Source organism: Cronobacter malonaticus LMG 23826 (assembly GCF_001277215.2).
Classification (GTDB): domain Bacteria; phylum Pseudomonadota; class Gammaproteobacteria; order Enterobacterales; family Enterobacteriaceae; genus Cronobacter; species Cronobacter malonaticus.
The window spans coordinates 2,278,564-2,336,234 of record NZ_CP013940.1; the positions used below are offsets into that span (position 1 = coordinate 2,278,564).

Below are 57,671 nucleotides of genomic sequence, written 5' to 3' on the forward strand. Positions count from 1 at the left end.
GTTTCGGGCCGAAAAGCCCCGACCCGCCTGACGTTACTATGAAGGAAGAGACTCTATGAGCGATGTCACCCTGGCGCCGGGGAAGCGTTTAGCGCAGATCCGCCAGCAACTGGGTTTGTCGCAGCGCCGCGTCGCTGAACTTTCCGGGCTAACGCACAGCGCTATCAGCACCATTGAACAGGACAAAGTGAGTCCGGCCATCAGTACGCTGCAAAAGTTGCTGAAGGTGTACGGGCTCTCGCTGTCGGAATTTTTTGCCGAACCAGAAAAACCGGACGAACCGCAGGTGGTCATCAATCAGGAGGATTTGATTGAGATAGGCAGCCAGGGCGTCTCGATGAAGCTGATTCATAACGGGAATCCGCATCGCACGCTGGCGATGCTGTTTGAAACGTACCAACCCGGCACCACGACCGGGGAGAGGATCAAACACCAGGGTGAAGAGATTGGCACCCTGCTGGAAGGAGAAATCGTGCTGACCGTTAACGGCCAGACGTTCCACCTGACCGCAGGTCAGAGCTATGCCATCAACACCGGCATACCTCACAGCTTCAGCAATACCTCGGCCGGGATCTGCCGCATCATCAGCGCGCATACGCCCACCACCTTCTGATAACCGTTCAGCGCGTTCGGTTGGAAGAAGACGCCGGGCGCGCCTGACACGGGCCGCATCTGACCTGAGCTAAACGGGCTTTTTCGCCCGGGGGCTTCTGCGTCAAAAATTCAGGCGGAACCGCCGCCTTAAACGCGCTAACCCTTTGTAATTACAGGAGAGGCTATGGAATTTCACACGTTAAGCTACTGGCAGGGTAAGGCGGCGCGGCTGTCCATCGAAGGCCGGTTATTTTATCAGGGCGACTACCGGGCGGCCGCGAGTGGCGACACCTTCAGCGTGGTCAACCCGGCCACCGGCGAGACGCTTGCTGAGGTGGCGCGCGGCGCGAAGCGTGACGTAGACGCCGCGGTGGCGAGCGCCCGTGCGGTGTTCGAGCGCGGCGACTGGTCGCAGGCGGCACCCGCTGCGCGTAAAGCGGTGCTCATGCGTCTGGCCGCGTTAATGGAGCAGCATCACGAGGAGCTGGCGCTGCTGGAGTCGCTCGACACCGGTAAACCGATTCGCCATAGCCTGCGTGATGATATTCCAGGCGCGGCCCGCGCGCTGCGCTGGTACGCCGAAGCGGTCGATAAACTCTATGGTGAGGTGGCACCCACCGATAGCGCGTCGCTAGCGATGATCGTGCGCGAGCCGGTCGGCGTGGTGGCGGCCGTGGTGCCGTGGAATTTCCCGCTGCTGCTCGCCTGCTGGAAGCTTGGCCCGGCGCTTGCCGCCGGTAACAGCGTGGTGCTCAAACCCTCTGAGAAATCGCCGCTCTCGGCGCTGCGCCTTGCGGGGCTTGCGCGTGAAGCGGGGCTGCCGGACGGCGTGCTGAACGTGATACCGGGCTTTGGCCACGAGGCGGGCCAGGCGCTCTCGCTGCACCCGGATGTGGACGTGATGACCTTTACCGGCTCCACCCGCACCGGCAAACAGCTCCTTAAAGACGCGGGTGAATCGAACATGAAGCGCGTCTGGCTCGAAGCGGGCGGCAAGAGCGCCAATATCGTCTTCGCCGACTGCCCGGATCTCGACCAGGCCGCGGCGTCGGCCGCCGCCGGGATTTTCTATAACCAGGGCCAGGTTTGCATCGCCGGTACGCGCCTGCTGGTGGAAGCCTCCATTAAAGACGCGTTTCTGGCGCGCGTGAAAGCGCATGCGCAGAGCTTTACGCCCGGCGATCCGCTCGACCCGCAGACCACCATGGGCACGCTGATTGATGACGATCACGCCGCCAGCGTGCGCCGCTATATTGAGCTTGGCCAGGCGCAGGGCGCGACGCTGTGGCTGGATGGCCGCGCGCAGCCGCACGAAGCCTGCGTCGGCCCGACGATTTTTACCGACGTGGATAACCAGATGCGCGTCGCCCGCGAGGAGATTTTCGGCCCGGTGCTGGCGGTCACGACCTTTACCGGCGAAGAAGAAGCGCTGCGGCTCGCCAACGACAGCGACTACGGTCTCGGCGCCGCCGTCTGGACCCGCTCGCTCTCCCGCGCCCATCGTATGGCCCGACGTCTGAAGGCGGGCTCCGTCTTTATCAATAACTATAACGACGGCGATATGACCGTACCGTTCGGCGGCTATAAGCAGAGCGGCAACGGGCGCGATAAATCGCTGCACGCGCTGGAAAAATTCACCGAACTGAAAACCATCTGGATGAGCCTGGAGCACAATCATGACTGAACATGTAAACAGCTACTACGCCGCAAGCGCCAACCCGCACGCGCCCTTCCCGAAGCTCACGGAATCACTCCAGTGCGATGTCTGTATTGTCGGCGGCGGCTACACCGGGCTTTCGTCGGCGCTGCATCTGGTGGAGCAAGGTTATGACGTGGTGCTGCTGGAAGCCGCGCGGATCGGGTTTGGCGCGAGCGGGCGCAACGGCGGCCAGGTGGTGAATTCGTACAGCCGAGATATTGACGTTATTGAGGCGCGCTACGGCGCAGAAACGGCGCGGATGCTCGGCAGCATGATGTTTGAAGGCGGCGAGATCATCCGCGAGCGCATTAAGCGTTACGACATTCAGTGCGACTACCGCCCCGGCGGGATGTTTGTGGCGCTGAACCGCAAGCAGTATCTCGGGCTGATGGAGCAAAAGGCCAGCTGGGAGCGCTACGGCAACAACGGTCTTGAGCTGCTGGATGCCGACGCGGTGCGCGGAGAAATCGCGAGCCAGCGTTATACCGGCGCGCTGCTCGACCACAACGGCGGCCATATTCATCCGTTAAACCTGGCGCTCGGCGAGGCGGAGGCGATTCGCTCGCTCGGCGGCAAGATTTTCGAGCAGTCGGCGGCGGTGAGTATTACGCACGGCCAGCCTGCGGTGGTGAAAACCGCGCAGGGCCAGGTGACGGCGCGCTATGTGATTGTGGCGGGCAACGCCTATCTCGGCACGCGGCTTGAGCCTGCGCTCGCACGACGCAGTATGCCGTGCGGTACGCAGGTGGTGACCACCGAGCCGCTGGCCCCGGACGTGGCGGCGTCGCTGTTGCCGAATAATTATTGCGTCGAGGATTGTAACTATCTGCTCGATTATTACCGGCTAACGGCGGACAACCGCCTGCTGTATGGCGGCGGCGTGGTCTACGGCGCGCGCGACCCGGATGATATCGACCGGCTGATTATGCCGAAGCTTCTGAAGACATTCCCGCAGCTTAAAGGCGTGAAGATCGATTATCGCTGGACGGGGAATTTCCTGCTGACGCTCTCGCGAATGCCGCAGTTTGGGCGGCTTGAGAACAACATTTATTATATGCAGGGCGACAGCGGCCACGGCGTGACCTGTACGCATCTTGCCGGCAGGCTTATCTCCGAGGCGCTGCGCGGCGACGCCGAGCGTTTCGACGCGTTCGCGACGCTGCCGCATTATCCGTTCCCCGGCGGGCGCTCGTTCCAGATCCCGTTTACCGCGATGGGTGCCGCGTATTACAGCCTGCGGGACCGGCTGGGCGTGTGATTGGTACGGTGGGTGCGTGATTGAAACGGTGGGTGCGCTTCGCTTACCCACCCTAAATCTAACGTGCGGCCCAATATCGTAGGGCGGGTAAGCAACGCGCACCCGCCATCCAGCATTATGGAGAACGCCTGGGCCGGGTGATATATACAAGGACGGTGAACACGTTCCGTTCGCCATAATGCTGCCTTTATATGGATGCTCGTTTCACGCGAACGTGCAAAGGGGGCTCGCCGCCGCCCCCTTTGCAATCCCGGCTCCCGGCGGAAAATCGGCCCTGATGGGCCGATTTTTTTTGAGCCGGAATAAAACCATCACCTTACCGTTTGTTTTGTGGCGGGTTAAAAAAACGGTGGGTGCGCTTCGCTTACCCACCCTACGAACCAAGTGACGCTGATGCCGCCATCACATCCTCTCCTCTTCCTTTATTACACGCAAAAAAAACCGCCCCGTCTGGGGCGGCTGTTCTCATTGCCTGTTATCAGAAGCTGACTTTCAGCGTCACCTGGCCACCGTAACCGCCGGTACCGGCGTCGTCGATGGTTTTGGTGTAACCGGCGCGAACGCCCAGCGTCACGTTGTCGCGGATCTGGCCGTCGATGCCGACATCCAGCGCGGCGGCGGTGCCGTCCTGATCCGGATTGAACGAGACTTCGCTGCCTGCCACACCCGGCGCGCTCACGTTCACATCGCCTTTGGAGTCAAACGTCTGGATAAAGGACGGACGCACCCACCAGCTCACCGGCGGCGGGTTGCCGCTCTCTTTCAGCGTCGCGTTGTTGCCAAAGCGCAGACCGGCACGTACCTGCTGACTATGGCCGTCGCCGAACTGCACATCGGCGGCATCGTCATCGCCATCTTTCAGGTTCACGCCGCGGTATTGGTATTGCACCTGCGGTTCGAGCACCAGACCGCTGCCGATATCAAACGGCAGGCCGGTTTCGAAGGAGCCGACATAGCCCCAGCCATGCGTTTTCATACCGTCGCCGTCACGCGGGTCGGTATCGAAGTTATGACGCGTACCCTGCGCCACCACGTCAACCCACCAGCCGCTCTCATGCACGCCGTTGACATACAGACCGGCGCTGTACGCGTCGTCACGCACCGTACCCGCTTTCGATTTCTCGCTGCGCTGAACGTCGATAGCCGACAGACCTGCCGCACCGTAGATACCGACACCCCATTCCATGGAAGACGCCTGGCCTCGCCACAGGTCGCTACCGATCTGCAGGAAGGTGTAGCCGCCTTTGCTTTCCGGCGTGTTGCCGTTACGCAGATCCGAACCGCCGTGATCGTGGCTCAGCTGGCCTGCCTGGAAGCGCGCCCACATGTTGCTGCCATCCTCAGACGGGCTGCGCGCCGCGTAGCGACGGCTGTCGAGCGAGCCAAGCAGCGCGCTGTCGTAGTCCATCGCCTGCGCATACAGCGAGCTGTAGAGGTACATGGCCGAGCGGTAGTTCTGCGGGCCGTTCTCGTCGCCGCTACCGGACGCGGTGGTCAGATACCAGCTTTCGTTGCCAGCGCCCTGACGCAGGCTGTAGTTATACGCCCCCGCCTGCAGGTTGTTGGCAAGGCTGAATGCGTCGTCGGTGGTGGTCGCGCCGTTAATGGCGTTCACGACCTGGATACCGTCGCCGGTGGTGCGCGCGCCCAGACCGCCCTGGTTACGGATAGCGATGCGGGTGTTGCCGGTCGCGGTGCCGCCGTTAAGGATCAGGCTGTCGGTGGTCGCCGTACCGCCCTGGAACAGCGTGTTCAGGGTGATCGTACCGCCATTACCCGTCAGATTAGTAACCGTCAGGGTTTTCGGAACGAACGCGCCCGTCGGTGCCTGGTAATCAATGGTGCCGCCAAGCGTCAGGTCATTCAGCAGCGAGTTGCCGGTCATCAGCCAGGTGGAGCCAGCGTCCACGGTGAGATCGGTCGGGTCGATCGTACCGGTAAGCGAGGCGCCGTTGGTCAGTTGCAGCGAGGTACCAAGCTGCGCGATAACGTCCGTCACCGCTTCGAGGCCGCTGAACACCAGCGTACCGCTCTGCAGCCAGGTGCCGCCAGTCTGGTTCAGAATGCCGCTGACGGTCAGTTTCCCGTCGCCTTCTTTATACAGGCTGCCGGTACCGCTGATATTCGCGGCAATCGTGTTGTCGCTCTTATCGGTGGTGACACTCAGTTTGCCGGTGTTGGTGACGTTACCTGCAATCGCGGAGCCATCTTTCAGCTCGGTGGTGCCGGTCAGAATACCGCCATCCGCCACGTTGAGTTTACCGCCGTTCTGTACCACGGTGTTGTTGGCGATACCGTCCGCCGCCACCGAGAGCACGCCGCCGCCTTCCAGCAGCACGCTGTTCGCCAGTTTATTGGCGATAGAGAACTGACCCAGCGCGTTGGTGCCGTTCACGGTGGTGTCGGTGCCGGCGATAATGCCCGCGCCGCTGTTCAGATCGATGTTGGTCGCTTCGGCCGCATCCGCCACTGCCAGCATACCGCCCTCGTGAATGATGGTCTGGTCGGCGACACCGCCTTTACGGATGTACTGCACGCCGCCTTTGGTGACGGTGGTCGCGATAGCCGTACCGCCCAGCGTCACGCTCTGGCTGCCGTTTTCGCTGACGGTAGACGAGGCCACCGTACCGCCGTTATTGACGACCTGATCGCCCACCACGGTGTTGTCGATAACAATACCGCCATCATTGACGTTCTGGATGCCGCCCGCCTTGATGATGGTCGAGATAACCGTACCGCCGCTGTTGACGTTCTGCGTACCGCCCAGATTGATGGTGGTGCTGGTCGCCGTACCGCCGGTCAGCACGTTCTGAACGCCGCCGTATTCAATATTGGTATTGAAGGTCTGGCCGCCGTTGTAGATATTCTGCGCGGTGCGGCCATACAGGCTGGTGTTTTTCGCCACACCGCCGCGATAGACGTTCTGCACGGCGTCAGCCGCGAGTTCAGCGCCGTCAGCGGTACCGCGCACGTTCTGTACGGAGCCGTTAATCAGCACCGTGGTTTCTGCCGTCGCGCCCGCAGCGATGTTCTGGACAGCGCCGGTATCCATACTGGTGTTCACGGCGCGACCGCCGCTCAGCAGGTTTTGCTCGCCGCCGCGATTATTGGTTTCGGTCACTACCGCGCCGTTGTAGACGGTCTGCTTCGCATCGTCGTTCAGCCAGGTCGAGGTGACGTTCGCGCCTGCATACACGCGCTGTTCGCCATTCTCATACAGTTCGGAGCCGATAGACGTACCGTAAACATCCATCACGCCGTTGCCGAAGACCATCGTCACATCCGCCAGGGCGTCTTTATTTACGCGCTGGTAGCCGTTGTTTTGCAGAATGGTCACGATGGAGTGGCCGTCCACAATCTGCGTGCCTTCCACGACGGTGAAATCGGTGGTGCCGCCGGTAAAGACGTTTTCTCTGCCGCCGGTGGCGATGGTGCCGCCGTAGGTGTAGCCGCCGGAATTCACATTCTGGACGCCGCCTTTCTCAACGCGGGTGTCGAAGGCTTTACCGCCGCTGCCGATATTCTGCGTGCCGCCCAGCAGACGGGTCGCCAGCGCCTGCGCGCCGTTGTTGACGTGCTGTTCGCCGCCGTTCATTACGGTAGAGATAGCGACCGCCGAGTTGCTCAGGATCTGGGTGCCGCCGGCGTTAATCACGGTGCTGCGCGACCAGCCGTACGGGTCGACAATCTGCTGCCCGCCGTTATTAATCACCGCATCGAACGACTGACCATCGACGCGCTGTACGCCGCCGCTGTTGACCAGCGTGCCTTTCGCGTGGCCGCTCGCCATGATGAGCTGTACGCCGCCGTCGCTGATGCTGGTGCCGGACGCGGTACCTTCAACCAGCTGCGTACCGCCGCCAAAGACGGTGCCGTCAGACGCCGCGCCGCCCAGTTTCACGTGCTGTACGCCGCCGCTGTGAACGATAGAGCCCGCCGCCAGACCGCCCACATTCACGAGTTGCAGGCCGCCGTCGTTGATGACCGCAGAGATAGCCGTACCGTCAACGGATTGCGTGCCGCCCTGGTTAATTTGCGCGTCCACCGCTTTACCGGTCTCCTGCACGAGCTGCGTGCCGCGGTCGCCGATGCTGGTGCCGGAGGCCGTACCCGCCACCACCTGGGTGCCGCCTGCGAAGATTTTCGCAGTAGACGACGCGCCGCCTTTATTGATGTGTTGCAGGCCGCCGCTGGTGACGATAGATCCGCGTGCCAGGCCGCCGTTATTGATAATCTGCGTACCGCCGTCTTTCACGACCGCAGAGGTGACGGTACCGTCGACGCTCTGCACGCCGCCGCGGTTGACGTGGGTATCGTTCGCCATGCCGGTTTTGGTAACGAGCTGAACACCGCCGTCGCTGATGCTGGTGCCGGACGCCATGCCTGCCACTACCTGAGCGCCACCGCCGAAGATAACGCCGTCTGACGACGCGCCGCCAAAGTTGATGTGCTCAAGCCCGCCACTGTTGACCGTGGTGGCGCGCGCCAGACCGCCGCTGTTAACGAACTGGATGCCATCTTTATTCACGACCGCCGAGGTGGCCGTGCCGTCGACGCGTTGCAGACCGCCCGCGTTCACCAGCGATGCGAAAGCCAGACCGCCGATTTTCACATGCTGAATAGCGCCCTGACCAATCACGGTACGGCCCGCGGTGCCGGAGACCGACTGAATGCCGCCAAGCAGAACGGAATCAGACGCCGCGCCGCCCAGTTTCACATCCTGAACGCCGCCGCTGCGCACCACTGTGCTGTTGGCGTGACCGCCGTTCTGCACCAGCTGTACGCCACCGTCGTTGATGGTTGCGTAGTTGGCGGTACCATCAACATTCTGCAGACCGCCGCTGTTAACGGTCGCGCTAACCGATTTACCGGTCGCTTCGATATGCTGCTCCGCGCCTGAATCGATCTGGGTATTAGACGCGGTGCCCGCGAGCTGCTGCACGCCGCCAAACAGATGCGCGTCGGCAGAAGCCCCGCCCACGGAGACGTGTTGCAGACCACCGCTGTTGACCTGGGTGTTTTTCGCAAGGCCGCCGCTGTTAACAATCTGGGTGCCGCCGTCTTTGACGATGGCGGAAATCGCGGTGCCGTCAACAGCCTGAGTGCCGCGATTGTTGATCTGCGTGCCGGTCGCCTGGCCTGTCACCTGCACCTGCTGCGAGCCGCCGTCGTTGACGCTGGTGCCGGACGCGTTCCCGGAAACCTGTTGGATGCCGCCACCGAAGACGACGCTGTCAGAGGCGGAGCCGCCTTCTGCCACATACTGCAGGCCGCCGCTGTTGATCGCCGTGCTGTCCGCTTTACCGCCGCGGTTCACCAGTTGGATGCCTTTGTCATTGATGGTGGTGGTTTTCGCGGTGCCGTCCACGCGCTGCAGACCGCCTGCGTTAATGAGCGTGCCGGAGGCATTCGCGCCCACCTGCACATGCTGCACGCCGCCGTCGCCGATGACGGTGTCGCCCGCGGTACCCGCCAGTTGCTGCGTGCCGCCAAGCAGGATGGAGCCAGACGCCGCGCCGCCGAGTTTCACATCCTGTACGCCGCCGCTGCGCACCACAGTGCTGTTGGCATGGCCGCCGACCTGAATCAGCTGGGTGCCGCCGTCGTTAACGGTCGCGAAATTCGCGGTGCCGTCGACGTTTTGCAGGCCGCCGCTGTTGACCGTCGCGCTGACAGAAAGGCCCGTCGCTTCGATATGTTGCTCGCCGCCAGCGTCAATCTGCGTGTTGGACGCGGTGCCCGCGAGCTGCTGCGTACCGCCAAAGAGATGCGCATCGGCAGACGCGCCGCCGAGCGATACATGTTGCAGGCCGCCGCTGTTGACCTGGGTATCTTTCGCGAGACCACCTTTATTAACAAGCTGGGTGCCGCCCTCTTTCACCACGGCGGAGATAGCCGTGCCGTCAACGGCCTGGGTACCGCGATTGTTGATCTGGGTGCCGATCGCTTTACCGGTCACCTGCACCTGCTGGGAGCCGCCATCGTTCACGCTGGTGCCGGATGCGGTGCCGGAAACCTGCTGGATGCCGCCGCCGAAGACGACGCCTTCCGAGGCCGCGCCGCCCTGGGCGATGTATTGCAGACCACCGCTATGGACCGCAGTGTTGTCCGCGAGGCCGCCGCTATTGACCAGCTGGATGCCTTTGTCGTTGATGGTGGTGTCTTTCGCGGTACCGTCGACGCGCTGTAAGCCGCCAGCGTTAATCAGCGAGCCGGACGCAGAACCGCCGGTTTTCACATGCTGTACGCCGCCGTCGCCGATGATGGTGCCGCCCGCGTTGCCCGCGAGCTGCTGGGTGCCGCCGAGAAGAATGGAGTCAGACGCCGAACCGCCGAGGGCTACGTCCTGAATACCGCCGCTACGCACCACGGTGCTGTTGGCATGGCCGCCGGTTTGCACCAGTTGCACACCGCCATCTTTGATGGTCGCATAGTTGGCCGTGCCGTCGACATTCTGCAGACCACCGCTGTTGACCGTCGCGCTGACGGAAAGCCCGGTAGCTTCGATATGCTGCTGTGCACCGGCATCGATCTGGGTATTTGACGCCGTACCGGCGAGCTGTTGCGTGCCGCCGAAAAGATGGGCGTCAGCAGACGCGCCGCCGAGCGACACATGCTGCAGGCCGCCGCTGTTCACCTGGGTGTTTTTCGCAAGGCCGCCACGGTTGACTATCTGAGTACCGCCGTCTTTCACAATGGAGGAAATCGCCGTGCCGTCAACGGCCTGAGTGCCGCGATTATTGATTTGCGCGTCGCGGGACTGACCACCAACCTGAACCTGCTGGCTGCCGCCGTCGTTGATGCTGGTGCCGGACGCGGTGCCGGAGACCTGCTGGATGCCGCCGCCAAAGATCACGCCATCCGAGGAGGAGCCGCCGGCGCTGACATACTGGATGCCGCCATTATTAACGGTGGTGTTACGGGCATAACCGCCGCGCTCCACCAGTTGATGCCCACCGTCGTTGACCACGGCGGAGATAGACGTGCCGTCAACCGACTGGGTGCCGCCATTGTTGATAATCGTGGTGGTTGCCGTGCCGCTCGCCTGTACGTGCTGCTCGCCGCCATTGCCGACGACGGTATGCACCGCTGAACCACCAACCTGCTGTACGCCACCATCAAGAACAACCGTTCTCTGCGCCTGGCCGTCCTTTTCAACGAACTGCAAACCGTCATTGATGACAGTGCCGTTCGCCACGCCCTGTTGGCGAACAATCTGAACGCCGCCGTCATTCAGCGTGGTTTTCTGCGCCAGCCCGCCTGCAACAATCTGACTGCCCAGCGTGCCGATAATATGATTTGTCGTCGTCCCGCCGACCAGGACCTGCTGGGTGCCGTTCTGCACCAGCTCATCCTGCACCGACGAGGTGACATCGGGCGTGAACGCGAACGCCCCGCCGCTGGCAAGCGAACTCCCTACCGCTGCCGTCAACAACACCGCCCCGCTGGCGCGCTTGCCCTTCGCTCGCGTGAGCTCGGAGACGACGATAAACGCGCGCTGGACTTCACTCCACACCAGCCGGTAACTGCAATTAAGACTTCTCTTCATATTGATGCCCTCGAAACCCGCTCAGACGCTCAGGCGGCGTGCTGATTTGGGTCTGCCAATGCTGTTGTTTTGATGTCGAATGGGTTGCTTTTCAGGGAGATCAGCCGACGTAAGTGACCAATCACCTGTTTACCCGTGATAAAACGCGTGCACTCGTACTGCCGGTCCGTGCCTTTGTGGCGCGGACACCAGAAATAGTCCTGATGGTCAAAATTAAGCCGCACGTCATCCCAGCAGCCGTTGCAGACGTGGGTATTGATAACGCGCCAGGGGGTATAAAATTCGCTGGCCGGGAGGCTGAAACCGCTTATCAGCACCACCGGAATGCGACAGCCCCAGGCAAGCCAGGAAAGGCCGCTGCCGAGACCGATGAAAAATTCCGCGTGTTCGAGCAGCGCCACGCGATCGCGCAGCGGCAGGTTGCCGGTGAAATCTTCAGCGCCATGGGGGATTTTGTTCCAGACATAACCCCGCCCGACGACGCGCTCTTTGTCGATGCACAGTACGCGGTAGCCCTGCGCTTTCAGAAATTCGATCACCTCATGCCAGCCGGTGCCGTTATTCCAGAATTTGGCCTGGCTGGTGGATTGCGTGGCGATGCAGACGTAGGGCTCGGCTATCTGGCGCGGCGAATGGACGCGCAGATCGGGGACGATTTCGCTCGGGTCGACGCCGAGAATATGGCCTGCCGTGCGGTGTAACCCGACCGCGCGAAAGTCAAACGGCTGCTTGTCGAGATCGCCCTGAAAGAACAGCCCGACGCGCCAGGTGGCGTAAGGCGGCTCGCGATGCGTACGCTGGCTTGCCCAATTCTCCGGTGCGTAAAACTGCAGTTCCGGGTAGACGGGCGCGAAAAGATCGATAATCGGCTGCGCCATGGTGCATTCCACCTGGCAGCCGTAGGTCTGGCGAAAACGTTCGGCATAAGGCACCCATCCCACCAGGTCGCCCAGCGTGCCGGTGGGAAAGGAGATCAGCACCGGCTTGTCGCGCATATCAAGCGCGTGATCGAGCAGCGGTTCACTCTGCCCTTTTTTCCAGACCTGCAAGCGAAACGGGACATAGTATTTTTTAGTACTAATCACCCAGCCTTCGGCGATATCACTCGCAAAAAGTATATTTCCCGTTTCGTCATCGCTTATTTCGACGCGCCAGTCGCCTGCCGGAAGCAGCAGCCTGGCGCCATCGTTAAAATCGTACAAAATGCCTTCCGGCCCCTGCTGCGTGGGTATTTCCGGGGGTGAAATAAAGGCGTAGCCATTACTGGCAGATGAAGAAAGCGTCATCGCCATACCTACCTTAATTATCTGTATCAGGGTTATGCTGCTATTAAATAATTAACCCAACGTGTTTTAAGTACACGTCAACTCTCGGACCGTTGTTGCCCGAGACAGTTATTTATCTGACATCTTGCCCATCCGTTGAGCCGTCCGAATGCAGGTTTTAGTGTAGCTACATCGTTACTTATTGCAAATTTTTACCAAATATAAATATCGTTAATAATCATAGAGTTATGTAAATGTCACCCTGAGTGACTTTTCACTAAAGCTAAACTTTACAAGCATTTAGCTCTGCTATAGAGACACACTTTTAGGATTATCCTCACCTTGCAATATGCAGATCAGGCTATTTTGGGGCGGGAAGAATATATTACGCAGCGGTAAGCCTGACGCTGAAAGCATATTCTTTATTTAATTTCAATAGGAAAAACGGAAGCTATAGGCTTTTTCTTAAGACAGATATTAGTAGGGAACACTATGGTGTAGAGAATTAATTAATGAATAAAAATTAAACAACCCACCTCGAATTGAGACGTCAATAAGAATTAATGAGTTTCGTTTATAAACGATAATAGATATTCCGAAACGTTTTGGCCGGCTGAATATATTTTGCGCGTTTTGTCTTATTATTGCGAACGAACTCACAAGTTAGTTGTACAATAAAGACCAACTGATAACGTTTTGTCATCCTTCCTTAACGGATAAGCAACAGAAACGAAGCGGTGGCAGCTTTTCCATTATGAAACAGCGTTTTCAATTCCTTTCTGGCCAGGTGGAAGCTATAATGCGGGCATTCTAACTTGAATGGTTTCAGCACATTGGATATCGCCTTTACCGTCGAACAATCGCTTAACCGCCGCCAGGCTGAACCACAAGCACACTTTCTCCTGCACGCTTTTTTGATGTCACCTATCCTTAGGCTGTGGCATCACAACTTTCGCAACACAAGTTTACCCGAACGGCAGAGCACGCCGCAGGGCATGATTTCCATATCCTTCAACTAAAGATTAAGACTGTCATGAAAAAGACGAAAATTGTTTGCACCATCGGCCCGAAAACCGAATCCGAAGAAATGCTGACCAAAATGCTCGACGCGGGCATGAACGTGATGCGCCTTAACTTCTCTCACGGCGATTACGAAGAACATGGTCAGCGCATCAAAAACCTGCGCAACGTTCTCGCGAAAACCGGCAAACAAGCCGCTATCCTGCTGGACACCAAAGGCCCGGAAATCCGCACCATCAAACTGGAAGGCGGCAACGACGTCTCCCTGAAAGCGGGCCAGACCTTTACCTTCACCACTGACAAATCCGTTGTCGGCAACAGCGAAATCGTTGCAGTGACCTACGAAGGCTTCACCAAAGATCTCTCCGTCGGCAACACCGTGCTGGTGGATGACGGCCTGATCGGCATGGAAGTCACAGCCATCGAAGGCAACAAAGTCATCTGTAAAGTGCTGAACAACGGCGATCTGGGCGAAAACAAAGGCGTTAACCTGCCGGGTGTTTCCATCGCGCTGCCGGCACTGGCGGAAAAAGACAAGAAAGATCTGATTTTCGGTTGCGAGCAGGGCGTCGACTTTGTCGCGGCTTCCTTTATCCGTAAGCGTTCTGACGTCGAAGAGATTCGCCAGCACCTGAAAGCGCACGGCGGCGAGCACATCCAGATCATCTCCAAAATCGAAAACCAGGAAGGCCTGAACAACTTCGACGACATCCTCGAAGCGTCTGACGGCATCATGGTGGCACGTGGCGACCTGGGCGTGGAAATCCCGGTTGAAGAAGTGATCTTCGCTCAGAAGATGATGATTGAGAAATGTATCCGCGCGCGCAAAGTGGTCATCACCGCGACCCAGATGCTGGATTCTATGATCAAGAACCCGCGCCCGACGCGCGCTGAAGCTGGCGACGTGGCGAACGCCATCCTCGACGGCACCGATGCCGTGATGCTGTCTGGCGAATCCGCCAAAGGTAAATACCCGCTGGAAGCCGTGACCATCATGGCGACCATCTGCGAGCGTACCGACCGCGTGATGACCAGCCGTCTGGAGTTCAATAACGACAGCCGTAAACTGCGTATCACCGAAGCCGTCTGCCGCGGTGCGGTGGAAACTGCCGAGAAACTGGAAGCGCCGCTGATCGTGGTCGCGACCGAAGGCGGTAAATCCGCGAAGTCCGTTCGTAAATACTTCCCGGACGCGACTATCCTTGCGCTGACCACCAACGAACTGACCGCGCGTCAGCTGGTGCTGAGCAAAGGCGTGGTGCCGCAGCTGGTGAAAGAGATCTCCTCTACCGATGACTTCTACCGTCTGGGTAAAGACGCCGCGCTGGAAAGCGGTCTCGCGAAGAAAGGCGATGTAGTCGTGATGGTGTCTGGCGCGCTGGTGCCGAGCGGTACTACCAATACCGCGTCTGTTCACGTCCTGTAATAATATCCACCCTTTTATAAACGTGATTAAAAAGGCGCCGAAAGGCGCCTTTTAATTTGGCTTAAATAGACGCTGTGAATAAAAAAGCAAATCGGATTTCACTATTTAAGATTCTTTTTTTCTAAGATGAATCCGATGAAAGTTAGCTGTTTTCCCTCAATTTTTTTAATGATCCGCACAATGTCGATGCTTCTTTGAGCGAACGATCAAAATTAAGCGTATTCCCATCAAAAAAATATTCTCAACCTAAAAAACTTTGTGTAATACTTGTAACGCTACATGGAGATTAACTCAATCTAGAGGGTATTAATAATGAATCGTACTAAACTGGTACTGGGCGCGGTAATCCTGGGTTCTACTCTGCTGGCTGGTTGCTCCAGCAACGCTAAAATCGATCAGCTGTCTTCTGACGTTCAGACTCTGAACGCTAAAGTTGACCAGCTGAGCAACGACGTGAACGCAATGCGTTCCGACGTTCAGGCTGCTAAAGACGACGCAGCTCGCGCTAACCAGCGTCTGGACAACATGGCTACTAAATACCGTAAGTAATAGTACCGTGTGAAAGAAAAATGGCGCACATTGTGCGCCATTTTTTTTGCCTGTCTCCTGCCCTCAACGCCTCTCCTGTTTTTACTCTCTGCACTGATAACCAAAACCCGACGCCATAGACTTCCGTATCACCGGGATGCAGCCATACACGATCACTGAATCGTTACGCGTCCTGCTGAAGGCTCTGCCGCGTCAGACAGCGCCTCACCGCCTGACGGCGCCACAGCCGCTTTAACGCTCTGTATCGTCGTCACGGGCGCGGGCGTCGCGCTGTGGGCGTCCACTACTACCGGATAGCCTGCGCGGCGCGTCAGCGCGTTATCCACCGCCGCCGCGTCGGTGCCCGCGTCGTCAATAAACTGTCCGAAAGCGGCGTTAATCGCTACCGGCATGGTCTGCGGGTTATCCGCGTCGCTGCGCGAGAGCGGCTGATGGACTTCCACATAGCGTCTGCCGTCCGGCTCCGTCGAGTATTTGACCGGTTCATTGATAATTTGCACCCGTGTGCCCCACGCCACCTGGGTAAACAGCGCTTTGATATCGGCGGCGCGCATACGGATACAGCCGGAGCTGGCGCGCAGCCCGATACTACTGCGGGCATTGGTGCCGTGAATAAGATATTCGCCGCCGCCCTGCTGTAAACGCAGCGCAAAGCGCCCTAATGGGTTATTTGGCCCGGCGGGTATCACGGCAGGCAGCGTAATGCCCTGCGCCTGCGAACGGGCGCGCATGGCGGCCGTAGGCGTCCAGGTGGGGTTTGGGATTTTCTGGATGATGCGGGTGGTCATGACCGGCGTTTCGCGCCCCGTCAGGCCGATGCCTATCGGATAGACCTCCACGCGGTTCTCGCCGGGCGGATAGTAGTAAAGACGCAGTTCAGCGAGATTAACCACAATGCCCTCGCGCGGCGTGTCGGGCAGCAGCATTTGCGAAGGGATCGTCAGCTCGCTGCCCGGCATCGGCAGATAAGGGTCAACGGTGTTATTGGCCTCCAGCAGCAGCAATACGCCGGTCTGATATCGCTCAGCGATTTTCTCAAGGCTTTGACTGTTTGCAGGAACAAGCCAGGTCTGATTCTGACCAATCAGGCGGCTGCCGGGCGGCGGGAGCGGATAATCCACCGCCGACGCCTGCGTCGCGCCCATCAGCAGCAGCGCGAACAGCGGGAAGGAAAAAATCGGTTTCATAAGCACGACCTGTTTTCACCGGCGAGGCCGGAATGCAGAACATCCGCGAGGCCCGGGCAGGCCACGCGTGACGAGGAAAAGCCGTGCTTTAAGATTAGCTCAGGTCGGCGGCTTTCGCGCGAATCGCGCGGATCATTGCCTCTAAGCCCTGAGAGCGGGACGGGGTGAGGTGCTGGGTAAGCGACATCTCTTCAAACCACGGACGCACGTCGAAGTTCACGATATCCTGCGCCGTCATCTGCTGGTAGAGCGCGAACACCACGGCGATAAGCCCTTTTACGATGGCGGCATCGCTGTCGCCGCGCATCTCAATCACGCCGTTTTCGCCGGGGTTCATCACAATCCAGACCTGGCTCTGGCAGCCCTGAATGCGGTGCGCGGGCGTGCGTTCGGCGTCGTCGAGCGGTGCCAGGCGCTGGCCCAGCTCGATGATATAGAGATACTTTTCTTCCCAGTTGGCGCAGCGGTTGAAATTACGCAGCAGTTTTTCTTTTTCCGGCAAACCAGCCATTCTCGCTCCTATTAGCCTAACAAACGATGAATGCGGATAAGCCCGGCCACCAGCCGGTCCACTTCATCTTCGGTATTGTACATCGCGAGCGACGCACGGCACATCGCAGGCACGCCGTAAAACTCCATCAGCGGCATCGCGCAGTGATGGCCGGTGCGCACCGCAATACCGTAATTATCGAGAAAACTGCCCACGTCATAGGCGTGGTGCTTGCCAAGATTAAACGCGATAACGCCAAGGCGCTCTGCCGGACCGTAAATCTGTAAGTCCGGCACCGCCTGTAACTCGCGCAGCGCATAAGCCATCAGCGTGCGCTCGTAATCGTGAATATTCTCAAGGCCGATAGCGTCGACATAATCCATCGCCGCGCCAAGGGCAATAATGCCGCCCGTGTTCGGCGTTCCGGCTTCAAACCGCCACGGCGCTGCCGCCCAGGTGGTGCCTTCGGTCAGGCTGACGGTCGCAATCATCGCCCCGCCCCCCTCCCACGGCGGCATCGCCTGGAGAATCTCTTCTTTGGCGTAGAGAATGCCGATTCCCGTCGGCCCGTAAAGCTTATGGCCGGAGAAGAGATAGAAATCGCAGTCCAGCGCCTGCACGTCTACTTTGTGATGCATTACCGCCTGCGCGCCGTCCACCAGCACTTTGACGCCCGCCTGGTGCGCCGTCGCGATAATGTCCGCGATCGGGTTTTTGGTGCCGAGCACGTTAGAGACGTGCGTCACCGCCAGCAGACGGGTACGCTCGTCCATCAGCGACGGCAGTTTATCGAGCTGTAGCGTGCCATCCTGGTTAATCGGCAACACGCGAAGCTCAGCGCCGGTACGCGCGCAGAGCATCTGCCAGGGCACGATATTGGCGTGATGCTCCATTGCCGTGACGATAAGATTATCGCCCGCGCGCAGCTGGCTGTTGCCCCAGCTGTTCGCCACCAGGTTTATTCCCTCGGTGGTTCCGCGCACAAACACAATCTCTTCCGGCAGACGCGCGTTAATGAACTGCGCCGCGCGGGTGCGCACGGCCTCCATACGCTGGGTCGCGTCCGCGCTCAGGGTGTGGATACCGCGATGCACCGCCGCGTAGCCGTGGCGGTAGAACTCCGCCTCGGCCTCAATCACCGCCGTCGGCTTCTGCGCGCTGGCGGCGCTGTCAAGATAAGCCAGCGGCTGGCCGTTGACCTCACGCGCCAGTACCGGGAAATCGCTGCGGATCTGCTGTAGAGAAAAACTCATGCCTCGCCCCCTGCAAAGCGCTGGCCGATACGCGCCAGCACCTGCTGTTTCAGCGCTTCGTCGTGGATGCTTTCGGTCAGCTCCGCGGCAAAGGCGTAAATAATCATCTGCTGCGCCGCCTGTTCGTTAATACCGCGCGAGCGCAGATAGAACATCTGTTCGTCGTCGATGCGGCCCACGGTAGCCCCGTGGCTACATTTCACGTCATCGGCGTAAATTTCCAGCTGCGGTTTGGTGTCCACTTCCGCCAGCCTGCCGAGCAGCAGGTTGTTGTTGGTCATCTGCCCGTCGGTCTTGATGGCGTGCTGCGCCACTTTAATCAGCCCGTTAAACACCGCGCGGCCTTTGTCGCGCACGATGGTTTTATGCAGCTGGCGGCTGTTGCAGTAGCCTTTGTTGTGTTCAAGCCAGGTGCGGGTGTCGCACACTTCGTTATTCACCGGCAGCGCCAGACTGTTCACGCGAAGCGTAATGTTCTCGCCGTTGAGCTGCGTGCTGGTGTTGTGGCGCAACACGCCCGCGCCCAGCAGATAGCTGCTGCTGGCGGCATGGGCATCCTGCGACACGATTAAATCGTTATGCGCAAAGTGCCAGCTCACCGGGTTTTCAAACGCCAGCTTGTAGTGATTAAGCTGCGCGTTAGCGCCCACCTGCATGGTCAGGCGCGCGCCGGTAAAGTGCGGCTTTTCGTCACGGCTGACGTAATGTTCGATAACCGTCGCCTGCGCGCCTTCGGCAAGCTCCAGATGATGGCGGTAATGCACAGTGTTGATTTCATCGCCCGCGCGGCCCGCGCTGATGTGCATCAGCAGGAGCGCTTTTGACGGCTGCTGGTTACGCGCCACGTGAATATGCGTCACGCTCTGCGCCAGGCTTTCGGTCAGGTGTAAAAACGCCTCCGGCTGCACCGGCGTGGTCAGCCCGCGGCGGCTGTCGTTCACGCTTATCTCAAAGCCGCTGTTGTCCGTCGCGTCGCTCAGTTCCGGCGCAAAGCGGCCATCGATAAACACCAGGCGCAGCGCGTCGACGGGCAGCGCCAGCGCGCTAAGTGCCTCACGGCTTAGCGCCTCGGCAGCGGGTGCCACGAAATCGTGCTTCAGCAGACCGTCGAGCGGCGTGTATTTCCAGTCTTCATGCTTGCGGGTCGGCAGGCCGAGGCGCAGCAGCTGTTGCAGATGCTCGCGCGCCTCTTCCGAGCGCTCCCCGCCCTGCGCTTCAAACAGGCGATGCCACTGTTGCAGCGCGTTACTGCTGTTCGGTAAGCCAGCCATAGCCCTGCTCCTCCAGCTGTTTGACCAGAGAGAAGTCGCCAGACTTCACGATGCGCCCCTGGTAGAGCACATGGACGAAATCGGGCTTGATGTAGTCCAGAATGCGCTGATAGTGGGTGACGATAATGAACGAACGCTTACCGTCGCGCAGCGCATTCACGCCTTCGGAGACGATTTTCAGGGCGTCGATGTCAAGGCCGGAGTCGGTTTCATCGAGAATGCACAGGTCCGGCTCCAGCACCGCCATTTGCAGAATGTCGTTACGCTTTTTCTCACCGCCGGAGAAACCGACGTTAACGGAACGGGTCAGCAAATCTTCCGGCATTTGCAGCAGTTTGATTTTCTCTTCCATCAGATCCTGGAAGTCGAAACGGTCAAGCTCCTCCTGGCCGCGGTATTCGCGCACCGCGTTCAGTGCGGTTTGCAGGAAGAACTGGTTGCTGACACCCGGAATTTCCACCGGGTACTGAAACGCCATAAAGATGCCTTCGCCCGCGCGCTCTTCCGGCGACAGCTCCAGCAGATCTTTGCCTTTGAAACGCACTTCGCCGCCGGTGATTTCATAATCTTCGCGACCGGCGAGCGTTGCGGACAGCGTACTTTTGCCGGAGCCGTTCGGCCCCATGATGGCGTGTACTTCCCCGGGTTTTATTTCAAGGTTTAAACCGCGCAGGATCGCCTTCTCTTCCACGCTGACCTGTAAATCTTTGATGCTTAACATGTCTTATCCTTTTTCTTACCTTAGCCGACGCTGTGCTCAAGACTAATGGCTAATAATTTTTGCGCTTCGACCGCAAATTCCAGCGGCAGCTCTGAGAAGACATCCTTACAGAAGCCGTTGACGATCATGGAGATAGCGTCTTCTTCGCTGATCCCGCGCTGCAGGCAGTAGAACAGCTGGTCTTCTCCGATACGCGAGGTGGTGGCCTCGTGCTCAAGCTGGGCGCTGTTGTTGCGGCACTCGACATACGGGAAGGTATGCGCGCCGCAGTCCGGGCCAATCAGCATGGAGTCGCACTGCGTGAAGTTACGCGCGTTGGTGGCGGTCGGCATAATTTTGACCAGGCCGCGATAGCTGTTCTGGCTTTTGCCGGCGGAGATGCCTTTAGAGATGATCGTCGATTTGGTGTTTTTACCGATATGGATCATCTTGGTGCCGGTATCCGCCTGCTGATGGCCGCTGGTCAGCGCCACCGAGTAGAACTCGCCGATGGAGTTGTCGCCGCGCAGGATGACGCTCGGGTATTTCCAGGTGATGGCCGAGCCGGTTTCCGACTGCGTCCAGGACATCTTGCTGTTCTCGCCTTCGCACAGCGCGCGCTTGGTCACGAAGTTCAGGATGCCGCCGGTGTTGTTATCGCCGGGGAACCAGTTCTGCACCGTCGAATATTTCACTTCGGCATCTTTATGGATGATCACTTCCACCACCGCCGCGTGAAGCTGGTAGCTGTCGCGTACCGGCGCGGAACAGCCTTCGATGTAGCTCACGTAGCTGCCTTCGTCCGCTACCAGGATGGTGCGTTCGAACTGACCGGTTTTCTCGGCGTTGATACGGAAATAGGTCGAGAGCTCCATCGGGCAGCGCACGCCTTTCGGCACGTAAATAAAAGTGCCGTCGGAGGCGACCGCCGCATTCAGCGCGGCGAAAAAGTTATCGTTCGACGGCACAACGGTGCCGATGTACTTCTTCACCAGTTCCGGATGATCGTGGATAGCCTCGCCGAACGAGCAGAAGATAATGCCCTGCTCCGCCAGTTTGTCGCGGTAAGTGGTGGCGACGGAAACGGAGTCGAAGATGGCGTCCACCGCCACTTCACGCCCTTCGCGCACTGGTACGCCGAGCTGGTTAAACGCCTCTTCCACTTCCTGCGTCAGGTAGCTGTTATTGTTACCGCCAGGCTGCTGCACCGCACCCGGCTGCGACGCGCAGGCGTCGTCGCAATGGCCACAGGAGGGCGCAGAATAGTAGCTGTAATCCTGATAGTTCAGTTTGTCGTAATGCGCGTGCAGCCAGTGCGGCTCTTCCATCTCAAGCCAGGCGCGATACGCGCTCAGGCGAAATTCGAGCATCCATTCTGGCTCGTTGCGTTTGGCTGAAATGGCGCGCACCACCTCTTCGCTGATGCCGTGCGCCAGTTCATCGGTCTGAAGCCGGGTAAAGAAGCCCTCTTTATAGTTCAGGGGGCCGCTCCAGGTGTTCACATCGTCAGTTGCTTCACTGTTACGGGACATAATTACTCCGCCTGGACCCCAAAACTTTCGCCGCAGCCGCACGCGTGCTGCGCTTTAGGGTTATTGAATTTGAAAATCTGATTTAAGCCTTCGCGCACGTAATCCACTTCGGTGCCATCGATAAACGGCATCGCCTGAAGCGGAACATAAAGCCGCGCGCCATCGGCCTCGAAGACGAGGTCTTCGTCTTTCGGCTCGCTGACGGTATCCAGCACATAGCCAAACCCGGCGCAGCCGCTCTGTTTGACGCTAAGACGCACCCCCAGCAGACCCGGTTTCTGCGCCATTAAGTCGCGAATATGTCTGGCCGCGTCTGGGGTCATCGTCAGGCCCTGCCAGTTAAACTCGGCGGGGTTGAACGTACCGGTTTGTGATTCCATAGGTCTGCCTCCTGAGTGAGTGCCTTTAGGGCGATAACGCTATGTTAGTGGTAATAATTCTCACTTCAACCTCTGCGCATCAGGGGTATTACCCTAAACGGCACTTTTTGAACACTTTTATTAAGCATAGACCCTCTCCGCGAGCGTGCAGCAGGCAAAAATGGCGAATAAAATATGTTTTTTATCAAAGAATTAACAAGCGAAACGAAGAGATTAAGCGGCAGAGGCAGCGCCTGAAGAAAAGATGTATCGTTTATACCTATTTATGCTATAGACCTCATGGATACGGGTAAATCAAACACTCATATTTTCAGCGGATTGAAAGGGTGTGGCGGACAAGCATGAACTTATGCAGGCATCATTTCGCCGCAAGACGCGCCGCGGGGCTATTGCGCCCACAGATTTTCCGCCAAAATGCACACCTGCCTCAGTACGTTTAAACGTTCACCTGTCTTTCACGCACTCTTATCTCCTCAACGCCCTGAGCATGCTATTTATCGGTTTCTATCCGCCGTGACTGCACATTGTGGAACACGTACTTTCTGCACAATGTCATTAAAGCGTTTTAACGAGCACATTCCCTCGGCATTTCTGTCCTGACAGGAGGGCAACGTAAGCACAATCTTATGTGGGAAAGAGGACGATGAAGAAGGCTTAAACTCCCGCATTTGTTGAAGGGTCTGATAAACAAAAGAAATTTGGATCCAGTCAGTATTGTCACTCACTCGCTTCCATCTTTCGAAAATCAGCTCCCCGCCAGGAGGTGTATTATCAGGCTGACCGGGTAAAGACCAGTTAAGATCGAATACTCCACTGAGATTGGCAATATTGGTATCATGCCCCGCAATAAACAATAATGAGACGGGCAATTTAATGCCGTAAGGATTTTCTGTTGGCCCATTGCTGATTAATGCCCGGCTTATTAAATCGAGTAGCGGAGTTGCTCTGGTACGTGCAACTTCAGGCGTTCTTTGCAAAAGGTCAAACTGAGCATTATGCAGACGTAATAATTCTGTCCATTCTTTCTCCCCGTGAATTCGCCCCCAGGCAACCTCTGGCATTCCCTGCGCCTCTTGCAACAAAAATATTTCCGTCAGCGTGGAAGACAGACTCCATGCGCCAGATAATGAGACGTTATCTGGAGAAACGCTGAGTTCTGAAGGTAACAATCCCGGGAGCGTACAGCCCGCTTGACGTGTTGATTTACATGCTGCTGACTGTGGGAAATTGAGTACCTGTTCCAGAGTACGAAAGGCAGAGCCATAACGCTGCGTGTACCGTTCAATATTTCCTTCCGCCCGTGCCAGAATCGCTTCCCTGGTCTTTGATACATTAAACGAGCACACACCCATTTTTACCGGATTAAACAGGGGATCTTTTTTATCGTGATCTTTTTGATAATGCACCTTATTTTGACAACCCGGCGCAAATCCAGCCAGAAATGCCTCACCGGTTTTGCGAGTGCGCTGATCGGTATCTGCAATAACGGCCACCTGCTCTGGTGAAGGACATCCGTGACTTTCCAGAACCCCTGTATCGATGAGTACTTTCTTTTGGTATCGTCCCAGTTCGGTGACAAGCTCACCGCCCCGGGGCGTCAACCAGCCCAGCGGAACATCCCATTGAGCCCAGGGGTAAGGTGTGATTTCCTGCATTAATGGTGTGAACTTCGTTGGCGCTCTGACTCCGTGGCGACTGACTATCACTACGCGTTCAAGCTTCATTTTATCAGCCCCTTGCGCATGTAACGGGAAAACACCAGGCATGAAAACAAAAATGAAGAGGAATAAACGAAGAAATAGCGTTTTCATTGTCAGCCAACCTTATAGTTAATGAACCATAAATAGCGAACACAGGAATTATTACCTTGTCATTTTATCACATGAATACGCCTGTCACGCCACTATTCCAGTGGTTCTCCTTACATGAGAGAGTGAGATCATTGCCTGTCCCGCTATTATTCACCACGCTAAATAATCGCAACCCTGGATTATTGCAGGCTAAATACTCACCTGTTCTTCTGACAAAATTGATGTGTGATTTAACTGATGACGTGATGACTTTTTATAGAAATAAAAAGGTGCAATAAGAAGTTTAATAGCATTTTACTATAAAAATGAAACCCACAGGCCACAATCAAAAGTAATAACGGTGAAAGCGCTCGGCAAATCAGAAAATCTACAGACTGGTCAGGAAATACTGAAAAAAAAGCGCCAGTGATGGCGCTTTTTATGCCGGTGCGAAATCTACACTACCGCCGTCGTCAGCCGCGATGAACAGCAGAGGCGATTCTGCTCGTCGAAAATTTCTATCTGCCACACCTGATGGCGTCGCCCGACATGCACCGCGCGGCAGACGCCGCGCACGCGGCCGCTGCGCACGCTACGCAGGTGATTGGCGTTCACCTCAAGCCCGACGACGTTCTGCTCGCCCTCGGTGCAGAGATAACCCGCCACCGAGCCGAGCGTTTCTGCCAGTACCACCGACGCGCCGCCATGCAACAGCCCGAACGGTTGATGCGTGCGATGGTCCACCGGCATGGTGGCTTCAATCTCACGCTCATCGAGCCGGGTAAAACGGATATCGAGCAGCCCGACCATATTATTCGCGCCCATGGCGTTGAGCGCCTCAAGCGTCGCGGTACGTTGCCAGATCATACAATCATCCCCAGAAGTGCCTGCAATGGATGGCGCACGCCGCTGCCCTCGATACGTTTCACCTGGCTGCGGCACGAATAGCCCGTGGCAAGGCAGCGCGTGCGCGGCAGCCGCTGCATCGCCTGGTGCCACGATAGCTCATAGATACCGAGCGAGTTGGCGTGGTTTTTCACCTCATGGCCGTACGTGCCTGCCATCCCGCAGCAGCCGACGTTCACGCCTTCAAGCTTCGCGCCGAATTTCGCGAAAATCGCGGCCCACTGCCCGGCGGTGCCCGGCAGCGCGGTCACTTCCGTACAGTGGCCAAAGAGATACCACGGCTCGCCACCGACCGGCGACGCCGGACGATCCGCCAGCGCCGTGGTGAGCCACTCATGCACCAGCTGCACGTGGAATTCGCCGCGCTCCGCGCCAAGCGTCTGCTTATATTCATCGCGATAGCAGAGCACCAGCGCCGGATCCACGCCCACCATCGGCATCCCGAGCGCCGCCACGCGGTTTAAGAAATCAGCGGTTTTCCGCGCGGTGCGGGCGAAACGCTGGAGAAAGCCTTTGATGTGCTGCGCTTTGCCGTTCGGCGAGAACGGCAGCACCACCGGCTGGAAGCCGAGCTTTTCGCACAGCCGCACGAAATCGGCCACCACCTGCGCGTCGTAATAGCTGGTGAACGGATCCTGCACCACCAGCACGGTCCGGGCTTTTTCAGCCTCCGTGAGCCGTTCCAGCTCTTCCAGCGTCATGCCGGCGCTGCGATGCCCCACCAGTTGCTGTTGCAGCGTCGGCGTAGAGAGCAGCGGCAGGTCAACCATGCCGATATGCCGTTCCGAGAGAGAACGCACCCACGGCTGGCTCATAAAGAAGTTGAAGGTTTTCGGCGCGCGGGCCATCAGCGGCGCGTAGCTTTCCACCGTCGCTATCAGGTGGTCGCGCACCGGGCGCAGATAGCGCGTGTGGTAAAGCTGCAAAAAACGCGAGCGGAACTCCGGCACGTCGATTTTAATCGGGCACTGGGTGGAGCAGGCTTTACAGGCGAGACAGCCGCTCATCGCCTCTTTCACCTCGTGCGAGAAATCATATTCACCGCGATCGGCGTGCCAGCTGTTGCGGGTGCGCTCAATGAGCGAGCGCAGGCTGGCGCGCTTTTGCGGCAGGGCTTTTTCGAGCGCCAGCGGGTCAACGCCGCGATCGGAGAGCAGCCGCAGCCACTCGCGCACCAGCGTCGCGCGCCCTTTCGGCGAGTGAATGCGATTGCTGGTGATTTTCATCGACGGGCACATCGGGCTTTTCACGTCAAAGTTAAAGCACAGGCCGTTGCCGTTGCATTCCATCGCGCCGCGCCAGGAGGTGCGCACCGCGAGCGGGATCTGGCGATCAAACGTGCCGCGTTTCACCGCGTCCACCTTCATCATCGGCGCGTCGAGGCCATATGGCGCACAGATTTTACCGGGGTTCAGGCGGTTATCCGGGTCGAACGCCGCCTTGATGCGCCGCAGTTCGTCATACAGCGTTTCGCCGAAAAACGCCGGGCTGTATTCCGCACGAAAGCCTTTGCCGTGCTCGCCCCACAGCAGGCCACCATAGCGGGCGGTGAGCGCCACGACTTCATCGGAGATGCGCTTCATCAGGATTTCCTGCTGCGGATCGCACATATCCAGCGCCGGACGCACGTGCAGCACGCCCGCGTCCACATGGCCAAACATGCCGTAGCTCAGCCCGTGGCCATCCAGCAGCGCGCGGAACTCGGCGATGTAATCGGCGAGATGCTCCGGCGGCACGCAGGTGTCTTCGGCAAACGGAATCGGCTTGGCGAGCCCTTTGGCGTTACCGAGCAACCCGACTGCTTTTTTACGCATCGCGTAGATACGCTCGACGCCCGCGAGATCCCGGCAGACCTGCCAGCCGATAATGCCGCCCTGCTCCTGCGCCATAAACTCATCAAGCCGCGCGCACAGCGCTTCAACGCGCTGGTCAATCAGCGCTTCGTCATCGCCCGCGAACTCCACGATATTAAGACCGAGCATCGTTTTATCCGGCACATCGGTAATCAGCTCACGCACCGAATGCCAGACGATATCTTCACGCGCCAGGTTCAGCACGCGGGAATCGACGGTTTCTACCGATAGCGCCTGCGCCTCGACCATAAACGGCGCGCTGCGCAGGGCGGAATCGAAAGAGTCATATTTGACGTTCACCAGGCGGCGCACTTTCGGCAGCGGCGTAATATCAAGCCGCGCTTCGGTGATAAACGCCAGCGTACCTTCCGATCCGCACAGAATGCGGGTCAGGTCGAATTCTGAAAGTGAGTCGTTAAAGACGTGGCGCAGATCGTAGCCGGTGAGGAAGCGGTTGAGCTTCGGAAACTTCTCCAGGATCAGCGCGCGCTGCTCGCGGCAGCGCTCCAGTACGGTGTGGTAAACGCGCCCGAGCGTGGTCTGGGCGCGGCCCAGCTCTTCGGCAAGCGCGGTCGGCATCGCCTGAGTATCCAGAATATCGCCGCCCAGCAGCACCGCCCGCACGCCGAGCACGTGATCGGACGTTTTCCCGTACACCAGCGAGCCCTGCCCGGAGGCGTCGGTGTTGATCATCCCGCCAAGCGTGGCGCGGTTGCTGGTAGAAAGCTCCGGCGAGAAGAAATAGCCGAAGGGCTTCAGGTATTCGTTAAGCTGATCTTTGATAACGCCCGCTTCGACGCGCACCCAACCCTGCTCGGGGTTGATTTCAATAATGCGGTTCATGTAGCGCGACATATCGACGACGATCCCTTGATTCAGAGACTGGCCGTTGGTGCCGGTGCCGCCACCACGCGGGGTGAAAATAAGCGATTTAAAGCGCGGTTCGGCGGCAAGACGCGCCATCAGCGCCACATCGGCGGTGGAGCGGGGGAAAATCACCGCGTCGGGAAGGAACTGGTAGATACTGTTGTCGGTCGCCATCGTAAGGCGATCGGCGTAGTTCGTGGCGGTATCGCCGGTAAAACCCTGTTGCTCCAGTGCCTGCAAAAAATTCAGCACCACCTGTACCAGCCCGGGTGCCTGAGAAATTTGTGGGATCATGGATCCTGAACCTGCCTGACAATGAGATGTTGGAAGTTATCGTTTGCGTTGTGCCTTCAAGGTTGTATCACATTTTTATATGTCATGCCTGCCAGAAATGCTCCCGGCGTGCGGCTATCCAAATGCGCGGAAATCACTCATCATAAGAGCGCCCCGCATGGGGCGGGAACGCCCTTTTGGGCGTAACGCGAATGACAAAAGGTGAATGTGGTTTATGGTAAAACTTCGACAGCCCATGGACGTGCCGCAAATTCTGCTGTCCGTGTTGTTTCTCTCGGTCATGATCATCGCCTGCCTGTGGATTGTGCAGCCCTTTATTCTGGGGTTCGCCTGGGCAGGAACGGTGGTTATCGCCACCTGGCCGCTGTTGCTGCGGCTGCAGAAGATGCTGTGGGGCAGACGCTCACTCGCCGTCCTGGTGATGGTGCTTATTCTTATCATGCTGTTTGTGATCCCGGTGGCGCTGCTGGTTAACAGTCTCGTGGACAGCAGCGGGCCGTTTATCCACTGGCTTAGCTCCGGGAAGATGACAATTCCGGATCTGGCCTGGCTTAACAGCATCCCCTATATCGGCAATAAACTTTATCTCGGCTGGCACAATCTCGTGGAGAGCGGCGGCTCGGCCATTATGGCGAAAGTGCGTCCGTATCTTGGCACGACGACCGGCTGGTTCATCGGACAGGCCGCGCATCTGGGCAGACTGCTGATGCACTGCGGCCTGATGCTGCTGTTCAGCGCCCTGCTTTACTGGCGCGGCGAACAGGTGGCGTATGGCATCCGGCATTTCGCCATTCGTCTTGCCTCGAAGCGCGGCGACGCGGCCGTGCTGCTGGCAGGCCAGGCGATCCGCGCCGTGGCGCTCGGCGTGGTGGTTACGGCGCTGGTACAGGGCGTGCTGGGCGGTATCGGGCTGGCGATTTCCGGCATCCCTTATGCCACGCTGCTGACGGTCGTGATGATCTTAAGCTGCCTGGTACAGCTTGGGCCGCTGCCGGTGCTGGTTCCGGCGATTATCTGGCTCTACTGGAGCGGCGATGCCACCTGGGGCACCGTGCTGCTTATCTGGAGCGCCGTGGTCGGTACGCTCGATAACATTATCCGCCCGGTGCTTATCCGCATGGGTGCCGATCTACCGATGGTGTTGATCCTCTCAGGCGTTATCGGCGGGCTGATCGCGTTCGGCATGATTGGCCTGTTTATCGGCCCGGTATTGCTGGCGGTCTCGTGGCGACTGTTCTCCGTCTGGGTACGTGAAGCGCCGCTGCCGGAGGATGATTCAGAAACGGTGATCGAAGCGCTCGAAGAGAGCGACAAAGAGAAAACGGCACAGTAAAAATGCAGGCGGGGAAACCCGCCTTTTACTTAAGTATTGCTTATTAATTATTTCTCTTCCCTACTGGTCAGACCCGTGATTTATCGTAAATCCCGTGGTTTGAGTCTTTAATAATTCATTAACGCTGAACTATTGAGACGAATCTGATCGACGCTAAAAATGGATAAGCCTACTATTAATCCACGGTTATAAATCAACGCCTTGATTTATAAACATGGAAATCCCCTGAGTGAAACAACGAATTGCTGTGTGTAGTCTTTGCCCATCTCCCACGATGGGCTTTTTTTTATTCTGTGACTGGTTAATTATTGCTCAATATTGCACTCACTCACCATGCGCCAGCTATTTCCGAGCGTGTGCGTTTCCCCTTCCACTGTTACCGTGCAGCGGCTGCGAATATCGCCGCTGTTAGCGCCGACGCGGATTTCAAACTCGCCAGGCTCGACAATGCGAACGCCATCGCGGCTCGTGAAATTGAGCATATCGACAGGGATGCGGAACGTGACGCACGCGCTCTCGCCAGCCGCAAGTGATACCCGCCCGAAGGCTTTCAGCTCCTGCACCGGCCGCACCAGCGACGCCACTTTATCGCGCACATAAAGCTGCACCACCTCGCTGCCCGGCTGCGTACCGCTGTTGGTGACGGTGACAGATGCCTCAACATCGCCGTCCATCGGCACCCGCGCCTGCGCTATCTCCAGCTCACCGTAGCGGAACGTCGTCCAGGTTTTGCCATAGCCGAACGGGTAGCGCGAGCCGAAGTGAAACGCGTAAGGCGTGCCGCCGCTCTTGAGCTTGTGGTTGTAATAGTAAGGCATCGCGCCTGCGCTTTTAGGCACCGACACAACCAGCCTGCCCTGCGGCTCGTGCTTCCCGGTCAGCAGATCCGCAATTGCGTGGCCGCCCTCCTGCCCCGGCGCCCAGGCCATCACCCACGCCGCGACGCATGATTCCAGCCCGCCCAGGTGATAAGGCCGCCCGCCGGTCATCACGACCACCACCGGTTTGCCTGCCTCCACCAGCGCCTCCAGTAGCTGTTGCTGCACGCCCGGCAGTTGCAGGCTGTCGGTGTCAGAGCCTTCGCCCACGGTGCCGCTCTGGAAAAGCCCGGAGAGATCGCCCACAAACGCCAGCACTACGTCGCTTTCGGTGGCAAGCCGCACCGCCTCCGGGATCAATGATGTGTCGTCAGAGACCGGCGACTGCTGCATCGGTTTTTCGCCGCTGTCACCGGGGAAGACCGGCGCGCCCGCCATGCGCTTTTCAATGATATGGCACCCTTTCGCGTAACCGGTCAGCGCGATGCCAGGCTGTTCGCGCAGCGCTGCCAGCGGCGTCGTCACCTGGCTGGTCTGCTCCAGCATGTCGCTGATAATGAGATGCACCGGAAAGCTGTAGCCGCTCAGCAGCGCCAGCGGATCGTCCGCCGTCGGCCCGACAACCGCCACGCGCGGCGTGCCTTTAAGCGGCAACACGCCATTATTTTCAAGCAACGTCAGGGAACGCGCTGCTACCTCACGGGCAATGCGGCGCGTGTCGTCGCTTTGCAGCACAATGTCGTTCTCATCGGCGTAAGGATGTTCAAACAGCCCAAGACGGAATTTCTCCGCCAGCACGCGCGCGACAATTTCATCAACTTTTTCCATCGTTATCAGTCCGCGCTCCAGCGCCTGTGCCAGATGACGCGCGCAGTCATCTTTCGGCAGCTCGATATCCAGACCTGCGTTAAAGGCGAGCGCCGCCGAGTGCGCCGCGTCCTGCGCCACGCCGTGATGCTGATGCAGCAGGCTCACGCCGCCGTAGTCGGCGACAATAATGCCGTCGAAGCCCCACTGCTCGCGCAGCACTTTAGTGAGGAGGAAATCATCGGCGTGCGTCGGCACGTTGTCGATATCGTGGTAAGCGGGCATCACTGAACCGGCGTGTGCGAGCTTCACCGCCATCTCAAACGGCAGCAGGAAGGTATCACTCAGCTCGCAAAAGCCGAGATGCACCGGCGCATGGTTGCGCGCGCCCTCGCTGAACGAGTGGCCGACATAGTGTTTCAGCGTCGCCAGCAGGTCGCGCTTTGGCCCCTGCAACCCTTTCACATAGTGCGTCGCCATCAGCCCCACCAGCCACGGATCTTCGCCGAACGTCTCTTCCGTGCGGCCCCAGCGCACGTCACGCGAGACATCCAGCACGGGTGCCAGCCCCTGATGGCAGCCGACAGCCCGCGCTTCCTGGCCTATCGCCTGCGCGGCCTGCTCCACCAGTGCCGGGTCCCAGGTCGAGCCGTAGTTGAGCGATGAGGGGAACAGCGTCGCGTCTTTACATAACAGCCCCACCAGGCACTCTTCGTGGAACATGGCCGGGATGCCAAGCCGCGTCTCTTCCACCAGCATACGCTGTAGCCGGTTGGCGGCGCGCACGCCTTCACGCGGTGCGACGATATGCGTGCCGAGCGGGCGCGTTATCTGCCCCGCGCCGCGTTTCAGCCGCTCCGCCAGGGCCGCCTGCTGGGTGGCCCCGGAAAACTCATCGCTCAGGTCGGTGCGTTCCCGGTGATCGCCGTCCGGCGACAACACCAGCCAGTAAGCGTGCATCTGGGCGAATTTCTCCTCCGGCGTCATGCGGGCGAGCAAATCGGCGACGCGTTCAGCCACCGGACGGGTTGGGTCCTTATAGATTGTCATCGGTTACTCCTGAATAGCAGGCTTGAGAGAGGGGGTGTCTTCACGCAACTGGCGTTTTTGCACCAGCTCCGCGGCGATGGCGGCCACGCGGCGGCTGCTGAGCTGATAGAAGCAGAGCAGCAGCGCCATCAGTAAAAAGAGCGCGCACGGGATGAGCGTGAACAGCGCGTTAATGGTGGTCAGCACGCTGGCGCTCTGGGTCGCCTGGTTTGGCAGGTAATCGACCATGCCGAGGATCCAGCCCACCACGGCCCCGCCGAGCGCCAGGCCCAGCTTGATGGCGAACAGCGCGGTAGAGAAGACCAGGCCGTCGAGGCGACGCCCGCTGCGGTGCTCTTCGTAATCCACCACGTCGGAAAACATGGTCCACTGCAGCGGCGTGGTCAGGTTCTGAATAAAGCTAAAGACAATATTGATGGCGAAAATTAACCAGACGGCGGTTGGGGGAATAAAGAATATCAGCGCGGCGAGAACCACGAAGCTAATAATCGTCCACTGGTAGGAACGCACGCGGTCATATTTCCCGAGCAGGCGCTCTGATAATAACGCACCGGTAAGATTCGCCACCATGCCGGAGACAATAAATACAAACACCAAATCCGGGCGCAGCAGAACATATTTCACGTAATACATGGTGGCGGAGCCGCGCGTCACCACCGCCGTTAATAATAAAATATTGAACAGAAATATGATGCGCCACTGGCTGTTGGCCGCCAGCAATTTTAAATCTTTAAGCATGGAACTACTGGCGTCATTCACCGGCAGATAGCGCTCGCGGGTCATGAAAAAACAGCAGAAAAAGAGCACCACGCCCAGTAATCCCATCAGCCCCATCGCGTAGAAATAGCCTTTCTGCGCGTTACCGCTGCCGAGCCAGTCCACCATCGGCAGCGCTATCACGGTGACGATAAGCCCGCCGATAAACGACAGCCCAAAGCGCCAGGATTGCAGGGAATGGCGCTCGCGCGGGTCCATGGTCAGCGAGCCGGGCATCGCGCAGTACGGGACGTTAATCGCCGAATAGACGAGGCTCAGCAGGCTGTAAGTGACGCAGGCGTATACAATTTTGGTGGTTTCGCTCGCCTGCGGCACATAGAAGGTAATCAGGCAGCTGGCGCCAAACGGAATGGCGAACCAGAGCAGCCACGGGCGAAAGCGGCCATAGCGGGTGCGGGTGCGGTCCACCAGCGCGCCGATGCAGGGATCGACAAATGCGTCCACCGCCCTGACCAGTAAAAACATGGTGCCCATAATCGCGGCGGGCAGACCGAAAACATCGGTATAGAAATACGCGAGAAATAGCGTGGCGGTTTGCCAGACCAGCGCGCTCGCCATATCGCCTAAGCCGTATCCTATTTTATCTTTTGTCGTAAGAGCAGAGGTGAGGTTCATTATTATTGGCCTTATCAACGTTAGAAAGCGTGTTTCTCGCACGCAAACCACGGGTGCGATATCAGGCCTAAGTATTGTGAACGCACCGCCCCCCAACAATTGCAGAAATCCACAGCCAGTTTATGATTTTTTGCTTTTTCCCGTATTTGTGATGTGGTGCAAATTACCCGTTGCAAATAAAAAACCCGCCATCAGGCGGGTTTGAAAATATATTCCGGAGCGTTATTTCTTAAGCTCGGCCAGGCTCAGCCAGGTTTGCACCACGGTATCCGGGTTAAGCGAGAGCGAATCGATCCCCTCTTCCATTAACCAGGCGGCGAAGTCTTCGTGGTCCGACGGCCCCTGTCCGCAGATGCCGACATATTTGCCCTGCTTTTTCGCGGCACGGATCGCCATCGACAGCAGCGCTTTCACGGCGTCGTTGCGCTCGTCGAACAGTTCAGAGACTACGCCGGAGTCGCGGTCGAGGCCGAGCGCGAGCTGCGTCATGTCGTTAGAGCCAATCGAGAAGCCGTCGAAGTGCTCAAGGAACTGCTCGGCCAGCAGGGCGTTGGACGGAATTTCGCACATCATAATGACTTTCAGCCCGTTCTCGCCGCGCTTCAGCCCCTGGCGCGCCAGTTCATCCACCACCGCTTTCGCCTGATCCACGGTACGCACAAACGGGATCATGATCTCCACGTTGGTAAGCCCCATCTCGTTGCGCACGCGTTTCACCGCCTCACACTCCAGCGCGAAGCAGTCGCGGAAGCTGTCAGCCACATAGCGCCCCGCGCCGCGGAAGCCGAGCATCGGGTTCTCTTCATGCGGCTCGTAACGCTCGCCGCCCACCAGGTTGGCGTATTCGTTGGATTTAAAGTCAGACAGACGCACAATTACACGCTTCGGCCAGAATGCCGCGCCAAGCGTCGCGATGCCTTCCGTCAGACGGCCCACGTAGAACTCCACCGGGCTGTCGAAGCCTTTCATCATCTCGCGGATCTGGTTTTGCAGCGCCGGCTCCTGCTGGTCAAACTCCAGCAGCGCGCGCGGGTGCACGCCGATCATGCGGTTGATGATAAATTCGAGACGCGCCAGGCCCACGCCTTCATTCGGCAGGCAAGCGAAGTCAAACGCGCGGTCCGGGTTGCCGACGTTCATCATCACTTTCAGCGGCAGATCCGGCATGGTATCGACGCTGGAGCTTTTGACGCTGAAATCGAGAAGATCGGCATAGACGTAGCCGGTATCCCCTTCGGCGCACGAAACCGTCACTTTTTCGTCATCTTTAATGCGCTCGGTGGCGTCGCCGCAGCCGACGACCGCCGGAATGCCCAGCTCGCGAGCGATGATCGCCGCATGGCAGGTACGCCCGCCGCGGTTGGTGACAATCGCCGCCGCTTTTTTCATGATCGGTTCCCAGTCCGGGTCGGTCATGTCGGTGACCAGCACATCGCCCGGCTGAATGCGGTTCATCTCGCTGATGTCATGAATGACCTTCACGGTGCCCGCACCGATGCGATGGCCAATGGCGCGGCCTTCCGCTACCACTTTCCCCTGTGAATGCAGCGTGTAGCGCTCCATCACCTGGCCGCGCGAGCGCACGGTTTCCGGACGCGCCTGCACAATAAACAGCTTGCCGGTGTGACCATCTTTAGCCCACTCGATATCCATCGGGCGGCCATAGTGTTTCTCAATCTGTACGGCCTGTTTCGCCAGTTCCTGCACTTCTTCCGGCGTGATGCAGAAACGGTCGCGTTCAGCCTGCGGGACATCTTCGATGCGCACCTGCTTGCCATGCTCCTGGGTATCGGCATACACCATACGGATTTTTTTCGAGCCCATGGTGCGGCGCACAATTGCCGGACGGCCTTTTGCCAGGCCCGGTTTATGCACGTAGAATTCGTCAGGGTTGACCGCACCCTGCACCACCATTTCGCCAAGACCATACGCGGCGGTGATAAACACCACCTGGTCGAAGCCCGATTCGGTATCAATGGAGAACATCACGCCAGAGGCCGCGAGATCGGAGCGCACCATACGCTGCACGCCCGCGGAGAGCGCGACGCCGCGGTGATCGTATCCCTGATGCACGCGGTAAGAGATGGCGCGGTCATTAAACAGCGAGGCGAACACATGTTTCACCGCCACCATCACCGCATCGATGCCCTGCACGTTCAGGAAGGTTTCCTGCTGGCCCGCGAAGGAAGCGTCCGGCATATCTTCGGCGGTGGCGGAAGAGCGCACCGCAAAGGAGGCGTCGGCGTCATCGGCGGAGAGCTGCTCATAGGCTTCGCGGATCGCCTGCTCCAGCTCCGGCTGGAAGGGGGTGTCGATAATCCACTGGCGGATCTGCGCGCCGGCTTTCGCGAGCTCAGTGACGTCGTCGATATCAGTTTTATCCAGCAGTTCATAGATACGCTGGTTAACGCCACGGCTTTCGAGGAACTGATTAAACGCCACGGCAGTGGTCGCAAACCCGTTAGGCACAGAGACGCCCATACCGGACAGGTTAGTAATCATTTCACCGAGGGAGGCGTTTTTGCCCCCAACTCTGTCTACATCATTCATGCCGAGCTGGTTATACCAAAGTATGAGCGATGACGAGCCATTGTTGGACATCGAAGCAATCCTTTTATGATATGAACGGAATTAAGAAACACCTGACAGCCGTTTTAGCCTGGCATAGAAAACGCTGCGGGAAAAACGGTGAATCGTTCAAGCAAATTGAAAATTTCAAATTTTCAGATAAATTCCGGATTGGGTAACTTCTTGATTAGGCTGGATTACTCTTTTGGACTATGATTTACAGTGATATTTGCTGACAGGAACGCATCATTCGCTAAGAATAAAAACAGTGTTTCAATATTAAAAATGAGAGAAGTGCCATGCCCCCGGTATAAGCATTATTTTATGCTTAAGATGATACTCAACCTGAATTAAGGACGGATACAATGGATAATGTTGTCGATCGCCAGGTCTTTTATATTTCTGATGGAACCGCTATCACCGCAGAAGTATTAGGCCATGCGGTGATGTCGCAATTTCCGGTCAGCATCAACAGCATTACCCTGCCGTTTGTTGAAAACGAAAGCCGCGCCAGAGCGGTGAAAGAGCAGATTGACGCCATCTTCCAGCAGACCGGCGTGCGCCCGCTGGTGTTCTACTCCATCGTGCTGCCCGAGGTGCGCGAGATTATTTTGCAAAGCCAGGGGTTCTGCCAGGATATTGTTCAGGCGCTGGTCGCCCCGCTTCAGGAAGAGCTTCGTCTCGACCCGTCGCCGGTCGCTCACCGTACCCACGGCCTTAACCCCGCCAATCTGAATAAATATGATGCGCGCATCGCGGCGATTGATTATACCCTCGCCCATGACGACGGTATTTCGATGCGCAATCTCGATCAGGCGCAGGTGATCCTGCTTGGCGTTTCGCGCTGCGGCAAAACGCCCACCAGCCTCTATCTGGCGATGCAGTTCGGTATCCGGGCCGCCAACTACCCCTTTATTGCCGACGATATGGACAACCTGAATCTCCCGGCGGCGCTGCGCCCGTTCCAGCATAAGCTGTTTGGGCTGACGATTAACCCGGAGCGGCTGGCGGCCATCCGCGAAGAGCGGCGCGAGAACAGCCGCTACGCCTCAATGCGCCAGTGCCGCATGGAAGTCGCCGAAGTGGAAGCGCTCTACCGCAAACATCAAATCCGCTACATCAACAGTACTAACTATTCGGTGGAAGAGATCGCCACCAAAATCCTCGACATCATGGGGCTTAATCGCCGCATGTACTGATAAACTAGTACAAAGGTGCGGGAGTCTGTGTTAGGGTAGCATCACGTGGCCCGGTGAATCTTTTAATAGCCTTGTATTCAGGGCGGATTGGTTTATCGTGATGCCCATCACTTCCGGCGCTGATGCCGATGAAGCAACAGATTCTGAGACACCCATGATTAAAACCGATGAACTCCGTACTGCGCGTATCGACAGCCTGATTACTCCGGCTGAACTCGCAGAACGTTACCCCGTGACGCCGGCGGTCGCAGGCCATGTGCTTGACGCCCGCCGTCGTATTGAAAAAATCCTTAACGGCGATGACCCGCGTCTGCTGGTGATTATCGGCCCCTGCTCGATTCACGATCCACAAGCGGCTGTGGATTACGCCCGCCGTCTGGTGCGCCTGCGGGAGAAATACGATTCCCGTCTGGAAATCGTCATGCGCACTTATTTTGAAAAGCCGCGCACCGTGGTGGGCTGGAAAGGGCTGATCTCCGACCCGGATCTCAACGGTAGCTACCGCGTCAATCACGGTATTGAACAGGCGCGTCGCCTGCTGCTCGAAGTGAACGCGCTGGGCGTGCCGACCGCCACCGAGTTTCTCGATATGGTGGTCGGCCAGTATATTTCCGATCTCATCAGCTGGGGCGCTATCGGCGCGCGCACCACCGAGAGCCAGATCCACCGCGAAATGGCCTCGGCGCTCTCGTGCCCGGTAGGCTTTAAAAACGGCACCGACGGCAACACGCGTATCGCGGTGGATGCCATTCGCGCGGCGCGCACCAGCCATATGTTCCTCTCCCCGGATAAACATGGCCGGATGACGATTTACCAGACCAGCGGCAACCCGTACGGGCACATCATTATGCGCGGCGGGAAAACGCCGAATTATCATGCCGAAGCCATTAGCGACGCTTGTGAAGCGCTGCGGGAATTTGATTTACCGCAGCGGCTGGTGGTGGATTTCAGCCACGGCAACTGCCAGAAACAGCACCGCCGTCAGCTTGATGTCTGTGATGATATCTGTCAGCAGATCCGCGCGGGTTCAACCGGTATCGCAGGCGTAATGGTGGAAAGCTTCCTTGTGGAAGGCACCCAGAAAATTACGCCCGGCACGCCGCTGACCTACGGCCAGTCGATTACCGACCCGTGCCTCGGCTGGGATGACAGCGAAACGCTGCTGGAACGGCTCGCCCTGGCGGTGGAAAGCCGTCTCTGAAAAGTGCTTTCTGCGTGCATACTAAAAAGGGAAACCCAGTGTTTCCCTTTTTTACGCGCCTGCGTTAAGCGTTTAGCTCGAACAGCTCACTTCCAGATGCTTACCCCAGTCCGGCGGGCGATGGGTGTAGTCATCGTCGCGGTCGGCGAAGGGGTTACGCAGCGCCTCCAGCAGCCGCGACAGCTCACTCGCGTCGTCACGCTCCGCGGCTTCGATGGCGCGCTGCGCCAGCCAGTTGCGCAGCACCAGCGCCGGGTTGACGGATTTCATCAGCCGCTGACGCGCGTCATCCTCTACCCCTTCTTCTTCCAGCCGCGCGCGGTAGCGGGCAAACCAGGCATCAAAGGTGGCGCGGTCAATAAACTCATCGCGCAGCGGCGATGCAGACGAGCGCTGTTCCGTCTCGCTCAGCATCCGGAAGGTGCGCGTGTAGTCGCTCCCTTCGCGAGCCATCAGCGTAAGCAGCTCACGCAGATAGTCGTTGTCGCCCTCTTTTTCGACAGTAAAGCCAAGCTTCGCGCGCATCTGACGGCCCCACTCACGCAGCAGCGCGGGCTGGTAGTCATCCAGCAGCGCATTGAGCCGCTCGGCCGGGATAATCGGCGAGAGCGCCTGCGCCAGACGTTGCAGATTCCAGAGACCAACACCCGGCTGGTTGTCGAAGGCGTAACGCCCCTGGTAATCCGTATGGTTGCAGATAAAGCCCGGCTGGTAGTCGTCGAGAAAACCGTACGGGCCGTAATCCATCGTCAACCCGAGGATCGACATGTTATCGGTGTTCATCACGCCGTGCGCGAAACCGACGCACTGCCAGCTCGCCATCAGCTGCGCGGTGCGCGTGACGACCTCGCCAAACCACAGCGCGAAGCGATCCTCCTCCTGCGCCAGATGCGCGAAGTGATGTTCAATCACATACTGCGCCAGCTCACGCACGCGCTCCGGTTCACGGCGATAGTAAAAATGTTCGAAATGGCCGAAGCGCACATGGCTTTCGGCGATGCGCATCAGCATCGCGCCGCGCTCGGTGGTTTCGCGTCGCACCGGCGTGTCGCTGGTGACAATACTGAGCGCGCGGGTGGTGGGAATGCCAAGCCCGTGCATCGCTTCCGAGGCGAGAAATTCTCGCACCGTGGAGCGCAGCACCGCGCGGCCGTCGCCCATCCGCGAATAGGGCGTGAGGCCCGCGCCTTTCAGATGCCAGTCCAGCTTGCGGCCATCGCTGAGCTGCTGTTCACCAAGCAGAATGCCGCGTCCGTCACCAAGCTGGCCGGCCCAGACGCCGAACTGATGACCGCTGTAGACCTGCGCCAGCGGCGCCATGCCCGGCAGCAGCGTTTCGCCGCCCCAGACGCCTGCGGGGCCCTGGTAGTCAAACAGCGTTTTAGGCAGTTCCAGCGCCTGCGCCAGCGGCGCGTTATGAAAGAACAGACGACTGTTATTTAGCGGTGTGGGGGTTAATTCAGTATAAAAACCTGGCAGTTCATCGCGCCAGGTGGCGGTAAAACGGGGATGTTGGCTCATGGCTCCTCCTGCACTAAGTGTAGTGCGTTATGGAGGCGTTAAACACGGTGCAGGTTTAAGGTTATTGCGCCATGGCGAGCGTCAGAACGAGGGTTTCACCATCCATAGCGGGCCACAGTGCGCCCTGTGCCCCACTGAACCCAAGGCGGCGCGCTTCGTCGAGTGTCTCTTCGTTATCGACGCCCGGCAGGATCAGCGTCTGGCAACTCGGACCGACCTGATTGGCAATCGCGTACATAAACGGCTCAAACATCCCGCCCGCGCGCCGTTTCTGCACGAACGTTTTATCCAGCGCGACGCGACGAAACAGACCGTCGAAAATCGCACGCCCTGTCGCAGCCCCGGCGCCAAAGTTGCTCAGCATTAATGGAAAATAACGAGACAGCGAAAACATCGTTTTATTTTCTTTACCTTTATTAAGTTCAGGAAAATTCTCATTAATGCCCAGCTCAAGAAACGGTAATTGGGCGAGTCGCGCCCGTAATGTCGGGCTGGATAAAATGGCACTGGCTATCTTATGATCAATGTTTACGACAGCAAACAGTGAATTTTTTATAAATGCTTCACGCCACTTTTCAAGCAAACTTATTTTTTCGTAAAAAAGCATTAATCTTTCTTCAGAATTAATTCTTGGGATAATGAATTCCGTCGGAAAGCGAACCTGTGCATTCAGGCTTGTGAAATGGGCAATAACTTCCATGCCCAGCAGCCCCCCGGAAGTATGGGCGATCGGGGCGAACAGCAGATGAGACTGATACCGTGTATCGAGCGAAACAATCATATTGTCTGCCCTGCGCGTTATTAATGGGAGCCCGCTATACTGGATTAAGTCACTATCACGTGCAACCAGGTTGATTCTGTTAAAGTATTTATCGTGCCGTTTCGGCACCAATTTCAGATTACTCCTTACAGAAAGAGCTTATCCTGGTATTTCATTTGACACCAGTCCCCATCAGATCCTTTACAGAATCGCGCTCCATCATTTTGGGTGTGAATATTTCCTGTTCAGTTTCTTGTTCCAGTAATTTTTTCGCGCCGTAACGTGCCATTTCGGTAATTGGGAAGTGGACGCTGGTCAGACGTGGACGAACAAAATCGGCGCGCTCGCCGCTGTCATAACAGATACAGGAAATATCCTGCGGAATACGTAAACCTTTTTCATTAATCGCCAGCATCGCGCCCACGGCCATCTCTTCATTACAACAATAAATGGCGGTGGGTCGGGTGCGCTCAAGCAAAGCCTGCATTTGCAGATAACCGCCCTGTAGCGAGTAATCGGCTTCCAGACAGGCCACCGGCGTCAGCCCTGCCGCTTCCATGGCATCGAGAAAGCCCTGCAACCGCAACTGGCTGGAGGCGCGTGAAAGCGGGCCATGAAGGCAGGCAATCGCCGTGTGGCCACGCGTCAGTAAATAACGGGTGGCAAGCGTACTGGCACCGCGATGATCAAACGTGACGCAGCGCGATTCCAGACCCGGCACGTCGCGATCCAGAATAATAAAGCGCCGCCCCGCCGCCGCCATCTCGCGCAGCGCGTCGTCGTCGAGCATACGAACGTGCAGCAGCAAGCCGTCGCAGCGCAGGTTATAGAGCTGGCTGATTGCGTCGCGTTCGTTCTGCGCGCTGTCACGCCCCTGCGTCACCAGTAGCTGTTTGCCGTGGCGCTGCGCCTCGCTCTGAACGGTATCCATCAGCGCGCCGAAAAAGCCGCCGCGGTAAGAGGTAGTGACAAGCCCGATGGTGTGGCTCTGGCTGGAGGCCAGCGCGCGCGCCGCCGGATTCGGCGAGTACCCGAGTGCCTGAATCGCCGCTTCGACGCGCGCACGGGTATGTGATTTGACTTTACTGTCGCCATTGACCACGCGTGAAACCGTGGCGCGGGACACGCCCGCATGGGCGGCGACATCTTCCAGAGTAACCATCAGGCGATCCCTTTCATCTGTGAGGCCACCTGATAGTACCCGAAATTTTCGCGCCGGGTGAGCTTATCCCCGGAATTGCGGCAGGTAGTCGCGGTTCAGCGTCAGCACTTCTTCGAGCAGCGATTCAGCGAGCACCGCGTCGCCCACCAGCGGGTTGGTTACGAGCGCCAGCAGGCCGCTGTCGCGGCAACCCTCCACCGCCGCCTGAATGGTGAGCCGTTCATACGTTTTTACCTGCACCGTTAAGGCGTGCATCGCGGGCGGCAGCGCGCCGAACACCAGCGGATGCGCGCCCTGGGCGTCCACCACGCAGTTGGTTTCCACTACGGCGTCGTCCGGCAGTCCGTGAATAGCCCCGTCGTTGGCGGTGTTGACCACAAGCGTGGTGCCGAGGTTGTTATGGATAGCGTCAATAAGCTCCAGCGCCACTTGCGAATAGAACGCGCCGCCGCGAAAGCTCAGCTGCTCCGGTTTTTGCGACAGGTGCGGATCGCTATACAGCCCGAAGAGTTCACGCTCAACGGCCATTACCTGCTCTGCGCGGGTGCCGCGGCCGCGCGCCGCCTCAATCTCTTCTTTCAGCATCTGGCGGCTTAAGTAGAAATAGCGGTGGTACGGGCACGGGATTGCGCCGAGCGCGCGCAGCAGCGGCGCAGGCCACGGGGCTTCCTGAATGTTGTTCATGGTGAGCGTCGCCCCGTTACACAGTTTATCGAGCACGTCCTGCGTGCGGTCTTCGCCGCGCACCGTCACCTGATGCACCCACACCATATGATTCAACCCCGCAAAACGCAGCGCCACTTCCTGCGACGGCGCGCCAAGCATCGCGGCTATCATATGGTGCATGGTGACCGGCACATTACACAGCCCGATGATTTTCGCCCGGCTGTGACGCTGCACCGCCTCGGTGACAATCGCCGCCGGATTGGTGAAGTTGATTATCCAGGCGTCCGGCGCGAGCGCCTCTACTTTACGGGCGATATCCAGCATTACCGGAATGGTGCGCAGCGCTTTGGCAAAACCACCGACGCCGGTAGTCTCCTGGCCAATCAGCCCATATTTCAGGCCAAGCCGCTCGTCGGCGGCGCGCGCCGGGAGCTGGCCGACACGCAGTTGCGTCAGCACAAAGCGGGCGCCGCGAATCGCCTCATCGGGCGTGAAATGCACGGTCACACGCACGTGCGCCAGCCCATTTTTATCGAGCATGCGGCGCGTCAGGCCCGCAATGATCTCTACTTTCTCGCGCCCCGGCTCGACATCCACTAACGCAAGTTCATGCAGCCTGATGCTCGCTTTGCGGGCGATAAGCCCTTCCACCAGCTCTGGCGTATAGCTGCTGCCGCCGCCGATAATGGCGATTTTGATAGTCTGTTCGGTCATGACGTTCTCCCTGTGGTCTGTGCCGAAGCGGCGACGGCATCGTTTTCCTGCGCCTGCGCCCGCTCCTGGCTGATAAGCTGTTTTTCATACACTTTAAAAAAGGGGTACCAGAGCAGTCCGTCCACCGCCAGCAGAACGACCACCAGCAGCGCGGCGCGTATATCCCAGGCGGCGGAAATCATCGCCCCGAGCGGCGCAGGCGCGGTCCAGGGTGCCATCGCCACCATTTTCTGTACCAGATCCATCTCCAGCGCAGCATACGCCAGCACGGTATTAACGAGCGGCACCAGCATCAACGGCACAAACAGCGTCGGGTTCATCACCACGGGCGACCCGAACAGCAGCGGCTCGTTAATGTTAAAGACTGCCGGCACAACGCTAAGCCGCCCGATGGTTTTCAGATGCGCCGAGCGGCTTCGCAGGTACAGCACCGCCAGCACCAGCGTCGAGCCGGAGCCGCCGATGCACACATAGAATGCCCAGAACGGGGCCGTGAGGATTTGCGTGGTATGCGCGCCCTGGGAGAGCAGCGCCGCGTTGGCGGCGATATTCGCCATAAACAGCGGGTTCAGTAACCCCTGCACCAGATTGTCGCCGTGGATACCGGCAAACCAGAGCAGATTCGCCAGCAGTACGCAGAGTAAAATCGCAGGCAGGCTGTCGCCTGCAGCAATCACCGGCTGGAAAAGCTGCATCACCGCCGCCGGGATAAGCATCTGGAATTCGCTCTGCATGACCAGGCTTAGCGGGTAAACGGTGAGCAGAATGCCGGTCATCGGCAGCAGCAGATCAAACGAGCGCGCGATGGCGGGCGGCACCTGCTCCGGCAGGCGCAGCGTAATGCCATATTTTTTAAGCAGCCGCGTCAGTTCCACCGACCAGATGGCGCATAGCAGCGCGGTAAACACGCCCTGCCCGCCGAGGAAATCGAGCGACAGTTTGTTATCCACCTGCGGCGCGGCGGCAAGCAGAAAAGCCGTCATGGAGAGCAGCCCGGCCGTCAGTCCGTCAAGCTGGTACGATTTCGCGAGGCTATACGCCGTTCCGATGGAAACAAAGACGCTCATCAGCCCCATCGTCATAAAAAACGGCATCGTGATGGTGTTCCAGTGCGCTTTGGCGAAGCCGAGCCAGAGCCTGCCAAAGGCAGACGTCGTCGTCTGATCAAACGGCGGATTCGCGATGACCAGCATGATGCTGCCAATAATGAGAAACGGCATGGCGCAGATGAAGCCATCGCGAATAGCGATGATATGTCGCTGGGTGCCAATACGTCCGGCGAGCGGCGCGATATGGCGCTCCACCAGCGCCATCAACCCGGTATAGAGACTCATAGCGCACCCCGTGTTACGTGATACATGCGATTTCCCCCGTTGCGTGACGTTAAAATGAGAGCGCTCTCAATGCTGTCTGAATGTAACGCAGGCGGGAAATCACCACTGTGAGAGCGCTCTCATTATGGTTTTAAAAAAAACAGAAGCGGGAAATACAGGGTGTCCCGCCGCAGCTGCGGCGGGCGTGAATCAGATGCGGCGGGCCTGCCAGAACTTTTTACGCCAGTAGACGTTATCGAGTGAGGAGCGCATTACGCCACGGCTGGTGGAGGCGTGGATAAACTGGTTATCGGTGTCGTAAATGCCAACGTGCAGGCCGTTTTGCCCGGAGCCGGTTTTGAAAAAGACCAAATCGCCCGGGAGCAAATCGTCTTTATCAATCTCAGTACCTATCTCCGCTTGTTCGCGGGTTTCACGCGGCAGCCTCAGCGAGAAACGATCGCGAAAGGTCATCATCACAAAACCGGAACAGTCCACCCCACCGCGGCTCATGCCGCCATAGCGGTAAGGCGTGCCGTACCAGTGGTTAAGCTGGTCGTTGAGTTCGGCGATCACGGTGATGGAGTCGGAAAGTCGTGCGTTTGGCGGCGGCGCGCGGTGGGAGCTACATCCCGCCAGCAGCAGCGTCGCAACAAGAAAGATCCATAGCCGCATTTTTCAGGCAAATCCTCTGGCCTTGTGATTTTTCGCTAATGTAGCCGCCAGCGCGTCGGCTGGCAAGATGGTCGCGCTCAGAGCGAATTGATAAGCAGGCTGTGGCCGTCAATCTGTAAGCGGCGAAACGGCAAGCCGTAAGCCTCGCCGAGCCGCAACGGCGTCATCACCTCATCACGCGCGCCCTGGGCGAGCATTTTGCCCTGGCGTAGCAGCCAGACGCGATGCGCGTGGCGCAGCGTATGGTTTAAATCGTGACTGCTCATCACCACCGCAATCCCTGACGCCGACAGCGTAGCCAGAAGCCTGTCGAGCGCGGCCTGCTGCGCGACGTCCAGACTGTTCATCGGCTCGTCGAGAATCAGCAGCCTGCCGTGCGGATGATTGCGCGGGTGAGTTTGTAAGATAACACCGGCGAGGCGCACGCGCTGCCATTCGCCGCCGGAGAGCGCGTTAACCGGGCGCGCCAGCTTGTCGTCAAGCATCAGACTGTGCGCCACCTCTTCCAGCGCGGCGGCGCACTGCGCCCCACCGTGGAGCGTCAGATAATGCCAGACCGGCATAGCGAACGGCGGCGTCTGCTGCTGCGTCAGATACGCCCGCTGGCGCGACAGCGTGGCCGCACTCAGCGAATCAAGCGCTTTACCGTTAAAGAGGATCTCGCCTGTGCCATCAGACAGGCCCGCCATACGATGCAGCAGCGTGCTTTTGCCCGCCCCGTTGGGGCCGACAAGATGGACGATATCGCCCGCCTCAAGCGTCGCGCTAAGCGGCCCAAGCCGGGTGCCTACCGCGACATCACGCAGCTGCATCAGTGGCGTCATTATTTCGCCAGCGCCAGCTTAATGGCTTCCATTACAATCGGATCTTCTGGCGTCATATCCGGCGAGAAGCGTTGGATCACCTGACCGTCGCGGCCAACGAGGAATTTTTCAAAATTCCACAGGATGTCGTCCGGGTAGAGCGGCGCGCGGCCTTTACTCGCCATCCGCTCATAGAAACCGCTCTGCTCCGGCGCGACGGCTTTCGGCGCGGCGGCGATGAGCTTCTGATACAGCGGGTGGCGGTTGTCGCCGTTGACGTCGATCTTGCTGAACATCGGGAACGTCACGCCGTAAGTGGTGCTGCAGAACGTTTTGATCTCGTCTTCGCTGCCCGGCTCCTGACCCAGAAACTGGTTGCAGGGGAAACCCAGAACGCGAAAGCCGGACGGCTCCCAGGCTTTGTGAATATTTTCAAGCTGCTCATACTGCGGTGTCAGCCCGCACTTTGACGCGACGTTGACGATCAGCAGCACTTTGCCTTTGTACTGCTCAAGCGAAATGGTTTCACCGTCAATGGTGGTCACTTCGGTATTCAGAATGTCGTGTTGCATAGCTTCCCCTTAAGAATAGTGAGATGGAACTAGCGTCCAGCCTTTAATAATAGCCAGATAAATACCGGCGCGCCCAGGGTGGCGGTGACCACGCCAATCGGCAACTCTGCAGCAGCGAGCGTCAGACGCGCGATGATATCGGCCACCAGCAATACCCCGCCGCCCGCGAGCATCGCGGCGGGCAGCAATACGCGGTGGTCGGTAATCCCGCACAGGCGCAGCATATGCGGCACCACAAGGCCGACAAAACCAATCGCGCCGGCCAGCGCCACGCTGACGCCTGCAAGCCAGCCGGTAAGGATGACCAGCGCGTTGCGCCACAGCCAGACCGGCAGGCCAAGCTGGTGCGCGGAAACTTCGCCGAGAGACAGCATGTTCAGCGCCCTCGCCTGCATACCTCCCCAGACGAGCGGCGGAAGCAGCGCGAGCATCAGCCAGCCCTGCTGCCAGTCGATGCCGCTGAAACCGCCCATCATCCAGTACATCAGCTGGCGCAGGTCGAGACTGGTGGAAAAATAGACGGCCCAGGTCATCAACGCGCTACAGACGATACCGAGCGCAACGCCCGCCAGCAGCAAACGACTGGTGGAAAGATGACGCCTCGCGAAGTGCAGCAGGATAAGCGTCGCGATAAGCGCCCCCGCGATGGCGCATAACCCGAGCGACCAGCCCGGCAGCGCGCCACCGCCCAGCATGACCGCCGCCACCAGCCCCACGCCCGCGCCGTTGGAGACGCCGAGCAGGCCTGGTTCTGCGAGCGGGTTTTCAAACAGCGCCTGCATCATGGCACCGCAGAGCGACAGCGCCGCGCCTACCAGCACGACGGCGAACGTTCGCGGCAGCCTGATTTGCCAGACGAAGAGCTTTCCTGCGTCGCCGGACCACGCCGTCGGCCAGAGCCAGAGGTCGCCCGCGCAGAGGCTTACCATGACTGCCAGCAGCAGCGCCAGCGTAAGGCCCGTTAGCACGCGTCGCTCGCGGCGGCGTTGGATATGGATGCAGAGGGAAAGTGAGGCCAGTTGAGGTTTCATGCCTTTGATTTTACGGCTCGCTTTACGCAGGGCAAAGAAAAAAGGCCGCGGGATGCGGCCTTTTTGGTCAGGTCAGATTAACTTTCTTTCGGCGAAGCGTTCTCTACGCGACTTTTCAACTTCTGCCCCGGGCGGAAGGTAACCACACGGCGAGCCGTAATGGGAATATCTTCACCGGTTTTCGGGTTGCGTCCGGGACGTTGGTTCTTATCACGCAGGTCAAAATTACCGAAACCGGAGAGTTTTACCTGCTCGCCATTCTCCAGAGCGCGACGGATCTCTTCGAAAAACAGCTCTACCAGTTCTTTGGCATCCCGCTTGCTAAGCCCAAGCTTATCAAACAGATATTCTGACATTTCAGCTTTTGTAAGCGCCATAGGTTCAATCCCTCAATGATGCCTGGAATCGCTCTTTTAGTGCCGTTACACATTTCGCAACAGTAGCGGCAATCTCGTCTTCTTCGAGTGTACGGCCGGTATCCTGAAGGATCAGGCTGATGGCAAGGCTCTTATAACCCTCCGCAACACCCTTACCGCGGTACACGTCAAATAAGTTTACGCCAACTACCTGATTTGCGCCAACTTTCTTACATTCGGCCAAAATATCTGCTGCCGGTACGTTTTCTGCCACCACAACGGCGATGTCGCGGCGGTTCGCCGGGAAGCGGGAAACCTCCTGCGCCTGCGGTATGGCACGCTCGGAAACCTTGTCCCAGAGCAGCTCAAACACCAGCGTACGGCCATTGAGGTCAAGCTTGCGCTCAAGCTCAGGATGCACAACGCCAATAAAACCAATGCGTTCGCCTTTTAAATAAATGGCAGCACTTTGGCCAGGATGCAAGGCCGGATTGGCTTCTGCACGGAACTCAATTTCAGATAATTTACCGGTAAGTTCCAGAACCGACTCCAGCGTCCCCTTCAAATCGTAGAAGTCAACGCTGGCTTTCGCCAGATCCCAGTGTTCTTCATAACGGTTGCCGCACAGCGCACCTGCCAGCATAAGATCCTGGCGGATGCCGAGGTCTGCCTGCGTATCAGGTACAAAGCGCAGGCCCGCTTCAAAGATGCGCACACGGCTCTGCTGACGGTTCTGGTTATAAACGACCGTGGTGAGCAGACCAGGCAGCAGCGACAGGCGCATTGCCGACATTTCGCTGGAGATCGGGCTTGGCAGGATCAGCGCCTCTTCACCCGGATGCAGCAACTGCTGCACTTTCGGATCGACGAAGCTGTAGGTGATCACTTCCTGGTAGCCATGATCGTTCAGCAGCGTTTTCACGCGCTTGAGGGAGAGATCCGCTTCGCGATGGGAACCCATCACCAGCGATGCCTGCACCGGCTCGTTCGGAATGTTGTCGTAGCCATAAACGCGGGCCACTTCTTCCACCAGATCTTCTTCAATGGCGATGTCAAAACGCCATGACGGCGCGATCGCCTGCCATTCGTCCTGCCCTGCAGTAACTTCACAACCGAGGCGCTTAAGGATGTCGGTCACCTGTGCATCGGCAATGTGATGGCCGATCAGACGATCGAGTTTACTGCGGCGCAGCGTGATGGTCTCGCGCGTCGGCAGGTGGGTTTCACTGGTGACATCAATAACCGGGCCTGCTTCGCCGCCGCAGATATCGAGCAGCAGGCGCGTGGCGCGTTCCATCGCTTTAAACTGCAGTTGCGGATCAACGCCGCGCTCGTAACGGTGAGAGGCGTCGGTATGCAGGCCGTGACGGCGCGCGCGGCCGGTAATGGCGAGCGGCGCGAAGAACGCGCACTCCAGCAGCACGTTGCGGGTTTCGCCGTTAACGCCGGAGTGTTCGCCGCCGAAAATACCACCCATCGCCAGCGCTTTTTGATGGTCGGCAATCACCAGCGTATCGGCGTTCAGGGTCGCTTCGTTGCCGTCCAGCAGCGTCAGCGTTTCGCCCTCTTGCGCCATACGCACCACGATGCCGCCGTCGATACGATCGAGATCGAACGCGTGCATCGGCTGGCCCAGCTCAAGCAGGACGTAGTTAGTGACGTCAACGACGGCATCGATAGAACGAATGCCGCAGCGGCGCAGTTTTTCGCGCATCCACAGCGGCGTCGGCGCGGTCACATCGATGCCTTTCACGACGCGACCCAGATAGCGCGGGCAGGCGTCTGCGGCGTCGACCTGAATCGGCAGCGTATCATTGATAGTCGCCGCGACCGGCGCGATGTCCGGCGCATTCAGCGGCTCGGCGTTGAGTACCGCGACATCGCGCGCTACACCGATAATCCCGAGGCAGTCGGCGCGGTTCGGCGTGACGCTGATTTCGATGGTGTTGTCATCAAGCTTAAGGTATTCGCGAATATCCGTGCCAATCGGCGCATCTGCCGGCAGTTCGATAATGCCGTTATGATCGTCGGAAATGCCAAGCTCTGAGAACGAGCACAGCATCCCTTCGGACGGCTCGCCGCGCAGTTTTGCCGCTTTAATTTTAAAATCGCCCGGCAGTACCGCGCCAACGGTCGCCACCGCCACTTTCAGACCCTGGCGGCAGTTCGGCGCGCCGCAGACGATATCCAGCAGACGATCGCCACCGACGTTAACTTTCGTGACGCGCAGTTTGTCGGCATTTGGGTGCTGACCACATTCAACGACTTCGCCAACGACCACGCCGTGAAACGCACCCGCGACCGGCTCCACGCCGTCCACTTCCAGGCCCGCCATCGTGATTTGATTCGCCAGCGCCTCGCTGTCGAGGGCCGGATTAACCCACTCGCGTAACCACAGTTCGCTAAATTTCATTGTTCTGTCCTGCCCTTATTTAAACTGTTTGAGGAAACGCAGATCGTTTTCGAAGAAAGCGCGCAGATCGGTCACGCCGTAGCGCAGCATGGTGAGACGCTCCATGCCCATGCCGAACGCGAAGCCGGAGTAAACTTCCGGATCGATGCCGACATTACGCAGCACGTTCGGATGCACCATGCCGCAGCCCAGCACTTCCAGCCACTTGCCGTTTTTACCCATAACATCCACTTCAGCGGAAGGCTCGGTAAACGGGAAGTAGGACGGACGGAAACGAATCTGCAGATCTTCCTCAAAGAAGTTACGCAGGAAATCGTGCAGCGTGCCTTTCAGGTTGGTAAAGCTGATGTTGGTATCAACGATAAGCCCTTCCATCTGATGGAACATCGGGGTGTGGGTCTGATCGTAGTCGTTACGATAGACACGGCCCGGCGCGATGATGCGAATAGGCGGCTGCTGATTTTTCATGGTGCGGATCTGCACGCCGGAGGTCTGGGTACGCAGAAGACGGGTGGCGTCGAACCAGAAGGTATCGTGATCCGCACGCGCCGGGTGATGCCCCGGAATGTTCAGCGCATCGAAGTTGTGGTAGTCATCTTCAATTTCCGGGCCGGTCGCCACGGTAAAACCGAGTTTCCCGAAGAACGTTTCGATACGGTCGATAGTACGTGTGACCGGATGCAGACCACCATTTTCAACGCGACGGCCCGGGAGCGAAACATCGATAGTTTCTGCTGCCAGACGAGCGTTCAGCGCGGCGCTTTCCAGCTCATTTTTACGCGCGTTCAGCGCCTGCTGAACCTGCTCTTTGGCTTCGTTGATAACCGCGCCCGCGGCCGGACGCTCTTCTGGCGGCAGCTCGCGCAGGGTGGTCATCTGAAGGGTCAGATGCCCTTTTTTCCCTAAATATTCGACGCGTACGTTATCTAACGCGGCAACATCCTGGGCGCTGGTTATGGCCGCCTTTGCACTGGCAACCAGATCTGCGAGATGTGGCATGGTTTTCCTCGTTATTCGGCGCTTGCGCCGGTTTGTTGAACTCTGTCTTGTTATTCTTCTGTTTCAGGTGACACGCCTTGCAGCCACGAAATCTGCGGCGCGTGTGTCGCCTGCCACTTGAAACAGACCCAAAAACGGCAGATATAAAAAAAGCCTCCTGATGGAGGCTTCTGGCGTTGATTTTCCGTTTCTTTTCTTACGCGCAAAGCCCCTCTGTTTCAGGCGCTAAAGTAAAAAAAGAAGCGGAAAATGGCAGCGTTCATGCTTGCGTTACCCTGAGGCTTAATGGCGAATTCTCTTATTGAAAGGCCCGCCAGTAAAAATGTCAACAGATTGATATGGCAGAAATTAAAAGAGGGAGACAAGCTCCCTCTTTCAACTGGCTTACGCCAGAGCTGCTTTCGCTTTTTCAACCAGGGCAGTGAATGCCACTTTGTCGAATACGGCGATGTCAGCCAGGATCTTACGGTCGATTTCAACAGAGGCTTTTTTCAGGCCGTTGATTAATTTGCTGTAAGAAATACCGTTCTGACGTGCTGCTGCGTTGATACGTGCAATCCACAGCTGACGGAACTGACGCTTACGTTGACGACGGTCACGGTAAGCGTACTGACCTGCTTTGATAACAGCCTGGAAGGCAACGCGGTATACGCGAGAACGCGCACCGTAGTAGCCTTTAGCTTGTTTCAAAATTTTCTTATGACGTGCACGTGCAATCACACCACGTTTTACGCGAGCCATAGTGCTCTCCTGTTTCTATTCTGTAAAAAAGTTAAAAGTTAAACGGCTTATGCGTACGGCAGGCACGCGATTACCAGACCCAGATCGCCTTTGGAAACCATGGCTTTCGGGCGCAGGTGACGTTTACGCTTGGTCGCTTTTTTGGTCAGAATATGACGCAGGTTAGCGTGCTTGTGCTTAAAACCACCTTTACCGGTTTTTTTGAAGCGCTTAGCAGCACCGCGTACGGTCTTAATTTTTGGCATCTTAATTACATCCACTTCGCATTGTTAATTAAACGAAACGTAGGCGAACAAAATCTGTGAAGCCCAAAGGCTCCACAGAAAATGCTACTTGAAGGCCTTACTGTTTCTTCTTAGGAGCGAGCACCATGATCATCTGGCGGCCTTCGATCTTCGTCGGGAAGGATTCGACCACTGCCAGTTCTTGCAAATCGTCTTTCACGCGGTTAAGCACTTCCATACCGATTTGCTGGTGGGCCATCTCACGACCGCGGAAGCGGAGCGTGATTTTGGCCTTATCGCCTTCTTCGAGAAAGCGAATCAGGCTGCGGAGTTTTACCTGATAGTCGCCTTCATCTGTACCAGGACGGAATTTAATTTCCTTAACCTGGATAACTTTTTGCTTCTTCTTCTGTTCCTTAGAAGACTTACTCTTTTCATAAAGGAACTTGCCGTAGTCCATGATACGACAAACTGGCGGCTCGGCGTTAGGGCTGATTTCAACTAAATCTACTCCAGCTTCTTCAGCCTTTTCGATAGCTTCTCTCAGACTCACAATTCCCAGCTGCTCGCCTTCCAGACCTGTTAAGCGAACTTCCTGGGCGCGAATCTCGCCATTGATACGATTCGGACGTGCCGTTTGAACTCGTTTTCCGCCTTTAATACCTTATTCCTCCAGTTGTTGAAGACTGCGGCTGCGAATCTCTTGCTGCAGCTTTTCAATTACGTCGTTAACGTCCAGGCTACCGAGGTCTTTACCACGGCGGGTACGAACGGCCACTTTGCCTGCTTCGACCTCTTTATCGCCACAAACTAACATGTATGGAACACGACGTAATGTATGCTCGCGGATTTTAAAGCCAATCTTCTCGTTTCTCAAGTCTGCTTTTACACGAATGCCTGCATTTTGTAGTTTACGGGTCAATTCGTTAACGTATTCAGACTGCGAATCGGTGATATTCATCACCACGACCTGTACCGGAGCAAGCCATGTCGGGAAGAACCCGGCGAACTCCTCGGTCAGGATACCGATAAAACGTTCCATCGAGCCCAGAATCGCGCGGTGAATCATCACCGGCACCTGGCGCTCGTTATTTTCGCCCACATAAGAGGCGCTCAGACGCGACGGGAGCGAGAAGTCGAGCTGTACGGTGCCACACTGCCAGGCGCGGTCGAGGCAGTCATAGAGCGTAAACTCGATTTTCGGGCCGTAGAACGCGCCCTCACCCGGCTGATATTCAAACGGGATATTGTTCTCTTCCAGCGCAACCGCCAGGTCGGCTTCCGCACGGTCCCACATTTCGTCCGTACCGATGCGTTTTTCCGGACGCGTGGAGAGTTTCACCACGATTTTTTCAAAGCCGAAGGTGCTGTACATGTCATAAACCATGCGAATGCAGCTGTTCACTTCGTCGCGCACCTGCTCTTCCGTACAGAAGATATGGGCGTCGTCCTGCGTGAAACCGCGTACGCGCATCAGGCCATGCAGCGCGCCCGAAGGCTCGTTACGGTGGCAGCTACCGAACTCCGCCATACGCAATGGCAGGTCGCGGTATGATTTTAGACCCTGATTAAAGATTTGCACGTGGCCCGGGCAGTTCATCGGCTTGATGCAGTATTCACGGTTCTCGGAAGAAGTGGTGAACATCGCGTCTTTATAGTTATCCCAGTGGCCGGTTTTTTCCCACAGCACGCGGTCCATCATGAACGGACCTTTAACTTCCTGATACTGGTACTCTTTAAGTTTAGAGCGAACAAAAGTCTCCAGCTCGCGGAAGATAGTCCAGCCGTCGTTATGCCAGAACACCATACCCGGCGCCTCTTCCTGCATATGATACAGATCGAGCTGCTTGCCGATTTTACGGTGATCGCGTTTCGCGGCTTCTTCCAGACGCTGCAGGTACGCGTTCAGGGCTTTCTTATCCGCCCACGCAGTACCGTAGATACGCTGCAGCATTTTGTTGCTGCTGTCGCCACGCCAGTATGCGCCTGCGGTTTTCATCAGCTTGAAGTGATGACAGAAGCGCATGTTCGGTACGTGCGGGCCGCGACACATGTCCACGTATTCTTCGTGGTGGTACAGACCCGGCTTATCGTCGCGGGAGATATTTTCATCAAGAATAGCGACTTTGTAGTTTTCGCCACGCTTAACAAACGTTTCGCGGGCTTCCTGCCAGCTCACTTTTTTCTTGATGACGTCGTAATTAGTTTCCGCCAGCTCGTGCATACGCTTTTCGAGGGCGTCGATATCTTCCTGAGTCAGGGTATGGTCGAGATCGACATCGTAATAGAAGCCGTTGTCGATAACCGGGCCAATCGCCATTTTGGTATGGGGCCACAGCTGTTTGATGGCATGACCCAGCAGGTGCGCACAGGAGTGACGGATGATTTCCAGACCGTCTTCATCTTTCGCGGTAATAATCGCGAGCTGAGCGTCCTGTTCGATACTGTCGTGAGCGTCCACCAGCTCGCCATTCACGCGGCCTGCGATACAGGCTTTCGCGAGACCCGGACCGATATCCAGGGCAACATCCATGGGGCTGACAGCATGGTCGTAATGGCGTTGGCTGCCATCAGGAAGCGTAATAACAGGCATTATAAATCCTTATTCACAGTGGTGACCCACACGCAAGATCACATATGACTTAATAAGTGGTTTTTATTCAGTAAGTTATGCAACCATCTGACCAACATTCGCCAAATTGGTACACACTTTGGAACGCAAAGCCTTTCCCGTATAACGTTGATGCTTTGCGCCTATAACCATGGTAACACTAATAAAATAGATAAAGCTATCCATGCTCAGGGGCCCGGTGCCCACGCCGGCAAGGAAAGGCGCTTTTATTCGGCAAACTTCAGCAGCGCTTCCCCATCCAGGCGATAGCGTACCCACTCCGATTGCGCCGTCGCGCCAATGCTGAGATAAAAATCGATGGCAGGCTGATTCCAGTCCAGCACGCTCCACTCAAGACGGCCACACTGCCTTTGCACCGCACACTGCGCGATATGCTTTAACAGCCCCCTTCCCGCGCCCTTACCGCGATACTCAGGGGAAACATATAAATCTTCCATATAAATGCCGTTACGTCCGAGCCATGTGGAATAGCTGGTGAAGAAAACGGCATACCCTACGGCTTTATCGTCAATCTCACATATCAGCGCTTCCGTTTTACTGCCTGCGCCAAAGAGCGTTTCCCGTATCTCTTCTGGCGTTGTGACCACTTCCTGCGGGGCTTTTTCATAAACCGCCAGTTCATAAATCATCTCGTAAATTGCCGTTGCATCTTCCGGACGGGCTGCGCGAATGGTGTAGCTCATTGGTTTTCCTGTTATCTCATCATGGGCAGACATTGATGGCGCTAAGCATACGGGGTAATGTCAGGAGAATTAAGTGCAATGAAATCACTACATGATGAATATTATGCATCCTGCTTTAAGGCGTCTTGATTTAAATCTTTTACCGGTTTTTGACGCTATCTATCGGCACTGTTCCGTTCGTAAGGCCGCTGATGAACTGGCGATGAGCACATCGGCCCTGAGCCACGCGCTGTCGCGGCTACGCACCACGCTTAACGACCCGTTATTTTACCGGGAAGGCCACCGTATGTGCCCCAGCGTATACGCCTCCCAGCTTGCGCCCTCCATCGCTTCGGCACTGAAATTTCTCAATCAGGAACTGACGCCGCAGCCGGAGTTTGACCCGGCCAGCAGCACAGAGTGCTTACAGATTGCCATCACCGACTTCACCGCGTTTTGCATTTTCCCTGCCCTCATGCACCGGCTGCAGCGCGAAGCGCCTGGCCTGCGTTTTGAGTTGCGGTATTTACCGCACAGCCCTGCGCTGAATGAACTGCTGGCAGGCGAAATGGATCTGGCGCTTGGATTCAGCGCACCGGAGGAGATCCGGCATCCGGAGTTAGACGAGATCGCCTGGCTGGAAGATGACTATGTCGTTATCAGCAACGCACAAAGAGCACAGCTGACGCTTGAGGATTATCTCGCTGCCAGACACCTGGTGGTGACGCCCTGGAATGAAAAGCAGGGCGTACTTGATACACAGCTGGAACAGATGGGCTATACGCGCCACATCGCGCTCAAAACCCCTTCTATGCTTGGCGCGCCGTTTATCGTTGCAGAAAGCGACTTGCTGATGGCGCTTCCCCGCTTCGCCGCGAAGAAACTGCTGCCGGCAACTGATATCAGGATATTTGAATTGCCTTTCAACGTACCGTCGTTCGAAGTGAAAATTTATTCGCATCAACGCAGTGGTAAACGCGGCGCAACCGACTGGCTTAAGACCGTCCTGCAAGCGCTGGCAAGAAACCTGTAGCATGTGAAATATCACGTTCTCGTTACTTAAGCACTGGCGTTCCGGGCCTTCATTGCACAGGATACCGAGGCATCAAGCCCCGGCTCGGCCGCGTAACACTCTTTTGCTCTGATGCTTGTGTCAGCGACCGCCTGGTTCTGGGAGGTGAACTTTTCCGGACTATGACAGCACGTTAAACTGCGGGATTCATTTGCCGGCATCGTTCAGAAAGGAAAATAACGCCATGGCTCTGGAACCTGAAATTGCACGTCTTGTTGATGAATTTATCGCGGCGGGCCGCCCCTCCCCACGCATGCAGACATTTGAAGAGCGTCGCGCAGGTTATGTCGCCAGCGCGGTACTCGCCGGTGTTCCTGAGACCCGCGTGAATATAGAAGATACGATGATTGACGCTATCCCTTTACGTATCTTCTCGCCTTTGAATAGAGAGAACGTGCTCCCGGCGATTATCTATTATCACGGTGGCTGTTTTGTGAGCGGCGGGTTTGCCACGCATGATAATCAACTGCGCCAGCTTGCCTTCCTGAGTGGTTGTCGGGTGATTGCGGTGCAATACCGCTTAGCGCCAGAGCATACTTATCCCGCCGCACATGATGATGCTGAACGCGCCGCGCAGCTTATCTGGCGGGACGCAGAAGCACTGGGCATAGATCGCCGCCACATGACGTTTATGGGGGACAGCGCGGGCGGTCATCTGGCGCTGGTAACCGCCTTACGATTAAAAAATACCGGCGCATGGCTCCCCCGCCAGCTGGTGCTGATTTATCCGATGCTGGACGCTACAGCATCGTCAGAAAGTTATCGATCAAACGGTACCGATTATGTCCTGACGAGCGACGCGTTTCTGAGCGGTTTCGAAGCCTATCTTTCAGATATTAATCTGAAGCACCCTGAAGCCAGCCCGTTATTTCGTGATGATTTCGCAGGATTACCGCCGGTACATATCATCACGGCGGAATATGATGCGTTACGTGATGAAGGCGAAGCGCTCTTTGCGCGTATGACGCAGCAAGGGGTGAACTGCACGGCGCAGCGCTATCCCGGTGTGATACATGGTTTCTTTCAGCTTAGCGGCATCAGTCAGACCGCACGCAATGTGATGCAGGATATTTGTGCCTTGATTCGTTCAGGAAATACGCGCTG

Annotated in this window: 45 protein-coding genes, 1 other RNA gene and 1 other annotated feature (2 of these 47 only partly in view); of the genes, 13 read left to right on the top strand and 33 right to left on the bottom strand. The window is 57.6% G+C overall.

Features of this window, described 5'->3' with window-relative positions:
• The 4 genes from puuD to AFK66_RS10800 all read left to right on the top strand — a co-directional run.
• Positions 1-31: the end of a gamma-glutamyl-gamma-aminobutyrate hydrolase gene (gene puuD, locus AFK66_RS10785; RefSeq protein ID WP_007783761.1), read on the top strand. The gene continues 737 nt to the left of window position 1, outside the view; the window shows 31 of its 768 coding nt (coding positions 738-768); the start codon falls outside the window, past its left edge; it ends in the stop codon at positions 29-31.
• Between the two features lie 24 nt (positions 32-55).
• Positions 56-613 (top strand): HTH-type transcriptional regulator PuuR, encoded by a 558-nt coding sequence (gene puuR / locus AFK66_RS10790; protein WP_004386885.1) that lies wholly within the window; start codon positions 56-58, stop codon positions 611-613.
• 165 nt (positions 614-778) lie between these two features.
• Positions 779-2,278 carry an aldehyde dehydrogenase PuuC gene (puuC, locus tag AFK66_RS10795; RefSeq protein WP_023898891.1) on the top strand — a complete coding sequence of 500 codons (1,500 nt, stop codon included), beginning with the start codon at positions 779-781 and terminating at the stop codon, positions 2,276-2,278.
• Positions 2,271-3,551 (top strand): NAD(P)/FAD-dependent oxidoreductase, encoded by a 1,281-nt coding sequence (locus AFK66_RS10800; RefSeq protein WP_007783756.1) that lies wholly within the window; start codon positions 2,271-2,273, stop codon positions 3,549-3,551. Before puuC ends, AFK66_RS10800 begins: the two co-directional genes overlap by 8 nt.
• Positions 3,552-4,029: 478 nt before the next feature.
• Here the strand turns inward: AFK66_RS10800 and AFK66_RS10805 are convergent, their stop codons facing one another.
• Positions 4,030-11,100 (bottom strand): AIDA repeat-containing protein, encoded by a 7,071-nt coding sequence (locus AFK66_RS10805; protein ID WP_007783753.1) that lies wholly within the window; start codon positions 11,098-11,100, stop codon positions 4,030-4,032.
• A 29-nt stretch (positions 11,101-11,129) separates the two neighbouring features.
• Complete coding sequence (locus AFK66_RS10810; protein WP_007783750.1) at positions 11,130-12,392, bottom strand: autotransporter strand-loop-strand O-heptosyltransferase; 1,263 nt, start codon at positions 12,390-12,392, stop codon at positions 11,130-11,132.
• Positions 12,393-13,282: 890 nt separating this feature from the next.
• On the opposite strand from AFK66_RS10810, the gene AFK66_RS23250 reads away from it, so the two are divergent.
• The 3 genes from AFK66_RS23250 (at position 13,283) to lpp (ending at position 15,360) form a co-directional block, all read left to right on the top strand.
• Positions 13,283-13,384 (top strand): hypothetical protein, encoded by a 102-nt coding sequence (locus tag AFK66_RS23250; protein WP_421757417.1) that lies wholly within the window; start codon positions 13,283-13,285, stop codon positions 13,382-13,384.
• 14 nt (positions 13,385-13,398) lie between these two features.
• Entirely contained in the window at positions 13,399-14,811 is a 1,413-nt protein-coding gene (gene pykF, locus AFK66_RS10815) for a pyruvate kinase PykF (protein ID WP_007696856.1), read from the top strand.
• A gap of 312 nt (positions 14,812-15,123) precedes the next feature.
• Positions 15,124-15,360: a murein lipoprotein Lpp gene (gene lpp, locus AFK66_RS10820; protein WP_002443218.1), complete on the top strand. Its 237-nt coding sequence runs from the start codon at positions 15,124-15,126 to the stop codon at positions 15,358-15,360.
• A 152-nt stretch (positions 15,361-15,512) separates the two neighbouring features.
• Here the strand turns inward: lpp and ldtE are convergent, their stop codons facing one another.
• The 10 genes from ldtE to ydiJ form a co-directional block, all read right to left on the bottom strand.
• On the bottom strand, positions 15,513-16,547 hold the full coding sequence (gene ldtE / locus AFK66_RS10825) for a L,D-transpeptidase LdtE (RefSeq protein WP_007783747.1): 1,035 nt from the start codon (positions 16,545-16,547) through the stop codon (positions 15,513-15,515).
• Between the two features lie 94 nt (positions 16,548-16,641).
• Complete coding sequence (sufE, locus tag AFK66_RS10830) at positions 16,642-17,058, bottom strand: cysteine desulfuration protein SufE (RefSeq protein WP_007783745.1); 417 nt, start codon at positions 17,056-17,058, stop codon at positions 16,642-16,644.
• Positions 17,059-17,069: 11 nt separating this feature from the next.
• The gene (gene sufS, locus AFK66_RS10835) at positions 17,070-18,290 is read right to left on the bottom strand and encodes a cysteine desulfurase SufS (RefSeq protein WP_007783742.1); all 1,221 of its coding nucleotides are present in this window, start codon (positions 18,288-18,290) and stop codon (positions 17,070-17,072) included.
• Positions 18,287-19,561: a Fe-S cluster assembly protein SufD gene (gene sufD, locus AFK66_RS10840; protein ID WP_007783739.1), complete on the bottom strand. Its 1,275-nt coding sequence runs from the start codon at positions 19,559-19,561 to the stop codon at positions 18,287-18,289. The genes sufS and sufD overlap by 4 nt, the downstream gene beginning before the upstream one ends.
• Entirely contained in the window at positions 19,536-20,282 is a 747-nt protein-coding gene (gene sufC, locus AFK66_RS10845) for a Fe-S cluster assembly ATPase SufC (RefSeq protein WP_004386232.1), read from the bottom strand. The genes sufD and sufC overlap by 26 nt, the downstream gene beginning before the upstream one ends.
• 20 nt (positions 20,283-20,302) lie before the next feature.
• Positions 20,303-21,793 carry a Fe-S cluster assembly protein SufB gene (gene sufB, locus AFK66_RS10850; RefSeq protein ID WP_004386233.1) on the bottom strand — a complete coding sequence of 497 codons (1,491 nt, stop codon included), beginning with the start codon at positions 21,791-21,793 and terminating at the stop codon, positions 20,303-20,305.
• Between the two features lie 2 nt (positions 21,794-21,795).
• Positions 21,796-22,173: a Fe-S cluster assembly scaffold SufA gene (sufA, locus tag AFK66_RS10855; protein WP_007696825.1), complete on the bottom strand. Its 378-nt coding sequence runs from the start codon at positions 22,171-22,173 to the stop codon at positions 21,796-21,798.
• 494 nt (positions 22,174-22,667) lie between these two features.
• Complete coding sequence (locus AFK66_RS21455) at positions 22,668-23,984, bottom strand: AppA family phytase/histidine-type acid phosphatase (protein ID WP_007783734.1); 1,317 nt, start codon at positions 23,982-23,984, stop codon at positions 22,668-22,670.
• A 435-nt stretch (positions 23,985-24,419) separates the two neighbouring features.
• Positions 24,420-24,830 (bottom strand): 1,4-dihydroxy-2-naphthoyl-CoA hydrolase, encoded by a 411-nt coding sequence (menI, locus tag AFK66_RS10865; protein WP_023898895.1) that lies wholly within the window; start codon positions 24,828-24,830, stop codon positions 24,420-24,422.
• Positions 24,827-27,883 carry a D-2-hydroxyglutarate dehydrogenase YdiJ gene (gene ydiJ / locus AFK66_RS10870; RefSeq protein WP_023898897.1) on the bottom strand — a complete coding sequence of 1,019 codons (3,057 nt, stop codon included), beginning with the start codon at positions 27,881-27,883 and terminating at the stop codon, positions 24,827-24,829. Before ydiJ ends, menI begins: the two co-directional genes overlap by 4 nt.
• A gap of 214 nt (positions 27,884-28,097) precedes the next feature.
• Between ydiJ and ydiK the strand changes: the two genes are divergently transcribed.
• Positions 28,098-29,216 carry an AI-2E family transporter YdiK gene (gene ydiK, locus AFK66_RS10875; RefSeq protein ID WP_032968787.1) on the top strand — a complete coding sequence of 373 codons (1,119 nt, stop codon included), beginning with the start codon at positions 28,098-28,100 and terminating at the stop codon, positions 29,214-29,216.
• 182 nt (positions 29,217-29,398) lie between these two features.
• An RNA gene (gene rprA, locus AFK66_RS10880) (antisense sRNA RprA) lies at positions 29,399-29,506 on the top strand.
• Between the two features lie 15 nt (positions 29,507-29,521).
• On the opposite strand, the gene AFK66_RS10885 is transcribed toward rprA, so the two are convergent.
• The 3 genes from AFK66_RS10885 to ppsA all read right to left on the bottom strand — a co-directional run bounded on the left by AFK66_RS10885 (position 29,522) and on the right by ppsA (position 35,884).
• Entirely contained in the window at positions 29,522-31,891 is a 2,370-nt protein-coding gene (locus AFK66_RS10885; RefSeq protein ID WP_032983099.1) for a glycoside hydrolase family 3 N-terminal domain-containing protein, read from the bottom strand.
• Between the two features lie 3 nt (positions 31,892-31,894).
• The gene (locus tag AFK66_RS10890) at positions 31,895-33,283 is read right to left on the bottom strand and encodes an MFS transporter (protein WP_007783719.1); all 1,389 of its coding nucleotides are present in this window, start codon (positions 33,281-33,283) and stop codon (positions 31,895-31,897) included.
• Between the two features lie 222 nt (positions 33,284-33,505).
• The gene (gene ppsA, locus AFK66_RS10895) at positions 33,506-35,884 is read right to left on the bottom strand and encodes a phosphoenolpyruvate synthase (protein ID WP_023898899.1); all 2,379 of its coding nucleotides are present in this window, start codon (positions 35,882-35,884) and stop codon (positions 33,506-33,508) included.
• A 332-nt stretch (positions 35,885-36,216) separates the two neighbouring features.
• Here ppsA and ppsR point away from each other — a divergent pair, with 332 nt between their 5' ends.
• Both ppsR and AFK66_RS10905 read left to right on the top strand, forming a co-directional pair.
• A complete protein-coding gene (ppsR, locus tag AFK66_RS10900) occupies positions 36,217-37,050 on the top strand; it encodes a posphoenolpyruvate synthetase regulatory kinase/phosphorylase PpsR (protein ID WP_007783713.1) in 834 nt (277 codons plus the stop codon).
• Between the two features lie 154 nt (positions 37,051-37,204).
• The gene (locus AFK66_RS10905) at positions 37,205-38,251 is read left to right on the top strand and encodes a 3-deoxy-7-phosphoheptulonate synthase (RefSeq protein WP_032968131.1); all 1,047 of its coding nucleotides are present in this window, start codon (positions 37,205-37,207) and stop codon (positions 38,249-38,251) included.
• A 72-nt stretch (positions 38,252-38,323) separates the two neighbouring features.
• Here the strand turns inward: AFK66_RS10905 and selO are convergent, their stop codons facing one another.
• The 18 genes from selO to AFK66_RS10990 form a co-directional block, all read right to left on the bottom strand.
• Entirely contained in the window at positions 38,324-39,772 is a 1,449-nt protein-coding gene (selO, locus tag AFK66_RS10910) for a protein adenylyltransferase SelO (RefSeq protein WP_023898901.1), read from the bottom strand.
• A 61-nt stretch (positions 39,773-39,833) separates the two neighbouring features.
• Complete coding sequence (locus AFK66_RS10915) at positions 39,834-40,553, bottom strand: EAL domain-containing protein (protein WP_007783705.1); 720 nt, start codon at positions 40,551-40,553, stop codon at positions 39,834-39,836.
• Positions 40,554-40,704: 151 nt separating this feature from the next.
• On the bottom strand, positions 40,705-41,694 hold the full coding sequence (locus AFK66_RS10920) for a LacI family DNA-binding transcriptional regulator (protein WP_023898902.1): 990 nt from the start codon (positions 41,692-41,694) through the stop codon (positions 40,705-40,707).
• A 63-nt stretch (positions 41,695-41,757) separates the two neighbouring features.
• Positions 41,758-43,074, bottom strand: a complete 1,317-nt coding sequence (locus AFK66_RS10925; RefSeq protein WP_023898903.1) for a 6-phospho-beta-glucosidase — start codon at positions 43,072-43,074, stop codon at positions 41,758-41,760.
• Entirely contained in the window at positions 43,071-44,408 is a 1,338-nt protein-coding gene (locus tag AFK66_RS10930) for a PTS sugar transporter subunit IIC (protein WP_007783696.1), read from the bottom strand. The genes AFK66_RS10925 and AFK66_RS10930 overlap by 4 nt, the downstream gene beginning before the upstream one ends.
• A gap of 189 nt (positions 44,409-44,597) precedes the next feature.
• Positions 44,598-45,062 carry an NlpC/P60 family protein gene (locus AFK66_RS10935; RefSeq protein ID WP_007783693.1) on the bottom strand — a complete coding sequence of 155 codons (465 nt, stop codon included), beginning with the start codon at positions 45,060-45,062 and terminating at the stop codon, positions 44,598-44,600.
• A 77-nt stretch (positions 45,063-45,139) separates the two neighbouring features.
• Positions 45,140-45,886 (bottom strand): vitamin B12 ABC transporter ATP-binding protein BtuD, encoded by a 747-nt coding sequence (gene btuD, locus AFK66_RS10940; RefSeq protein WP_007783690.1) that lies wholly within the window; start codon positions 45,884-45,886, stop codon positions 45,140-45,142.
• Positions 45,886-46,437 (bottom strand): glutathione peroxidase, encoded by a 552-nt coding sequence (locus AFK66_RS10945; RefSeq protein ID WP_004387815.1) that lies wholly within the window; start codon positions 46,435-46,437, stop codon positions 45,886-45,888. The genes btuD and AFK66_RS10945 overlap by 1 nt, the downstream gene beginning before the upstream one ends.
• A 29-nt stretch (positions 46,438-46,466) precedes the next feature.
• Positions 46,467-47,468 carry a vitamin B12 ABC transporter permease BtuC gene (gene btuC, locus AFK66_RS10950; RefSeq protein ID WP_032968130.1) on the bottom strand — a complete coding sequence of 334 codons (1,002 nt, stop codon included), beginning with the start codon at positions 47,466-47,468 and terminating at the stop codon, positions 46,467-46,469.
• A gap of 77 nt (positions 47,469-47,545) precedes the next feature.
• The gene (gene ihfA / locus AFK66_RS10955; RefSeq protein WP_007676383.1) at positions 47,546-47,845 is read right to left on the bottom strand and encodes an integration host factor subunit alpha; all 300 of its coding nucleotides are present in this window, start codon (positions 47,843-47,845) and stop codon (positions 47,546-47,548) included.
• Positions 47,846-47,849: 4 nt separating this feature from the next.
• Positions 47,850-50,237, bottom strand: a complete 2,388-nt coding sequence (gene pheT, locus AFK66_RS10960; protein ID WP_007783675.1) for a phenylalanine--tRNA ligase subunit beta — start codon at positions 50,235-50,237, stop codon at positions 47,850-47,852.
• A gap of 15 nt (positions 50,238-50,252) precedes the next feature.
• The gene (gene pheS / locus AFK66_RS10965; protein ID WP_007792775.1) at positions 50,253-51,236 is read right to left on the bottom strand and encodes a phenylalanine--tRNA ligase subunit alpha; all 984 of its coding nucleotides are present in this window, start codon (positions 51,234-51,236) and stop codon (positions 50,253-50,255) included.
• A 143-nt stretch (positions 51,237-51,379) separates the two neighbouring features.
• Positions 51,380-51,504: a sequence feature (Phe leader region), on the bottom strand.
• The gene (gene pheM / locus AFK66_RS22835) at positions 51,455-51,499 is read right to left on the bottom strand and encodes a pheST operon leader peptide PheM (protein WP_106120997.1); all 45 of its coding nucleotides are present in this window, start codon (positions 51,497-51,499) and stop codon (positions 51,455-51,457) included. (Overlaps the previous feature by 45 nt.)
• A gap of 116 nt (positions 51,505-51,620) precedes the next feature.
• Positions 51,621-51,977: a 50S ribosomal protein L20 gene (rplT, locus tag AFK66_RS10970; RefSeq protein WP_007783664.1), complete on the bottom strand. Its 357-nt coding sequence runs from the start codon at positions 51,975-51,977 to the stop codon at positions 51,621-51,623.
• 47 nt (positions 51,978-52,024) lie between these two features.
• On the bottom strand, positions 52,025-52,222 hold the full coding sequence (rpmI, locus tag AFK66_RS10975) for a 50S ribosomal protein L35 (RefSeq protein WP_001124225.1): 198 nt from the start codon (positions 52,220-52,222) through the stop codon (positions 52,025-52,027).
• A gap of 97 nt (positions 52,223-52,319) precedes the next feature.
• The gene (gene infC / locus AFK66_RS10980) at positions 52,320-52,862 is read right to left on the bottom strand and encodes a translation initiation factor IF-3 (RefSeq protein WP_012905609.1); all 543 of its coding nucleotides are present in this window, start codon (positions 52,860-52,862) and stop codon (positions 52,320-52,322) included.
• A gap of 3 nt (positions 52,863-52,865) precedes the next feature.
• Positions 52,866-54,794: a threonine--tRNA ligase gene (gene thrS, locus AFK66_RS10985; protein WP_004387090.1), complete on the bottom strand. Its 1,929-nt coding sequence runs from the start codon at positions 54,792-54,794 to the stop codon at positions 52,866-52,868.
• Between the two features lie 245 nt (positions 54,795-55,039).
• Entirely contained in the window at positions 55,040-55,516 is a 477-nt protein-coding gene (locus tag AFK66_RS10990) for a GNAT family N-acetyltransferase (protein WP_007783661.1), read from the bottom strand.
• A 91-nt stretch (positions 55,517-55,607) separates the two neighbouring features.
• Here AFK66_RS10990 and AFK66_RS10995 point away from each other — a divergent pair, with 91 nt between their 5' ends.
• Positions 55,608-56,528 (top strand): LysR family transcriptional regulator, encoded by a 921-nt coding sequence (locus AFK66_RS10995; protein ID WP_007783659.1) that lies wholly within the window; start codon positions 55,608-55,610, stop codon positions 56,526-56,528.
• Positions 56,529-56,751: 223 nt separating this feature from the next.
• On the top strand, positions 56,752-57,671 hold the 5' portion of the coding sequence (locus AFK66_RS11000; protein ID WP_007783657.1) for an alpha/beta hydrolase. 1 nt of this gene lie beyond the right edge of the window; the window shows 920 of its 921 coding nt (coding positions 1-920); the start codon lies at positions 56,752-56,754; only part of the stop codon is in view: it crosses the right edge, with 2 bases visible at positions 57,670-57,671.

Bases quoted from the DNA above. Each gene is read 5' to 3' on its own strand.
- puuR (WP_004386885.1), top strand. From the start codon at position 56: ATGAGCGATGTCACCCTGGCGCCGGGGAAGCGTTTAGCGCAGATCCGC.
- puuC (WP_023898891.1), top strand. From the start codon at position 779: ATGGAATTTCACACGTTAAGCTACTGGCAGGGTAAGGCGGCGCGGCTG.
- AFK66_RS10800 (WP_007783756.1), top strand. From the start codon at position 2,271: ATGACTGAACATGTAAACAGCTACTACGCCGCAAGCGCCAACCCGCAC.
- AFK66_RS10805 (WP_007783753.1), bottom strand. From the start codon at position 11,100: ATGAAGAGAAGTCTTAATTGCAGTTACCGGCTGGTGTGGAGTGAAGTC.
- AFK66_RS10810 (WP_007783750.1), bottom strand. From the start codon at position 12,392: ATGGCGATGACGCTTTCTTCATCTGCCAGTAATGGCTACGCCTTTATT.
- AFK66_RS23250 (WP_421757417.1), top strand. From the start codon at position 13,283: ATGTCACCTATCCTTAGGCTGTGGCATCACAACTTTCGCAACACAAGT.
- pykF (WP_007696856.1), top strand. From the start codon at position 13,399: ATGAAAAAGACGAAAATTGTTTGCACCATCGGCCCGAAAACCGAATCC.
- lpp (WP_002443218.1), top strand. From the start codon at position 15,124: ATGAATCGTACTAAACTGGTACTGGGCGCGGTAATCCTGGGTTCTACT.
- ldtE (WP_007783747.1), bottom strand. From the start codon at position 16,547: ATGAAACCGATTTTTTCCTTCCCGCTGTTCGCGCTGCTGCTGATGGGC.
- sufE (WP_007783745.1), bottom strand. From the start codon at position 17,058: ATGGCTGGTTTGCCGGAAAAAGAAAAACTGCTGCGTAATTTCAACCGC.
- sufS (WP_007783742.1), bottom strand. From the start codon at position 18,290: ATGAGTTTTTCTCTACAGCAGATCCGCAGCGATTTCCCGGTACTGGCG.
- sufD (WP_007783739.1), bottom strand. From the start codon at position 19,561: ATGGCTGGCTTACCGAACAGCAGTAACGCGCTGCAACAGTGGCATCGC.
- sufC (WP_004386232.1), bottom strand. From the start codon at position 20,282: ATGTTAAGCATCAAAGATTTACAGGTCAGCGTGGAAGAGAAGGCGATC.
- sufB (WP_004386233.1), bottom strand. From the start codon at position 21,793: ATGTCCCGTAACAGTGAAGCAACTGACGATGTGAACACCTGGAGCGGC.
- sufA (WP_007696825.1), bottom strand. From the start codon at position 22,173: ATGGAATCACAAACCGGTACGTTCAACCCCGCCGAGTTTAACTGGCAG.
- AFK66_RS21455 (WP_007783734.1), bottom strand. From the start codon at position 23,984: ATGAAAACGCTATTTCTTCGTTTATTCCTCTTCATTTTTGTTTTCATG.
- menI (WP_023898895.1), bottom strand. From the start codon at position 24,830: ATGATCTGGCAACGTACCGCGACGCTTGAGGCGCTCAACGCCATGGGC.
- ydiJ (WP_023898897.1), bottom strand. From the start codon at position 27,883: ATGATCCCACAAATTTCTCAGGCACCCGGGCTGGTACAGGTGGTGCTG.
- ydiK (WP_032968787.1), top strand. From the start codon at position 28,098: ATGGTAAAACTTCGACAGCCCATGGACGTGCCGCAAATTCTGCTGTCC.
- AFK66_RS10885 (WP_032983099.1), bottom strand. From the start codon at position 31,891: ATGACAATCTATAAGGACCCAACCCGTCCGGTGGCTGAACGCGTCGCC.
- AFK66_RS10890 (WP_007783719.1), bottom strand. From the start codon at position 33,283: ATGAACCTCACCTCTGCTCTTACGACAAAAGATAAAATAGGATACGGC.
- ppsA (WP_023898899.1), bottom strand. From the start codon at position 35,884: ATGTCCAACAATGGCTCGTCATCGCTCATACTTTGGTATAACCAGCTC.
- ppsR (WP_007783713.1), top strand. From the start codon at position 36,217: ATGGATAATGTTGTCGATCGCCAGGTCTTTTATATTTCTGATGGAACC.
- AFK66_RS10905 (WP_032968131.1), top strand. From the start codon at position 37,205: ATGATTAAAACCGATGAACTCCGTACTGCGCGTATCGACAGCCTGATT.
- selO (WP_023898901.1), bottom strand. From the start codon at position 39,772: ATGAGCCAACATCCCCGTTTTACCGCCACCTGGCGCGATGAACTGCCA.
- AFK66_RS10915 (WP_007783705.1), bottom strand. From the start codon at position 40,553: ATGATTGTTTCGCTCGATACACGGTATCAGTCTCATCTGCTGTTCGCC.
- AFK66_RS10920 (WP_023898902.1), bottom strand. From the start codon at position 41,694: ATGGTTACTCTGGAAGATGTCGCCGCCCATGCGGGCGTGTCCCGCGCC.
- AFK66_RS10925 (WP_023898903.1), bottom strand. From the start codon at position 43,074: ATGACCGAACAGACTATCAAAATCGCCATTATCGGCGGCGGCAGCAGC.
- AFK66_RS10930 (WP_007783696.1), bottom strand. From the start codon at position 44,408: ATGAGTCTCTATACCGGGTTGATGGCGCTGGTGGAGCGCCATATCGCG.
- AFK66_RS10935 (WP_007783693.1), bottom strand. From the start codon at position 45,062: ATGCGGCTATGGATCTTTCTTGTTGCGACGCTGCTGCTGGCGGGATGT.
- btuD (WP_007783690.1), bottom strand. From the start codon at position 45,886: ATGACGCCACTGATGCAGCTGCGTGATGTCGCGGTAGGCACCCGGCTT.
- AFK66_RS10945 (WP_004387815.1), bottom strand. From the start codon at position 46,437: ATGCAACACGACATTCTGAATACCGAAGTGACCACCATTGACGGTGAA.
- btuC (WP_032968130.1), bottom strand. From the start codon at position 47,468: ATGAAACCTCAACTGGCCTCACTTTCCCTCTGCATCCATATCCAACGC.
- ihfA (WP_007676383.1), bottom strand. From the start codon at position 47,845: ATGGCGCTTACAAAAGCTGAAATGTCAGAATATCTGTTTGATAAGCTT.
- pheT (WP_007783675.1), bottom strand. From the start codon at position 50,237: ATGAAATTTAGCGAACTGTGGTTACGCGAGTGGGTTAATCCGGCCCTC.
- pheS (WP_007792775.1), bottom strand. From the start codon at position 51,236: ATGCCACATCTCGCAGATCTGGTTGCCAGTGCAAAGGCGGCCATAACC.
- rplT (WP_007783664.1), bottom strand. From the start codon at position 51,977: ATGGCTCGCGTAAAACGTGGTGTGATTGCACGTGCACGTCATAAGAAA.
- rpmI (WP_001124225.1), bottom strand. From the start codon at position 52,222: ATGCCAAAAATTAAGACCGTACGCGGTGCTGCTAAGCGCTTCAAAAAA.
- thrS (WP_004387090.1), bottom strand. From the start codon at position 54,794: ATGCCTGTTATTACGCTTCCTGATGGCAGCCAACGCCATTACGACCAT.
- AFK66_RS10990 (WP_007783661.1), bottom strand. From the start codon at position 55,516: ATGAGCTACACCATTCGCGCAGCCCGTCCGGAAGATGCAACGGCAATT.
- AFK66_RS10995 (WP_007783659.1), top strand. From the start codon at position 55,608: ATGATGAATATTATGCATCCTGCTTTAAGGCGTCTTGATTTAAATCTT.